This window comes from Psychroflexus sediminis, assembly GCF_900099815.1.
GTDB lineage: Bacteria > Bacteroidota > Bacteroidia > Flavobacteriales > Flavobacteriaceae > Psychroflexus > Psychroflexus sediminis.
The window spans coordinates 1-57,671 of record NZ_FNCW01000003.1 but is presented as its reverse complement, the minus strand read 5'-3'; the positions used below and the strand labels follow the sequence as shown (position 1 = coordinate 57,671).

Below are 57,671 nucleotides of genomic sequence, written 5' to 3'. Positions count from 1 at the left end.
TTCCTTTGCTGTCATCGAGTATGTGTCTGTAAACCTCCACCCTTTCATTAACAGAGTATTTGCTGTGGTATACCAAAACTTCATCCCCAAAATAATCCTGAAGACGCTGAATAAGCTGAGTGGTAAGCGCAATTTCTGGTAATAAATAAAGCACTTGCTTTCCCTGTTGAATCGTTTTTTCTATCAACTTGATGTAAACTTCAGTTTTTCCTGAGGAAGTCACTCCTTGTAATAAACAAACCGGCAGTTTCTCAAAGCCTTTTTCAATGTCTTCCAAAGCTTTTTCCTGATACTCATTCAGATATATTTCCGGAGAGGAGGCCTCTCCTTGATATTCAATTCGGTCTTTCTTGACGTAGTATTCTTCAAAAATCGATTTATCTACCAAGGCTTTAACCACCGCTTCAGAAACTCCGGCTTCTTCTTTTAATTTTTTAGCAGAAATCGGTTGTTGGGTCTGAGCTCTAAGACTAAACAGTTTCAGCAGTGCCTGCTTTTGTTTCTTGGCCCGTTCAAGGCTTTCCAGGAGGCCGGGCAATTCGGTTTCAGAAGCAAAGTGGTCGTTAAGTTTGATATATTTCTGGAGTTTGGGCTTATATTGTCTGTTGAGTTCCTGATTGATGAGAATCATGCCTTTTTCTGCCATAGCATTGATGACTGGAAAAATAGTTTTTTTATCAAGAATCAGGATAATCTCACTTATTTTCAATAAGCTTTGTTTCTGAAGTGCCTGAAGAATTAAGTATTCACTGTCATTCAAGTGTTCAGCTTCATCGATTGCTTTAAGATCAAAATCCGGATGAGGTTCAATGACCGTTTCACTTTCAATCAAAAGCGCACTGGGCAAAGCAGACCTCAAAATTTCTCCTTCTGTACAGAGGTAATAATCGGCCATCCACTTCCATAGCTTGAGCTGATAAGCGGTAACCGTTGGCGTTTTATCCAGCAGCTCTTCTACGGGTTTTGCCTCATATCGCAGTGGTGGTTTTTCGTGTATTTTGGCAACAATGCTGGTATACACCTTTCGTTTACCAAAAGGGACCGCCACACGCATTCCAAGATCTAAAAGTAGCCGTTCATCATCAGTAATGGAATAGGTGAACCTTTGATCTAAAGCTAAGGGAACAATGACATCGATATAGAAAGGCATGAAAATATTGTATTAGAATTTATTCCTTAACTCTCTCCCATTCCTGCGTTCTGTAAAAAAAAGCAACATAGCCTCTAACCATTAAGGTATTGGGCATTCCCTCTTCAATCCAGATCCTGGCATCATAGGTTTTACCATTTTCAGGATCGAGTATTGTACCTCCGGTATATTCTTCGCCAGCTTTAGAGAGGCCTCTTATAATAACCATATTTTCGATTTTCTGGTTTTTAAGATCGCCCTTGCATTCAGTACAACGCATGTCTCTTTTATCTTCTCTAAGAATTTTCTTTATCTTTCCGAAAACCTCTCCGTCTTTTTTATAAATTTCAACAATAGATTTGGCGACACCGGTATCTTCATCTATGGTTTTCCATTCTCCAAAAACTTCCTGAGAAAAAATAAGGTTTCCATAAAGGAAACCTATGCAAATCATTACTAATTTCATAGGTTACTGGTTTAACATCCCTTTCATCAAATCCTTGTCGGCAGGTTTTTCACCGAACCAGATACCGAATAATACTTTTTTAAAGTCTAAACCTTCAATCGTTCCCAGTTCTTTGTAATTTTTAAAAACGACAACCCCGGTTGCAGGGGTGTAAGTGATATCAAAGACATCATTTTTGGTGATTTCTTCTGAAAAGAAGGATTTAAATTTATCGATTTTGGCTCTGAAAGGTTCTGTATTACCTCCGGTAGAATTCTCAAAACCATCTTCAACAGAAGAACTCATTTTATCACTTGAGATTAATCCCGATACAATGTGAAGTTTGATTAGCATTGGAACATCTGCATTCCTTACATTTTGCGCCACATTCATTTTCTCGGCTGTATAAAGCCCTCCGGCATACATGTCCATCCAGTATTTTTCTCGGACACCTGCACCGTTGAGACTCAACTGGGTTTCGCCAATTTCAAACGTATTTGGAAGTACAATACCAGCAATTTCTGTTTGAGCAAAAGAAGATGTCGCTACAAGGAATGCCACAATCATAAAAAAGCCTGTTTTCATAAATTTATTTTTTTAAGGTTTGGGATTTTTGTTTTAAGTTGTACAGTGATCCATTTAATTCAAAACCCAATAAAAGAATATTAGAGTTTAACCAAATATATAACATGAGTATTAATAATGCACCAATCGAACCATATAGTTTGTTATACGCACTGAAATTTTCAACATAAATGGAAAACAAATAGGTGGTTAAAATAATTAAAATCGTTGTAAAAAAGGAGCCTAAAGAGAAAAAACGGGTTTTCTTTCCTTCTTTGGTTCCAAAATAATAAAGCGTTGAGATCCCAAGTACCAGTACCAAAATCAAAATCGCAAAACGACCGTACTTGGCCAGCAAAAGCGAATCGCCTACCACGCCAATACTTTTAAACTGGTCAATAAGAAAACTGAAATAAACCGTTGCAATGACGGCAATCAAAAGCAAAACAGCCACGATGATAGCAACCCCTACAGCCACGAAGTATTGTCTTATAATCGGTCTGTTGATTTGTGTGTGATAAGAAAATTCAAAGCTGGTGAAAATTGCATTGACGCCGTTAGACATCAAAAAGATGGAGAGTAAGAAAACAAAGGAAAGCAATCCGGCTCGTGGGTTATTGGCAATATCATAAAAAATGTCCTGAAACATCCCGGAAGTTTGGGGAGGGAGTAAATCTTCAAGATAATTGAGTAATTCCTGTTGAAAATCATCGATAAACCAGACAAAGGGAATCAAATTCAGAATAAAAAGTAAAAAGGGGAAAATAGCCATAAAAAAGCTAAAGGCGATGGCGCTTGCTCTCGTAGAAAATGTTCCTTTTAAAATCCCTAACGTATATAAACTGAACAAATCGTAAAGTGTAAACCCTTCGCGACCTGGTAAATTTTTCTGGTTAGCCCAATACGCAAGTCTGGAAATTATCGGTATTTTTTTAAGGGTATCGCTTATTTCGGCAGCCATCTTATACAGCTTTTAGACTTAGATCCAAATTATGAACCGAGTGGATGAGCGCTCCGCTTGAGATAAAATCGACTCCGCATTCGGCATAATTCTTAGCATTTTCCAAAGTAATTCCTCCGCTAGATTCTGTTAAGCATTTTGAACCGATTATTTTCACGGCTTCCCGAGTGTCTTCATAACTGAAATTATCTAGCAGGATTCTATATACTCCCTCAGACTCCAAAATTTCTCTGACTTCTGAAATTGATCTTGCTTCTACTACAATTTTCAGATCCAGCTTTTCCTGCTCAAGGTAACTCAATGTTTTTTGAATAGCCTTTGAAATACCTCCGGCGAAATCTATGTGATTATCCTTCAGCATGATCATGTCGTACAAGGCGAATCTGTGGTTGGTCCCACCCCCTATTTTTACAGCTTGCTTTTCCAAAGCTCTAAAACCAGGGGTGGTTTTGCGTGTGTCCAGAATTTGAGTTTTATATGCTTTTAATAAAATAGAAAACTTTTGTGTTTTAGTTGCAATGGCACTCATGCGTTGCATGGCATTTAGCACCACTCGTTCAGCTTTTAGTATAGATTGACTTGAACCAGAAACATAAAAAGCAATATCCCCGTAAGTCATGGGGTCACCGTCTTTCATCAAGAGTTCAACGTCCAAGGAAGAATCAACATAGTTGAAAACCCGCTTCGCCAACACAACTCCAGCCAGAATGCCCTCATCCTTTACAAGGAGTTTGGCTTTTCCATTAGCGTCTTTGGGAATACAAGCCAGACTGGAGTGATCTCCTGCTCCTACATCTTCTCGTATCGCATTTTCAATAAGGATCTGGATTTCTTCTTCCAATTGCTTTTCGCTAATCATTTGGTTCTCTATTTTTGTCTCGAACAAAGTTAAACTTTTTTATACGGATGACCATCACCTTAATCCTCGTAGGCAAAACAGATAATCGCCATCTGGAAGCCTTAATCAGTGATTACAAAAAGCGGCTGTCGCATTTTGTAAATTTCGAAATAAGCATTATTCCCGATCTCAAAAAAAGAAAGAATATGGAGATCGAGCTTCAAAAGGAAAAAGAAGGTGAACTTATCTTGAAAAAAATTTCGAATTCTGATTTTGTGGTTTTGCTGGATGAAAAGGGTTCTGAATATTCCTCTACCAAACTGGCAGGATGGCTACAAAAACGCATGAACACCGGTCTTAAAAACTTGGTTTTTGTAATTGGTGGTCCTTATGGCTTTTCTCCAGATGTTTATTCCAGAGGAGATCAAAAAGTATCACTTTCCAAAATGACATTTTCTCATCAAATGATTCGGTTGTTTTTTACCGAACAGTTGTATAGAGCCTTCACCATTTTAGGCAATCTTCCTTACCACCACGAATAAAAAAAGCTGACTTGCAAAATACAAGTCAGCTCCTTCATTACTTTTAAGCTATCTACTACAAAATCAACATAGCATCGCCGTACGAGTAGAATTTGTATTTTTCTTTAATGGCTTCTTTATAAGCTTTTTCCATCAAGTCATGTCCTGCAAAGGCAGAAATCATCATCAATAAAGTAGATTTTGGCATGTGGAAATTGGTAATCATGCAATTTGCAATACTAAAATCGTGAGGAGGAAAAATGAATTTATTGGTCCAGCCATTGTATTCATTCAACCTGTGGTTCGAGCTTACCGCACTTTCCAAAGTTCTCATCACTGTAGTTCCTACAGCACAAATTCTCCTTTTTTCAGATTTAGCATTGTTGATAATACTGGTCGCATTACTATCGATCATGATCTCTTCACTGTCCATTTTATGTTTGGACAAATCCTCGACTTCTACGGGATTGAAGGTTCCTAAACCGATATGTAAAGTCACTTCTGCAAAGTCAATGCCTTTGATTTCCAAACGCTTCAACAGGTGTTTAGAAAAGTGAAGTCCCGCAGTTGGCGCTGCAACAGCACCTTCATTTTTAGCATAAATCGTTTGGTAACGTTCAGCATCTTCTGGAACGACATCACGCTTGATGTATTTAGGAAGTGGCGTCTGACCAAGTTCAGTTAATTTATCTCTAAAGTCCTGGTAAGACCCGTCGTAAAGAAAACGAAGGGTTCTCCCTCTGTTGGTGGTGTTATCAATCACTTCGGCCACCAGGCTTTCATCTTCACCAAAATAAAGTTTGTTACCTATTCTTATTTTTCGTGCAGGATCTACAAGAACATCCCAAAGACGTGTTTCTGGATTGAGTTCTCTTAATAGGAAAACTTCAATTTTAGCTCCTGTTTTTTCTTTATTTCCGTATAATCTAGCTGGGAAAACTTTAGTATTATTGAACACCATGACGTCCTTTTCGTCAAAATAATTGATAACGTCTTTAAACATTTTGTGTTCAATAGAACCATCTTTACGATTTACTACCATTAGTTTGGCTTCATCTCTGTGCTCAGACGGAAATTCTGCCAAAAGGTCTTCAGGTAAAGTAAATTCGAATTGTGAAAGTTTCATTCCCATAATAATCTTATTTTTTTAAAAGAGTGCAAATATACGACCGCGAGATAGGCGTTGTCAAGTAATTTATAGTTTATTTACCTTAATCACAGGATAATCGCTGTTTTTACCGGATACCTAGTACTCGCATTTTATCCCAAAAGTCTGGAAAAGATTTGGACACCACTTCAGGATTCAAAATTTCCAAATCGGTTTTTACAGTCAGAGGTGCAAAAGCCATAGCCATCCTGTGGTCCTGATAGGTTTCTATTTTGACTTCTGAATTAAATTCGTCAACAGGTTTTAAGTGTAAAGATTCATCGGTAATAATCACCTCAGCACCAAATTTTTCAATCTCATTTTTAAGAGCGACCAATCTGTCGGTTTCTTTAACTTTTAGAGTATGAAGTCCGGTTAAAAAACACTCAACACCTAGTCCTAAACAGCTTACTGCAATCGTCTGTGCCAGATCTGGGGTGTCATTGAGATCTAATTCAATTTTCTGAGGCAACTTAAAATTATCCATTTTTGAAAGTTGAATGAAGTTTGTCTTAAAATGAGTCTCGATACCAAAAAGTTGATAAAACTCGGCTACCCTAGAATCTCCCTGAAGGCTGTCTTTATAAAAAGTGGATATATTCATATTTCCGGCATTCATTAATGCCAGGCAGCTGTAAAAATAAGAAACCGAACTCCAGTCGGACTCCACTGAAATTGTAGTAGGTTCTATTTTAGTTTTAGAATGAACTCTAATCGAGTTGCCATCATATTCAACGTGAACCCCAACCGACTCAAGAGCCTGAGCGGTCATTTTAAGATAGGGTTTGGATGTGACTTTAGATTCTAAATGAATAGTTAACCCGTTTTTTAAGGAAGGAGCAATGAGCATTAACGCCGTAATGTACTGGCTACTCACATCTGCAGAGATGGAAATGTTTTCTTTCTGAAGCGGTTTCCCTGAAATTTTTAAAGGTGGAAAACCTTCATTTTTGATATATTGAATATCAGCACCAAGGCTTCTAAGCGCTTCCACCAGAATACCAATGGGGCGCTCCTGCATGCGCTGACTTCCCGTCAGTATGACTTCACAGCCAGGGAGTGCAGAAAAAAAGGCAGTTGAAAAACGCATGGCCGTTCCCGCATGATGAATATCGATTTCTGTAGTTTCCTGTAATGATGCAGATAAAGCTTTTTGAAGCACCTGAGTATCATCGCTATTGGATAATCCCTTCAAATTTAGATTCGGAAAGAGAGCTTGAAGAATAAGATATCTATTGGAAATACTTTTGGAACCCGTGATTTCAAACTGAAATTGTTCAGTTTTTGGTGTGGTAAAGCTCAATTTCATTTAGCTTCATTTTTTTTGATGTTCCCTCTGAATTTTAAATAGGTGACTATAAAACCATACACAAAACCGCTCATAATATTAGCGACAAAGAACCTCAAAAGGTTTTCTTTGGCTAATCTGTTTTCAGCATAGAGCGACCAGTTAAAATCATAGGCAAGCCAAACATCTACGATGTTATAAATAAATATGAAGCCTATGGCTAGAACAATAACAGATCTCCAAAACCCTTTAACTGAAATTACTTTTTGAAACATTTACTTTAGTTTTGAATTGTTTTGATGACGATCGTGATCGCGTTTTGTTTTGACATCCAATTTTTTATCGAAAGCCTGCTGTAAATCGATTCCTGTTTGGTTTGCCAAACATAAAACAACAAAGACTACATCTGCAAGTTCTTCTCCAAGATCTTTAGACTTATCGCTTTCTTTTTCGCTTTGCTCCCCATAGCGTCTTGCGATAATTCTCGCCACCTCTCCTACTTCTTCCGTGAGCTGTGCCATATTGGTAAGCTCATCAAAATAACGTACGCCGTGTTCTTTTATCCATTCATCCACAGCTGATTGAGCGTCTTTTATATTCATAGGTTAAGATTTTACAAGTACAATTTTCTCGTTTTCTTTATTGATTAATTCTGCATAGAATTGTCTTAGATCTTCATATTCACCTGGCAAAAACAATGTTCTGTTGACAGTTTGTCTAACCTTTACTGATACAAAACCGTTATTTTCTTCAATTAGATAGGTTAAGTTGATAAAATCATCACCAAATTTAAAAATTGTCTTTTCAGGTAAGTAATCAACTTTATAACCTTCCGGCAGTTTCATTGAGATGAGATAGTCAACATTTTTTGGAAAAGTGAAATCTATAGGATAAGTTCGCTTTTCTTCAAGAAAAGGATTTTTTTCTGATTTTAGAAAAAGCATGGGAGAAATATAAAACTTTTTCCCGATTTGTTCTACGAATTTTTGATCATCAGAAGAAAATGTAAAACCTTCCAGCAAGGGTTTTGAAGTTTTAAGGAGGTTAGAAATCTTGATATCCTTAACCTCTTTAATTTCAAAATTATTTTCATATCTCAATTTGATTTCCTCTAAATCCTTTTTGTCTAGACTTTTGCGTGTAGCAAGTCCAAAATGATTATAAGAAATTATTCTACACTTCCCATGAATGATACCATCGGGATCTAAACTGGCCTGTACCTGATATTTTTTTAAAGAATGCTCTTTTGGAACAAGTTCCAAGATTTCAAATGCATTTGGTTTCATCACAATGCCATTCCAGTTTAAGGCGCGCCTGGGTAAAAGATTTGGTGTTGTAAACTTCTCAGTTGCATCCAGAACGTAAGTTTCGCCATTGATATTCACATGGGAGAAGACATAATTCAAGCCTGAAATTGTTGGAAATAAAGGAATGCCATGGGAAATTGTGCTGGATAAAACTGGATTAGCCTCCAGTTTGGCCTCCCTAAGCATTGCCGTAAGCAGAATATTAATGTCTGCAGAATTTCCTACACCAAGTTCATAGACTTTATCCAGTCTATCACTCGTATATATTCTCTGCTCATCGTTCCAGGTCATTCTATCTTTTACGAAATCGAAAACAGCCCTCATTTTATCCTCAGGAAGTGTCTTATCTTGCAATATTGTTTTGAGATTCTCTTTAAAGTATTTTGTTCTCGACATTTCTTTTTCATATGTATTGGTTTCTCTCAAGGTTTTCACCACATCTTCCCAGGATCTGGAAACAGATTCTAAAGGACCATATTGCTCTGTTTTATATGATGAAAGCTCATAGCTTATGCCTGGTAAATAGTTAGTGACATTATTTACATGGGATTCATTTCTGATTTTAGGCAGATTTTTAACTATATGTTTTGACTCTCTTATGGAGGTTGATATTTGAGAAGCAGAAGATCTTACATATATCCTCCCTTCTTTAATTTCGTCTAAGCTTTCTATCGGATAATAGCCTTTGGTTCTCATACTATAGGCCAAATATTCTGATGGTATATGGGTCGAGTATTCGGAATAACGAGTTGGAATTTTATTTTGAAAAATCCATTTTGGTAAATTATTGATATGCGGAGAATCTATGTCATAAGAATATTCTATAATGACTCCATCCTGAATTTTGGGTAAAGTGAATTTTTTGGCTTCCCATAAATCACTTAAATCTACTTCGAATATATCGCTATTTCTTATTTTTTCACGTTCAACCTCACCATCTTTCTCATAATAGACATAGCCCTCGATATTAGACACGGATTCTCTATCTGAATTTCTATTTCCTACAAAATATGGGATTTGTACATTAGCTTGATCATAGCCTTCCGGAGTATAGATTTTTATCCTTCTGATAACTTTATACTCATACTCCCATGAATTTTTAATTGAAAATCTGATTTCTGCTTTTTCATAAAGAACTTCAGCTACTGCAGAAGAGTCTGTCGGGCTTTGAGTTTCCCTAAGCATTTCTAAAGTTACATCTTCAAGTTCTTTAGCTTGTGAGAAAGAAATAGTAGTGATGAATAAAAATAGGATGGACATAATAATTGTTTTCATCTGTAAAATTGATTATGTTTTTTATACTTTTTTGAAACTAACTTTAGTATTATCGAATTTGGAAATGGTCGAAAAGAACTCGACAAAGTCTTCGTAACTAGACTTGTCGTAGTTGTTTTTTTTCAGGTTTAAATATCTTTTTACAACTAATTTATCTTCATTCAAACTAAAACTTAATCGATAGGATCCAAAATCAGAATCAAATTCTATATCCTTAAGTTCCGTATCAAGGGCTAATCCTTCTGTATTGAAAACAAACTCATCTTCATCGACAAAGCCCCTTTCGATAACAAAAGGCGTTTTTCTGGTTGCATATTGAGGTAAATTGACTTGAAATTTATTAAAGGGATTGACATCCAGGATAAGGTCATTCCCGTAAATTTTGACATAATTTTCACCTACCACTTTTAAACTTTCAGTAAAAACAATTTTTTCTTTATTATTTTGAAATCTGTAATCTGTCAGGTTAAGTTGCTTTATATTATCAAAGTAGTTCAAGTAGTAAGACCTGATATCCTTTTCAGTTCTGTCAGCAATGCTGTATCTGCTATCATACTGAGTCCCTTTAGTCTTTATTTCTACATCTGCTATGATATCTCTATTCTGAATATTTATCTTTGCTTCTGTTTTCTGAAAATTAACTTCATCATCATAAGCCGGTGTTTTTATAATTTTTCCACCATCCGGGGTTAAAGCAAGAACCCGGCGATTATCTGTAAATGTGCCTAAGAAATCGAAAGGAATATCCTGACTCGTACATTCCAGCCAAATATTTTCTTCGTTCTCTTGCGGAATCGTAAGGATAACATGATTGCCCTGCATCGATGAAAACTCTTCTTCAATATTTATGATTTCGTCACCAGCAGTTACTACACAATAAATGGATTCTACACCAACAGCAGAAAGCAATGCCTTGGTATAATTAGTTAAACCCTTACAATCTCCATATTTTTTTTCATCGACCTCCTCAGCAGGAATAGGTTTCCAGCCTCCGAGACCAATTTGTACACTTATATATCGTGTATTGTTTTGAACATAATCGTAAACAACTTCTGCTTTTTCTGCATCGGACTGCAGATGTGATGTCAAAGATTTTATTTCGCTTACCGTAGATTCAGAAAGTTCATCTTGACCTTTTAACAGGTTTTCATATTGCCATTTTCCAAAATCTTTCCAACTGGAAGCCTGACCTTTTTGGCCTTCAAGTTCAAAAGTATTCAATGCAAACATAATCTGCGGAGTGTATGTTTCCAGAGACGGGCTATAGACTTCTCTAGGGATAGATTCCAAGTTTTCTATAGAATAAAGAACTGTATTTTCATCTAGCTGTTCCATTTTTATAGCTTCAGAATACTCATTCGGATGAGATCTGAGTATTTCTCCGGAGTTATTTTCTATTTTGAAAGTCGATTCTTTAATCGTCTGATCATAATTTTGAATAGGCCTAAAGCTTTTTATAAAAGCCGTATTAGATGTTTTTACTTGTTTTTCAAAATGAACAGTAATGGGGTAACTCGAAGGTATATAATCAAGATATTTCACTCTGTTATCTGTATACAAACTTACAGAGCCAGCAACACTTACATCTGTAAAGTCTCTTTCTTTGAACTTTTGTAATTCTGCTCCAAATGTATTGTAAACCGTCAAAGTCAAGTTCTTAATCTTTGTTGATTTATCGTAATGAGCAAAAGCATCTAAAGCAGATAAGCCCTTTTTATTCAAAATCGTAATGAGCTTGTCTTCAGTAATCGTCATTGAACTGTAACTGTCAATTTCGAGATGAATATCTTGACTTATGATGACAGAATTCGATTTTTTTAATAAATCTAAATTTAAATTTGCTATTGAGTAATCCTTTTGAGCATAAAAAAATGAAAAAAAGAAGAGCGAGAGGGTTAGAAATATGTTTTTCATGGTTCCAAATGTAAAAAATTCCTTAAAAAAATGTGAATGTTTTTTTAAATCTTTTGCCTGGAATCTAAGATAAATGTGAGCGGACCGTCATTTATGGAATAGACCTGCATATGGGCACCAAATCTTCCTGACTGAATGTTGCTGTGATACACATCCTTGATGGATACTATAAAATCTTCGTACAATTTTTTAGCATATTCTGGCTTTGCCGCTCCTGTAAAACTAGGTCTGTTCCCTTTTTTCACAGAGGCGTAAAGCGTAAACTGACTAACGATTAAAAACTCTCCTTCAACCTCCCTTATATTCAGATTCATTTTCCCTTCTTCATCCGAAAAAATTCGCATCTGAGTCACCTTTTTGACTAACCAGTCAATATCTTCCTGTTTGTCTTCATCTTCAATACCCAAATAAATCAAAAGTCCATTTTGTATGCTGCCTGCTATTTGATGATCGATCTCAACGGAAGCTTCCTTAACTCTTTGCAGTACAATTTTCATATTATCTCAAATCTTGATAGGGGTCCTTTCTAAAACTTTCATCCTCTTCACCTTCTAAAATCTGCAAATAGCTCTTATATCTGGAATACGCTATTTTATCTTCTGCCAGGGCCTCTTTAACTGCACATTGCGGCTCGTCCACATGAATACAATTATTGAATTTGCAATGGGTTTTCAGTTCAAAAAACTCTGGAAAGTAGTTGTCTAAAGTATATTTATCGATATCCACAACGCCAAAACCCCGTATACCCGGAGTATCGATAATCTGACCGCCAAAATAAAGCTCATGCATCTCCGCAAAGGTGGTGGTATGCTGTCCCTGTCTGTGTTGTTCTGAAATTTCTGAAGTCTTGATGTTCAACCCAGGCTCTATAGCATTGACCAAAGTAGACTTCCCGACTCCACTATGCCCCGCAAAAACACTTACTTTATCCTTCATCAGTTCTTTAACCTGATCGATGTTTTCGCCAGTTTCAGCTGAAATCCCAATGCAGGTATAACCTATATCTCTGTACAGTTCTGCCAGAAATTTCATCTCAGCAAATTCTTCCATGCTATAAGCATCTACTTTATTGATAAGAAGCACGGTTCTAATGTGATAAGCCTCAGCGGTGACGAGAAATCTATCGATAAAGGTGGTGCTTGTCGGCGGATTATTATGTGTAATGAGTAAAAAGGCTACATCTATATTAGCCGCAATGATGTGAGTTTGCTTGGATAAATTCACCGACTTCCTGATGATGTAGTTCTTCCTATCGTAAATCTCCTTGATGATGCCGATAGTCTCATCACCTTTCTTTTCAGTGTCAATTTCGACATGATCCCCCACTGCCACTGGGTTTGTACTTTTAATACCCTTTAGCCTAAACTTACCTTTTATCCTCGAGTTATAAATCTCTCCATCCTCTGCTTTTACATAATACCAACTTCCCGTAGATTTATAAACAACAGCTTTCATTAGTTAAGTTTTGAAGGGGTTACAGTTATCAATATTGACTTATAATTTTATGCTGATGCGCAATAGATTCTTCATGTATGGCTTTGGTAAGACGCTCTACAAAATCTTTAGACAGCTGATTTTTTTCTCCTTTCAGGGTCAGCTTATTCAAAACATTATTCCAGCGTTCAGGCTGAAGAATAGCCACATTGTTTTCTTTTTTCAATTCACCAATCTCATCGGCAACGCCCATACGCTTCCCTAAAAAGTCGATAATTTGATTGTCGATAACATCAATTTTGGACCTTAAGACGTTCAGCTTTTCGTTGAACTCTCCGGCGCCATGTTTTTTTCTGATTCGCAGATCAATAGTCATCTGCTTCAAAAACTCTGGGGTGATTTGCTGTGCGGCATCGCTCCAGGCTTTATCCGGAGTATGATGCGTTTCCACAATCATACCATCATAATTGAGGTCTAAAGCGGTCTGGCAAATGTCAAAAATCAGGTTTCTGGCCCCGGCAATATGAGACGGGTCTACTAAGATAGGCAAATCTGGAAATCGATTTTGCAAATCGATGGCTATTTGCCATTCTGGATTATTTCTGTATTTAATTTTCTCGTATGTAGAAAAGCCTCTGTGGATTACCCCAAGATTTTTGATATTGGCTGCATAAAGACGCTCCACCCCACCAAGCCATAAGGCCAGGTCTGGATTCACCGGATTCTTCACCAAAACTATTTTATCGGTTCCCTGAAGGGCATCTGCTATTTCCTGAACTATAAATGGACTTACAGTACTTCTGGCCCCAATCCACAAGACATCTACATCGGCCTTGAGTGCAAGGTCAACATGAGTTTTATTGGCAACTTCAGTAGCGATCATCAGCCCGGTTTCTTTTTTAGCTTTTTTAAGCCACTCCAGTCCAATAGCTCCGACGCCTTCAAAATTCCCAGGTCGGGTTCTCGGTTTCCAGATTCCTGCGCGCATCACCGTAGCATCAGAATCTTTGAGCTGATGAGCAATATGGAGCACTTGTTCTTCAGTTTCAGCACTGCAAGGACCTGCAATGACCAACGGGTGATCCAGATTCATCTCCGTTAACCAGTTTCTTAATGTTTTATCGTTTTCCATGCTTACAAAATTAACTTTTAAAATCAGAAAAAAAAGGCATTTGACTTGCTTTTAAAACTAAGGCCATGTTATAAAAAAATTTAATACAAATACATTCTGAATTTGTGAAGAGATATAATTTGTATTTTTGAGCAAAAAGTTTCAAAATGTCGATTGAAGTTAACTCCATTTCAAAGTCATATAAGAATCAGCCTGTCCTGAAGGATATCAAGTTCAAAATGTCCAAAGGTGAAGTGGTGGGCTTGCTTGGACCCAATGGCGCAGGTAAATCTACACTTATGAAAATCCTGACCGGATTTATAAGTCCCAGTTCCGGTGAAGCCAGCATCAATGGATTACAACTCACCAAAGCAAAAACAGACATCCAGAAACAAATCGGTTATTTACCAGAACACAATCCTATTTATCTGGAGATGTATATCAAGGAGTATCTTAATTTTCACGCGAAAATTTTCAAAACGCCTAAAGAACGTATAGATAAGGTAATTGAGCAAACCAAACTCAGCCAGGAAACCGGCAAGCGGATTTATCAGTTGTCCAAAGGCTACAGACAACGGGTGGGTCTGGCCGCTGCCTTGCTTCACGATCCCGAAATTTTAATTCTGGACGAACCTACCACTGGCTTGGATCCGAACCAGCTTATTGAAATTCGGGAATTGATTAAATCTATAAGTAAAAACAAAACCATCCTCTTATCAACACACATCATGCAGGAAGTAGAAGCGATTTGTGACCGAGTCATCATCATCAATAAAGGTGAAATTGTCTCAGATAAAAAAATGGAAGACCTCAATGAAGCAAGTCAGCAGGTCATCGAAGTTGAATTTAATTACAGAATAGAAGAAGTCGCTTTAAAGGAAATCGGTAAAGTAGTTCAGGTGAAAAACACGACCCGATTCAAATATGAAATCACTTTTGACACAGGTGTTGATAAACGTCCAGATGTCTTTGATTTCGCCCACGATAAAGGTTTAAAAATAATTGAACTTCACAAGAAAAATAAAAACCTTGAAAGTTTGTTTATTGAGTTAACCAAGGATTCTCAATAAAAACCAACACTCTATAAGCAGTCTTGAATATATCAATCCATTTATGAAAAGAAATTTAAAATCCTACATCACCGTCAGCTTAAAAGGTCTGGGTATGGGTGCTGCTGATGTTGTTCCGGGGGTTTCCGGAGGAACCATCGCTTTCATTACAGGTATTTATGAAGAATTGGTGACCACTATTGCCAATGTGGATTTCAGTTTATTAAAAACCTGGAAAAAAGAAGGCTTCAATACCATGTGGAAACAGTTGAACGGAAACTTTATCCTGGCCTTGTTAATCGGTATTTTTATAAGTGTCTTTACCCTGATGAGGCTTACCAATTACTTACTCGAATCCTATCCAGTTGTAGTGTGGTCTTTTTTCTTTGGATTGGTAGTGGCGAGTGTGTGGTATGTCGGTAAGCAAATTGACAGATGGACCATCAAACTGGTAGTTTTTGCACTTATTGGCTTTGTTATTGCCTTCGGCATCACCTTAATGGCTCCTGCTCAGGGTCTGGATCATCCGCTTTATTATATGTTATGTGGAGCTGTAGCCATTTGCGCTATGATTCTACCTGGAATTTCAGGCGCTTTTATTCTTGTTTTAATGGGTAGCTACAAGTCGATAACCGAAGCGGTTTCAGAATTTAATTTTCAAGTGATTGGACTTGTAGGTCTTGGTGCTATTATAGGTATATTGAGTTTTTCTAGGATATTGAAATGGCTTTTTACTCATTTTAGATTAATCACTTTAGCTCTCCTCACAGGTTTTATCGCTGGCTCACTGAACAAAATATGGCCGTGGAAAAATGTGATGGATTCTGAACTCATAAAAGATAAACTGGTCATTTTGGATGATGTTTCTGTTTTACCTCAAAATTTCGAGGGAGATCCACACTTGTTTTTAGCTATCATAGCCGCTGCTTTAGGATTTTTACTCATATTGCTTTTAGAAAAAATAGCAGAAAAACAACCTCTTTCCCATGCAAAGCACTAGGACTTTTAGTGACAAGGTCTTCCTGTTTTTAAAGGGACTTGCCATGGGAGCCGCCAATAAGGTGCCTGGGGTATCTGGTGGTGTGGTTGCTTTTGTTGCCGGATTTTATGAAGAATTTATTTACTCGCTTCAAAAAATCAACCTGAAATCACTTAAACTCCTTATCAATGCAAGATTTAGAAGTTTTTTTCAGTACATCAATGCAAAATTTTTAGGCATTCTCATTTTAGGCATGGTGTTTAGTTATTTCAGCATATCCAAATTATTGGATTTTCTCATTCAGCACAACGAATTATACGTTTGGTCCACTTTTTTTGGCATGATAATCGGTTCCATCTACTACATCGGCAAAGATTTCAAGGTCAGGTCTTTGAGCACTATCCTCTTTATTGGCATCGGGGTTTTAGCTGGAATTAGCATTAGTTTTTTAAAACCCGCTACAGAAAACGACAATCTGATTTTTGTATTTTTCTGCGGTATCATCAGTGTTTCCGGAATGACTCTCCCCGGTTTATCTGGCTCGTTTATCCTAATTTTGCTTGGTAATTATGTTTTATTACTGGTAGATTCTGTAAACGCTCTTTATGATACTTTGGCAGAAATAATAAAGCTCAATTTTTCATTTATCGATAATCCGGAACGAATACGACTCTTAGAAGTTTTAGGATCTTTTACGGCTGGCTCTTTATTTGGGTTGGTCACGCTTTCTCACCTTTTGAATTATGTTTTAAAATATTACAGAAAAATCACTTTTTCCATCATCATTGGTTTCATAACCGGAAGTTTAGGCGTAGTTTGGCCCTGGAAAGAAAAACTATTTAAACTAAACGAGGCTGGAAAAATAGTAAGAGATACAAGCGGAGATCCGGTTTTAGATAATTATATAAGGTATTGGCCAGACCTGTCTTCATTAAATACTTGGCTAGCTTTCTCTTTTATTATACTGGGAATTTTAATAGTTTTAAGCCTTGCTTACTACGGCAATTTAAGAAAAACAAAAAACCTATGACAACCTACGGACTTATTGGAAAAAATATAGATTATTCTTTTTCAAAATCATACTTCAATACCAAATTTAATAATGAAGCTATTAAAGCCAAATACATCAATTATGATATTGAAGACATCAAAGAAATAAAACAAATCGTTAACAATTCAATAGAGTTGGCCGGACTTAATGTCACCATTCCCTACAAAGAAGCCGTGATTCCCTATTTGGATGAAATCGATTCACAGGCAGAGCGTATTGGTGCGGTGAACACAATCAAAATTGAAAACAAAAAAATGATTGGTTATAACACCGATGTATTTGGATTTACCAAGTCCGTCTTTTCTCTTATTGCTCCTAATCATGACTCTGCGTTGATTCTGGGCACCGGTGGCGCTGCTAAAGCCATAAGACATGCTTTGGTTTCTATGGGCTATCAAATCAATTTTGTATCCAGGGATAAGGAAAAGGGAGATTTTACCTATGACGAATTAAATGCCGAAATCATAAAAAATCACCAGCTCATAGTAAATTGTACGCCGCTGGGAACACATCCGGATGTTAACCAGTTCCCTCCCATTCCTTATGAATTTGTTGACAAAACACATTTGCTTTACGATTTGATTTATAATCCTTCGATCACCAGCTTTTTGGCTCAGGGTAGAGAAAACGGCGCCCAAATCATCAACGGCGAACAAATGCTTATCGCTCAAGCTGAAAAGGCCTGGGAAATATGGAATGGGCAATAAATACCCTAAAGCAAAGCCCCTATCCCCAAAGGGGAGAAACAATAACGATTACTAAATAAGTGAAAATCGAATGATGAAGTTTTAGTCTTAGTTGATTAGTTTATAGTTGAACTGAACTGTTTTGTCTCGTGGTTTTTGTTTAGCTTTTCTATCCTCACTCTTCTGGTATCTGAAATCTAACGTCTAAAACCTATTTTGACCATTACACCAAATCACCACACCACTAATAATACTTCTTATACTTATACTTAGCAGCAACGCCCAGGACGATCCATACCACAAGGGCTATAATGATAAATTGATAACTGATGATTTGATCACCACTAGCGTAGGAGTGCAAACCTGTCAGGTAGAAATTCACTCCAAAATAAGTCATCAAAATAGAACCAAAAGCCAGTACTGCAGCCCAATTAAAAGCAAACAAGCCTCTCAGGCCAGGCACTAAGCGCATGTGAATGACAAAGGCATAAACAAAAATACTGATCAGCGCCCAGGTTTCTTTAGGATCCCAGCCCCAGTATCTTCCCCAGCTTTCATTGGCCCACTGGCCACCGAGGAAATTACCGATCGTCAGCATCACTAAACCAACAGTTAGAGCCAGTTCATTAATAATGGTCAGTTCCTGGATATTCAGTTTCATCTTTTTGAAATTGGATTTATTGGTGGCTATAATCAGAATAAGCGATACCAGTCCAATTATGGCTCCTAAAGCGAAAGGTCCGTAACTTCCCACGATCACAGCCACGTGAATCATTAACCAGTACGAATCCAATACGGGCTGCAGGTTTCCTATGGTAGGGTCTAACCAGTTCCAGTGGGCTACCATCAAAATGATGGACGTTACAAAAGCGGTGGAGCCCATGGTTAAATCACTTTTACGACCGAAGGCTAAGCCGAAAAACATGGTTGCCCAGGCGACATAAATCATACTTTCATAAGCATTACTCCAGGGCGCGTGGCCGGATATATACCAGCGGGCTGCAAGTCCTGCCGTATGGGCCGTAAATAAGATGACCAGCAGAACTTTACTTAAATTAATCGCATACTTGTTGAGTTTGTTTTCTTTGAAAATCCTCAGGATCACGAAAATAATCATAATCAAACTCACATAAAGATAGTACTGGAACAAGAGGTTGAAAATATCGATCTTGTTATATAAAATTTCAGCTTTCACTTTGTCTTCTGCAGGAATGACCTCTTCGCCGTATTTCTTTTGAAACGATTTTAAACTGAGCAGCAATTCATCTGCCTGGTCATAATCTCCAGTTTGACGGGCACTTCTCAAGGACTGCATGTATAACGGAAGAATTTGTTTGGTATACAGCGTATCAATACCTGTAAAATACCTCTCCTCGTCCAGTTCCGGGTAAGCCACCCATTTGTTATTGGGATGATCGGGTATAGGGAAAATCTTGAACTGCTTTCCCTGTAGCGTATTATAAATCAGATTTACTTTCTCATCAGCTTTAATAAAGTCCTTTTGAAATTGATTGGGCACTGCAGCTTTATAGGCTTCATCCAGATAGTCACCGAGTTTATATTCGCCATTCATTTCAAAAAAATCGGTTAAAGCCACGTATTTTTTGTTTTCCTCAACACCCAGTACATGATGTATGCTGTCATTTTTGGTCTTAATGGAAATAAGTGGAGCTGAGTACCAGATCTGCGGATTTTCAATCATAGAAAGCAGGACCTGGTCACTATTCAAATCATTATAGGCATCTTTTTTACCGAGTTTTCTCAACAATTCTGAAGAATAGGTATTGATGGGCTTCATTCGACCACCATAATCCTGAATGATCAACTCACCAAATTTGGCAGCATGCGCTGCACTCACTTTATTGGCCTGAATCAACTTGATGATCTTATCAGATTCAACCTGATGTATCACCTCATCCTCAGGGCTGTCTGCAATTAAGGTATCCTGAACCTGCCTCGACTCCTCAACAACGTTTCCGTTTTCGGTTTGAGCAAAACCTGACATTCCAAAAAGAAGGATCAGGATGCCGGTCAGTTTTGCTTTTTTCTGTTTTATTTTTTCCAATTTCTTTCTTAATTCTCCAAATCTGGATCCTCTGTCTACCAAAATCGCCATTAATCCTAAGTAAAGTAAAAAGTAACCTATGTAAGTAATCCAGGTGCCCCACCAGTCATTATTGACAGACAAGACTGTACCGCCTTCATCAGGATCAAACGAGGACTGGAAAAAACGATAGCCTTTATGATCCAAAACATGATTCATGTAGATATCGTAAGGATAGGAATTGCTTCCATCTACCACTTCCACTTTACTCATAAAGGATTCGTAACTCGGCTGAGGCCTGTCTTCGGTCCCCGGATGTTTTTCGGCAATAAAGTCATTTAATTTAAGAGCAAAAGGCAGTTTCACTTCCATGCTGCCATAATTCATGTAGATGTCGTAACCTCCTACATATATTTTTTTCATATCCATTTGAAAGCCTTTACCCCCCAGCAATCCGACAATTTCGGACTCTCCGCCGGCTGTGACTTTCACAAAAACACCATCGGGATCACTTCGGTTAACCATTTCTTTTTGGACCAAATCGTAACGCCCCTTGATGGCTGGATCGGGAACAACAAATTGCATTCCCCCCACATTATACAGCGAACGCATCTGTAGTTCCTGAATGGAATCCTGCGCCAGCTGACCTTTAAACTGGTCTGCCATACGCATCCAGTCCCCTTCAAAAGGAGAGGTAATCGTAAATCCTACCTCATTGCTTCCGGAAATGTTTATAGCACCATCCGTTTGTTTGTTGAAAGCAAACAGTATGTTGTGAATATTAGCAACTTCGCCGGCTTTCAAAAAATGATCGTGTCTCTCACCATCCCCTGCTTCAACAATCTTTAAGAAATAATCTCCATTTTCAGCTTCAATCACCCCTTCTTCTGCACCTTCGATGAATTCTAAAAATTCAAATTTTACGGGATTCCCGTTATAATCGGTTTCAATGGTTTTGCCAGCCGTGATGGCAGGCCCTAAATTAACTTCAAAATCTTGTTTTTTTCGCAAAGGCTCACCTTCGATTTCACCATCTATAAAGGTGGTTAAATAGGTGCCTTCAGAAAGCATTGTGTTTTCGACTTCACCTTCGCGTATGGGCATGATTCCTTCCTCGCCGATATAGCGCGTCACCCAGGCTCCTACCAAAATCAAAATAAAGGATAGGTGAAGTAAAAGCGTTGTCCATTTTTTCTTTCGTAAAAGCTTATATCTGAAAATGTTTCCTATAAAATTGATCACAAAAAAGACCATAATCACCTCAAACCACCAGGCATCGTAAATCCATTCTCTTGCCGTAACCGTTGCATAAGAATTCTCAATAAAAGTCCCCACAGCCATGGACACGGCATAAATGACAAATAACACGGCCATCAGCCGTGTAGAAAACAATATATCTTTGATTTTTTTCTCTAACATAATTTCTTTTGTATCGGCGACAAAGATACTCATTACAGGAGGATTAGTAAAGCTTAGGCCCGGTTACGAACGTTGAAGTTGTGTTAATTAAACGCTTTTAAAAATTCTGATTTTAGCTGTTAATAATTTAGCTGAAAATCAGTATTTCCAACTATTTTTTAAACTATATACTTATTTTTTAAGACCGACATCATTTCTTTATCCAGGATTATAAAACTTACTATTTGATTATTGGAAATGAGCCTTACCTTTGTTGCATAAAACTAAAGTTTTTATAATGTTTTCAATAGTCATCTTAGGTACTGGCAATGTAGCAACTCATATGTTTCAAGCCCTGCGAGAAACACAAAAATGCGCTGTTATTCAGGTGTATAATCATCAGCCTGAATCTTTAAAAGCTTTTGAAGAATTTACGGCAACCACCACCGATTTATCTGAATTGATGGAAGCTGATCTATACCTCCTGTGTTTGAAAGATGATGTCATTAAAGCTACAGCAGAACAAATCCAAACTAAAACCGGAGTCATTGCCCACACCTCCGGGAGTCAGCCCATTTTGGAAGCCTCCAATTCCGGAGTGTTTTATCCGCTCCAGACCTTTTCCAAAGGCACGAAACTCGATTATTCCAAAATACCCTTCTGCCTGGAAGCAAATTCTAAAGACCATGAAGAGCTTTTAAAATCTATTGCCAGCTCTATTTCTACTGAAGTTTTTAAAATCAGTTCCGCTCAGCGACAAACTTTACACCTGGCGGCTGTTTTTGTGTGTAATTTCACCAACCACCTCTATGCTATTGGGGAAACCATTTGCAAGGAAGACAACATGCCTTTTGATATTTTAAAAGCTTTGATTCAGGAAACTTCTGCAAAAGTTCAGAAAAATTCTCCCTCTGAGGTTCAAACGGGGCCAGCCATCAGAAAAGATGAAAGCAGCATTAAAAAACATATGAGCCAGCTCAGGCATCAAAGCCACTTGGAAATTTATCGATTACTTACACAATCAATTTTAAAAAAACATGACAAATTATAAAGAACTGCTCAACCAAATCACAACCTTTGCCTTTGATGTAGACGGCGTGTTTACCAACGGTTCCCTTCAGGTTTCTACTTCTGGAGAGCTGATAAGAACCATGAACGTGAAAGATGGATTTGTGGTAAAAGAAGCCTTAAAAGCAGGTTACGAGATCATCGTTATATCGGGTGGAACCAATGAGATGGTAAGAACCCGACTTAAGGATCTGGGTATAACCAACATTCACCTGGGCATTGCCGATAAGGTTGAATGCATCCAAGAATTTTTAGAGGTATATGATATCAAAGCTGAGCACGTCGCTTATATGGGTGATGATATTCCAGACATATACCCCATGAAAATGCTTGGATTAGCCACATGCCCTCAGGACGCAGTGCCGGAAGTAAAGGCCATTTCAGCTTATGTTTCTCACAAAAAAGGTGGCGAGGGTTGCGTAAGAGACCTCATCGAGCAGGTGATGAAAACCCAGGGCAAATGGAAATATTAGGATCTAACCTCTAAGTTTTATGCACATCCTTGCCCTTATAAGATGGAAAAATCTGCTGATGCTTGTTTTTTCCGCTGCGCTTATAAGATTTGCCCTGGTTCCAGGTTTTGGTGTAAATACACAGATAGATTTGACGGCTTATGCTTTGCTAGTCATTTCCATTCTTTGCATTGCGGCAGGAGGAAATATCATCAACGATTTTTTTGACATCACCACCGATAGCATCAACAAACCGGATCGGCTTTTGATTGATAAGGTTATTTCCAGACAGACTGCTTTAAAGCTTTATTTTGTAGTCAACGCAATAGGCGTTGGCCTGGCGTTTTATCTTTTTTTGACCCAGGCCTTTGAGCAGTTTGGACTGGTGTTTTATACACTCGTTTTTTCGCCGCTGCTACTTGCAGCTTACTCCATCTGGTTAAAGCCCATGGCTATTATCGGAAATCTTCTCGTGAGCTTACTGGTGGGACTTAGCCTGTTTTGTCTGGGAACAGCGCTAGTGAATCAAGATCGATACCCAGTCGTTTTTTTCACTATCGGGATTTACTCTTTTCTTGCTTTTCTTCTGAATTTGTGCAGAGAATTGATTAAAGATATAGAAGACATCAGAGGGGATAACTTTTGTAACATGTCAACTTTGCCCATATTAATCGGTAAAAAACGCTCCAATTATGTTGTCTTCGGTTTACTCACATTTATAATTCTGGTGTTGCTATCCGTAGTCCTGTCCTATTTCCTTACCCTGAATCTGCTGATATTTTATGTCTTTGTGTTCATCCTCCTTCCCTTAATACTGATTTCAAAACAAGTTCTGGACGCAAAAGCTGAAAAAGATTATAAAAAGATCAGTTTACACTTGAAACTCGTATTTTTAACGGGTATTTGTTCCATGCTTACATTTTTGATCTTATGATATTGAATAATTTAAAAGACAAACGCATCATTTTAGCTTCGGGTTCGCCAAGACGACAGGAAATTCTAAAGTCTATTGGTGTTCAATTTGAAGTTGAACTGCGCTCCGTCAAGGAAGTGTTTAATCCAAAATTAAAGCATCATGAGATCAGTGATTATCTGGCTCAGCTTAAAGCCGATCAGTTTGATAATCTAAAAGCAAACGAAATCCTAATCACCGGAGATACTATCGTTTGGCATCAGGGTAAAGCGCTTAATAAACCAAGCACTAAAGAGGAGGCCTTTGAAATGTTGCAATCACTGTCGAATGCCACTCATGAGGTCATATCTTCGGTTTGCATCAAAACTCAAGAACAGACCGAAATCTTGTATGATGCTACTGAAGTCAAATTTAAAAGCCTGTCTGAAGAAGAAATCTGGCATTACATCGAGGCCTATCTGCCTTTCGATAAAGCCGGAGCCTATGGCATACAGGAATGGATTGGACAAATAGGGATTCTGGAAATTAAAGGTTCGTTTTATACCGTTATGGGATTTCCCATTCACAAGGTTTACAACACACTTTCACTTATAAATTAGGTCTTATGAAATATGTATTTATTTTATGTATTGCTATACTCACAAGCTGTGAAACCATAGTAGAATCCGAACTAGAATCAATAAAAGAAACTCAGGATAAAAGAGATTTAACTTCAGAATTTAAATCCTACTGGTTTGATGGTAAAGCTGAGTTAACGAGTTATGACTTGCAGTTTTACCGCTACGGCGAAAAACGGGAGGGCAAAGCCATGATGATTTTTGTAACTGAAGATTTTCTGCAGGACACACAGGTGAAAGCAAATTCTCAATCCGAGAACACCATCACTGTTATGAAATTGAATTCTTTAAAGAAATTCAACACAGGAATTTATCCTTACAGCATCATGCAAAGTACATTTGTGCCTGTTGTTTATGAAGCACCTCTTTTAAAACTGAGTTCCAGCATTCAGGAATGGTGCGGACAATCTTATGCGCAACTCAATCACCGAAGACAATTTGAAATAGAAAAACACTCTTATTTTGAGGGCGAAGCAGATTCAACTCTTGTGCTTGAGCCCACACTGTCAGAAAACGAAATATGGATTCAACTAAGGATAAATCCTAAAAAACTGGAACTGGGAGCACAACAAGTTCTGCCCGATTTTTCCTTCCTTCAGCTCAATCATAAAGCTTTTAAACCTTATGAAGCAGAGCTGAAACAAACTGAAGGCAACTATCTGCATACCAGGATTACTTATTCGGATCTGGGGAGAATTGTGAACATCTATCAGGAAAAAACCTTCCCCTATTCTATCGAAAAGTGGGAAGAAATTAAATATAATTCCAAAGATACCCTCGTGTCTTCAGCAACAAAAATCAAAACTCTTATAACTAAATATTGGCAACAAAACTCGAGCAAATATTTACATTTGCGAGACAGTTTAGGTTTATAAGATATGATTGAAGATATTTTCTTTAAGTACGAGTACCAAATCATTTGGACAGGCATTGTAGTCTTGGGACTTTTGTTTCTTAGGCTTGGACTCAAACAATCCGCAAAGCGAACCGCCAAGAGAGACGAACTCAACTTTGCCAGAACAAGGCTTATCTATAAATACATCAATGTCCTGGTGTCATTTATCGCCATCTTTTCTCTGCTCCTCATCTGGGGTGTGGAAGTTAGAGAGTTAACCGTCATTTTTTCTTCAATTTTCGCTGTTATTGGGATTGGTCTTTTCGCTATTTGGTCCATACTCAGCAACATCACTTCAGGAATAATCATGTTTTTCTATTTTCCCTATAAGATTGGGGATAAAATACAAATTCACGACAAAGATTTTCCTTTAGCGGCTATTATTGAAGACATCAAAGCCTTTCAGCTACACCTAAGAACAGATGAAGGGGAATTGGTTACCTATCCCAACAATCTTTTTTTACAAAAATCGGTTAGTTTGCTCAAAAAAGACGCTATAGTGGAGCGAACCGAAAATGCCGACCGTTAAAAGCATTAAAATAAACCTCCTTAAAACCCTGGGGCTTGTATATTTGATTAAAAATTTTGAATATGATTAGAAGTATTTTTTGTAGTCTTTTCTTATTGATAAGCACTATCAGTTCATCTCAGGAACCTAAAAAACCATCTTCTTCTGAAATCTATCAACAACTCAAAGACCTCAATTTTCTTGGCAATGTACTTTATATCGCTGCTCATCCCGATGATGAAAACACAAGCCTGATCACCTATTTTTCCAAAAATACACATGCCAAAACCACTTATCTTTCGCTTACCCGTGGAGATGGCGGGCAAAATTTGATAGGACCTGAGCTTGGCAAAAAACTGGGAATTATCAGGACCCAGGAGTTGCTTAACGCCAGAAAAATTGATGACGGACAACAATGGTTTACCAGAGCTATCGATTTTGGATATTCTAAAACGCCCGAAGAAACATTAGAGGTATGGGATAAGGAAAAAATTCTTGCCGATGTAGTTTGGGCCATTCGAAAGCACAGACCTGATATTATCATCAATAGGTTTGACCATAGAACTTCAGGCAGCACGCATGGACATCATACCTCTTCGGCCATCCTGAGTACAGAGGCTTTTGAGATAGCTGGCCAAGACGATAAATTTACCTCCCAATTGGAATTCGTAGAAGCCTGGGCTCCAAAACGCGCTTTCTTCAATACGTCCTGGTGGTTTTATGGAAGTGAGGAGGCGTTTGAAAAGGCAGACAAAACCAATTTGATCGAATTGGACATCAACACCTACTATCCTCTGGAAGGCTTATCCAATAACGAAATTTCTGCGCTGAGCAGAAGTCAGCACAAATCTCAGGGCTTTGGCAACACGGGTTCTCGCGGAGATAAAGTAGAATATATCGAGCTTATCCAAGGCGATAAACTCGAGGGGAATAATCCTTTTGCAGGAATAGATACCTCCTGGAATCGAATTCCTGAAGGAAAGGCCATTGGTGAAATTCTGAATCAGGTAGAACATGAGTTTGATTTTAAGCAGCCGTGGAAATCCGTTCCAAAATTGCTGAAGGCTAAAAAATTAATCGACGGCATAGAAGATGAATTTTGGAAAACTCAAAAGAGTGCCCAAATCAAATCTGTCATCTCTGCTTCCCTGGGTCTTTTTATAGAAGCGAGGAGTGAACTTCCTTACGTAAACCCGGGAGATACGATTAATATTGAATTTGAAATCATTAACAGAAGTCCCGAACAAATTCAGCTAAAGTCAATTGCTCATTCCGGACAAGCCTTTGCTATTAATTCGACTGTACTGGAAAACAATATAGATTATAAATTTTCAAGTGCCTTTGTATTAGACCCACAAGAAAAGTTCACGACGCCTTACTGGCTAAAAGAAGAACCGGAATTGGGAACGTATAAGGTAAATGACCAAAAATTAATTGGACGCCCGGAAAGCCCTAAACCCTTGCTGTTTACTTTTGAATTTAATATAGAAGGGACTACATTCCACATCACAAAACCTCTTATTTTTAAGTATAACGACCCTGTTAAAGGAGAGGTTTATCAGGACTTTGAACTATTGCCCGAGGCTTCTCTAAGTCTGGAGGAGTCGGTTTATATGTTTAAAAACTCCAATCAAAAATCGATTGAAGTCAATGTCAGAGCCCTGACAAATGACTTGTCCGGAAAACTAAAATTAACTATACCTGAAGCCTGGGAGGTCTCGCCAGAATTTCATGAAGTCAATCTGGATAATACAGGAGAAAACCAAACCTACGTTTTTGAAGTCACCCCCACTTCTTTTGAAGCGGTAAAAGTGACTCCAGAATTGGAATTAGCGGATAAAACACTGGACCAAAAAGTGTCAACCATCGATTATGATCATATTGGCGTACATAATCTGGTAGAGAAATCTTCTGCAAAACTGGTGAACCTCAATATCCAGATTAGCGATAAAAAGGTCGCTTATATTAGTGGTGCGGGTTCAAGTGTCCCCAGCAATTTAAGAGATCTTGGGTTTTATGTCGAGGAATTTTCTGCGGAGGCGATTACGAAAGAACGTTTAGAAGGATTTGACGTGGTCATCATGGGAATTCGGGCTTACAACATTCATGAGGTTTTAGCTTACAAGCAGGATATACTGTTTCAGTTTGTAGAACATGGAGGGACTATGATCGTCCAGTACAATACCAATCGCGGTCTGAAAACCAAAAACATTGCGCCTTTTGACATGCGTATTTCTCGTGACCGGGTCACAGAAGAAAAAGCAGAAGTGGCTTTCATCGCTCCTGAACATCAGGTACTTAATTATCCGAATACCATTGTGAAAGAAGATTTTGAAGGCTGGGTTCAGGAGCGTGGGCTTTATTTTCCTGACCTGTGGTCTCAGGAACTGACTCCTGTTTTATCCATGCATGATAAAAATGAAACTCCGAAACTGGGCAGCATTTTGGTGGGTAAATATGGAAAAGGACATTATATTTATACTGGCTTAAGCTTTTTCAGAGAATTACCAGCGGGAGTTCCCGGAGCCTATAAACTGATTTCCAACTTAATTTCCATAGAATAATATGTCCGAAAAGCCTGAAAAATACGTCTGGAAATCTGCTTACACCTGGATACTCATTTGTAATGCGATTTATATTTTAGGCTTTTATATATTCATGAATTGGTTCCAAAACTAAAGCGAATTCATGGAGACGATAGACTTTATCATTCTTTTTGCCACACTTGCCTTTATCGTTATCTACGGCACCTTAAAGTCAAGAAAAAATGCCAATGTCAACGACTATATAAAAGGAGGAAACCAATCGCGCTGGTGGACCGTTGGTCTGTCCGTCATGGCTACCCAGGCAAGCGCCATAACCTTTTTATCTACACCTGGTCAGGCCTTTCACGATGGGATGGGATTCGTTCAGTTTTATTTTGGATTACCAATCGCCATCATCATTATCTGCCTGGTTTTTTTACCTATATATCACAGACTAAAGGTTTATACTGCTTACGAGTATCTGGAATCCCGCTTTGATTTAAAGACCAGAAGCCTGACTGCCGGTTTGTTTTTAATTCAGAGAAGTTTGGCAGCAGGTATTACCATTTATGCCCCATCCATTATCCTTTCTGCAGTTCTTGGCTGGAATTTATTTTATCTCAATATCCTTATCGGGATTTTAGTTATTATCTATACCGTCACGGGAGGTACAAAAGCGGTGAACGTAACTCAGAAACAGCAAATGGCTGTAATATTTTTGGGCTTAATCACCACTTTTGTTTTGATTTTTTCCTTCCTGCCTGACGATATCACTTTCAATAAAGCCATGAAAATAGCGGGAGCCAATGACAAACTGAATGTTTTAGATTTCTCATTCAGCTTTGATAACCGCTACACCTTTTGGAGTGGAATTATAGGCGGTAGTTTTTTGGCATTGTCTTATTTCGGAACAGATCAAAGTCAGGTACAACGCTATCTGTCAGGTAAAAGCTTAAAAGAGAGTCAGATGGGCTTGATTTTCAATGCCATTCTAAAGGTGCCTTTACAGTTTTTTATTTTGCTCATAGGTGTTATGGTGTTTGTGTTTTATCAATTCAACTACTCTCCTATCAATTTTAATCCTGCAGCTAAAGAGGCGGTATTAGAATCTCCTTACAGTTCTGAGTTTAAAGTTTTGGAAGATCGGCTCAAAACTATCCAGGATAAGAAACAGGTGTTGGCCAATCAATTTGCGGAGGAAGTTTCAGATTCAAATGAGCCTGAGGTCTTAAAACAAAAACTGGCTCAGCTCAATTCCACAGAATTCGAGTTAAGAGAAGAGGCTAAAGGTATTATTGCCATGGTGGATGAAAAGATCGAAACCAATGATAAAGACTATGTTTTTATTCATTTCATCCTCAACAATTTACCCAAAGGTTTAGTGGGATTATTACTAGCCGTCATTCTATCCGCAGCCATGTCGTCTACGGCTTCAGAACTCAATGCCCTGGCTTCCACCACCACCATAGATCTTTATAAAAGGAACAAAAAAGGATCTGTAAGTGAAAAACATTATGTCAATTCTACAAAGTTATTCACTTTAGGCTGGGGAATATTTGCAATTATATTTGCCTGTACAGCCAACTTATTTGATAACCTGATTCAGCTGGTCAACATCATTGGCTCTATATTTTATGGTAATGTATTAGGCATTTTCCTACTTGCCTTTTTTATAACTTTTGTAAAAAGTCGGGCGGTGTTTATAGCAGCTATTCTCACGCAAATTATAGTTATTATCGGCTATTCTGAAGACTGGATGCCTTACTTGTGGCTCAATTTATTTGGTTGTGCTCTCGTGATCGGCATAGCGATTCTGATACAATTTTTCACAAAAAAAACCGACTCCGCAGAGGGAGCCGGTTTAGAAAAGTAAATGTTCTTCAAGCTACATAGACTTCCATTCCTTTAGGGAATCTTCATTCATTTTGACGTAATCTGCATTTCCTGCTTTTTTTGCTGCTGCTAAAGAGGCTTCGGCAGTCTCAATAGCTTTGTCTTTTTTACCATTGGCAGCATAAATCAAAGATTGCTGTCTTAACATCCAATAAGGCTTATTTTCAGACATTGCCATTGCTTTTTCCATCCACTCTTCAGCTTTATCAAGGTCTTTACCCGCACTCAGGTAGTAGACTGCAGAACTGTAATAATCTGTGGCCGTAGGTCCAGTCATCACAGTATTAATATTTTCCATGACCAAAACATCGGTTGGAAATTCAATAGGTACTTCTACCATTGCGTTTGCCCACGCCATTTTTAGATGAGCTTTATCTAAGTTGATATTATCAAAGCCAATCGTGAAAGTTTCCACATAGTGATTTAATTCCTTTACGGGAACATTCGCCATGGCAGCGACATCCTCTTCATTCCAAAGTTTTGGTAAACCCCAGTTCTGTGTTTCTTCATAGAAAAAAACATCCCAGCTTTCTTTATTGGGAATAGTGTAAATCGCATAACTACCAGCTGAAAGCAGTTGTCCGCCTACTTCCACATCATCAGAAAAGGTGATGATAGTGTTTTCATTGGCTCCTGTTCTCCAGAGTTTATCATAAGGAACTAAATCTCCAAAAATAGTTCTTCCGTTTGCAGAGGGTCTTGAGTAAGCCACACTTGTTTCAGAAAGTCCTACGACTTGTGTTAGTGTGGAATTAGGGCTAGGCTGCGGAGTTTGTACCTGTGCATAAGTAAAAACTGTGGTTGCTAAAGCCAGTGCAGTTAAAATTGTTTTCATATTGATATCGATTTTAATTTTTTTTTGTTTAAAACTTAAAGGTAAGGAAATTAGCATTTGAAAATTCTCTTATCTTAAAAAATACGTCTAGAATAAGCTCTTTGAAATCCTTATCTTTGAAAAAAATTTCGAAATGGATTTAAAACGTATTCCAAAACTTAAACATACAGATTCTACCAATTTCTTTCTCCTGGCTGGTCCCTGTGCCATTGAAGGTGAAGAGATGGCTTTAAAGATTGCAGAGCGCATTGTAAAAATCACAGATAAGCTCGAAATTCCTTTCGTGTTTAAAGGCTCCTTCAAAAAAGCTAACCGAAGTAGAATTGATAGTTTTACAGGAATAGGTGATGAAAAAGCATTGAAAATACTTAAGAAAGTGAGTGATACTTTCGACCTGCCAACGGTTACAGATATTCATCAGGAAAGCGATGCTGCTTTGGCTGCTGCGTATGTGGATGTGCTTCAAATCCCGGCGTTCCTTGTAAGACAAACCGATTTACTCGTGGCTGCGGCTGAAACAGGAAAGGTGGTCAATCTTAAAAAAGGACAGTTTATGAGTCCGGAGAGCATGCAGCATGCCGCTCAAAAGATAAAAGATTCCGGCAATGACAAGGTGATGATCACAGACCGTGGAACCATGTTTGGATACCAGGATTTGGTTGTGGATTTCAGAGGTATTCCTACGATGAGACGTTTTGCGTCTACTGTGCTCGATGTAACGCATTCTTTACAACAACCCAACCAGTCTTCTGGTGTAACAGGTGGTCGACCAGAAATGATAGAAACTATTGCCAGAGCCGGCATTGTAAATAATGTAGATGGATTGTTTATAGAAACTCACTTCAATCCGAGAGAGGCTAAAAGCGATGCCGCTAATATGCTGGATCTGGAATTGCTGGAGGGGCTTTTAACCCGCTTAGTGAGCATCAGAAAAACCATCAACCAGTTTTAAGATTCCTTGTCTTCGGTTAGGTCTACCATATCATCTAAAGCGGAGTTGACCTCAACTTCGGTTTTGGTGAGTATGGTTTTACAATATTTGATGAGTTCTGAAGCACGCTTCACCTTTTTGGTGAGTTCATCTACAGAAACCGAATCGTTTTCTATGTCAGACACGATGGTTTTGAGCTCTTGCAGGGCACTTTCGTAGCTTTCAGTTTTTTTCATGGGGTTCAATTTTGATAACGTCACTTTCAGCATATCCGTCGCTAAACATCGTCTTGAGGCGATCTCCAGGCTTAAGTTCTGTCGAAGATTTTATAATTTTATCGTTGACCAAATTCAATGTATAGCCGCGACTGAGTAAACGCTCTGGCGATAACAGACTGAGAGTGGATGATAAATACGTGAGCTGTTGTTGTTGATTTTCAATTTTGCTTTTGCTTTCTTTTTGCAAGGTTTTGGATAACTGAAACAAATCTTTCTTCTGGTTTTGAAATTGCTGTTGCGTTAACCATCCCAGACGGTAACCGGAGTTTTTTAAATTGTCAAATCTAGTTCTTATTAAAGAGGGCATGGTGGACTTTATACGTTGCCGCTGTTCTTTCAGCTGATAATTGTGATTTTGAAGCAGAACATTGACCTGGGTTTTGAAATCATGATGACTAAGTTTCAGGTTTTGCTGCTCTTCTTTTAATTTAAATTTTACGGAACCTGTGAATTTTGAATGCAAATTTTGAAGTTCTTCCCACCGTTCCTGAAAAATACTGATAAAGAAGTAAGCCACATCGGTTGGCGTGATTTTATTGGCAAAAGTGACCATTTCTACTAAAGTTTCGTTGGTAGAATGTCCAATTCCTGAAATAACAGGCAAGGGAAACCGTGCCACCTTGGAAGCGAGTGCAAAGCTATCGTAACAACTCAGACCAACGTCTCCTCCTCCCCCTCTTATGATGCTAACAAGGTCGAATTCCTGTTTCCTGTTTTTAATATTTTCCAAAGCTTCTGCTATGGACGTTATGGCTTTATCGCCCTGCAGCAAAGCAGGAAATAACTCTATCTTGAAATTGAATCGAGAATGACTTTTGGAAATGATATTCATAAAATCCTGGTAGCCTTTGCTGGTGTTGACGGAAATAACGGCAATGCGCTGAGGAATCTTAGGAAAATTAAGAGCTCTATTCAAATTGAAAATGCCCTCTGCCTTCAGGCGTTTCAGGCTTTCCAATTTTTCTTTGGCCATCTCACCAAGCGTAAAGCCGGCATCGATGTCTAGGATATTTAAAGAAAATCCGTAGCTGGGATGGTAATTGACTTTGGCCAGTAACAGGACTGTCATGCCTTCAGAAATAGGTTTTTTGGTGGTCTCTTCAAATTGTCTTGAAATCGTTTTAAAGGTGTCCGACCAAATGGTAGCTCGCATTTGGGCTAAGACCTGACCGTTTTGCTTTTCAACAAGGTCGGGATAACAATGACCGCTTTTGGTATACGCATTGAGTTTTGCTATTTCAGTTTTGATCCAGTACGGCTTGTTGTAATGCGTGGAAATCATCCTTTGTAAACTCCTGCCGATATCCAAAAGTGTAAATACAGAAGTGGTCTTGTTGGATGGCATTTTTAATTTTTAAAGATAACGCTCTTTGATGATATGGATGTGGTGTTTTTGATGTCCACAAACAATAAAGGGAATCACTCTTACAGAAAACGGACCACCACTCGCTACGCCTACATTGAGTAAAACTCGCTCATCAAAACTTTTGTAAAGATGAATACTGGATTGTCTTACCACTTTGTATTCTTCCAGCATATCCTCAACAGAGCGCTTGTTGGAAAAGCAGTGTTCCGCATAATAATTCTCATCGTAACCAGGCAATTCTGTAAAATCTTCCCTTGCAAACCTCAGTGCCCGATTCATAAAAATACGCTCGGTGTCTATGAGGTGCTGCAGAATCTGCCTGGGTGTCCATTTCCCGGGAGCGTAGCGAAAATTAAGCTTTTCTTCAGGAATAGATTTAAAAAATTCAATCAGTTCTTCTTGTTGATTGAGAGCTTCAGAAAGTTCGGTATCGGGGGAAACCCTGTCAAGATATAACTCATAATAAGACTTGAATTCTCTTGCTAAAATATCTGCTTTTTTTGGATCCATATTACTCAACACGTTTTACAAACTGTCCATCTCTTCTTTGCTTTTCTTCCCTCAATAAGGATAATTCCCGTCCTGTCTGGCCTTGCACCGAAGAGTTTTCCTGAGCTCTTCTGATCAAATAAGGAATAACATCTTTGATAGGACCAAAAGGTAAAAGTTTGATGGCATTGGCGTTTATTCTACCTAAGTTAAAACTGATATGATCACTCATGCCGTAGAGTTGACCGAACCATATTCTATCGTCGGACAAATAGATTTCTTTTTGACTCATAAGTTGTAAAGCCATATAGGTGCTAACCTCATTGTGAGTTCCAATGAATTGTGAAATGTCATCAATATTGTCAATGATATAACACATAACGGCGTTGAAATTCACATCTGTAGCTTCTTTATCTTCACAAATAGGGGTGGGATAGCCATGTTTTTTTGCTCTTTTATTCTCCTTTTCCATGTAGGCTCCGCGAACAGTTTTGAACCCGAGTTTAAATCCCTCCTTTTTGGCTCTTTCATGAATCGCTTTTACATAGGATAATCTATCCCAGCGATAGCACTGCAAGGTATTGAATATGATAGCCTTTTTCTTATTGAATTTTCTCATCATCTCTTCAACAAAATTGTCAGCAGCATCCTGCATCCAGGTCTCCTCAGCATCTATAAGAAGTTTGGTATCGTAATCATAAGCGGCCTGACAAACCCTTTCGAATCTGGCCTTGATATTATTCCATTCAGCCTGCTCCTCATCGTTCAAAATATCATTTGCAGTCACCTTTTCCCAAATTTCGAAGCGTCCAAGACCTGTAGGCTTAGCTACAGCAAAAGGGATTTCTTCGGTCTTCGAAGCGTATTTTATGATCTCAATTTTAGTTTCTGCAGCCTTATCAAAATCTTCTTCATTTTCTTTGCCTTCCACAGAATAATCTAAAACGCTGTAAACGTTTTCTTTTCGCATTTCTTTTACGAGAGGCATGCAATCATCCTGGCTTACTCCACCGCAAAATTGTTCGAAAATGGTAGCCTTTACAATGGGTTCTATAGGTAGTTTCAATTTCAGAGCTACATTTGTAGCCGTAGTTGAAACTGGAACAAAATAAGGGATATTCATCATCGAAAAAAGAAATAAAGATCGTTTGAGATCTTCATCGGATTTCAAAACAAAAGCATGTTTTGTATTATTAAATATTTTAGTATCGATCATAGTTTAAAATTGTATTCAAATATAACTATTGATGTCTTACTTTAGCTTTTGATTACTTGCAATTACATTAATCTTAACACAAGCATTTTAGAGATGAACAGCATAGAATTGAAGACCTATAAAATCGTATTTCAAGAAGAAGCTTACAAAGAACTCAATCTGTTGATTAAAGAGTATTCTTATTCTTCTGTTTATATTTTAGTAGACTCCAATACACAGGAATTTTGTTCTGGATTTCTTTCAGAAAAAATTGAAGCCGATGTCAAAATAGAATGGATAGAAATTGAGCCAGGAGAAGAACATAAAAGCATTTCAACCTGTAATGAAATCTGGAAAACCTTATCCGAAACCGGGGCCGACAGAAAATCACTGCTTATAAGTCTTGGCGGTGGAATTGTAACCGATATTGGAGGTTACTCAGCTTCATGCTTTAAGCGGGGAATTGACTTCGTCCACGTTCCCACTACTCTTTTAGGAATGGTCGATGCAGCGATTGGCGGTAAAAATGGCGTGAATTTAGATAGTCTGAAAAATCAAATCGGTGTGATAAAACCCCCTAAACTAGTTTTAATAGATGTGGGTTACCTGTCCACCTTACCTCCTGAAGAAATGAGAAGCGGACTGGCGGAGATGCTGAAGCACGGACTCATCGCCAACGCTGAGGACTTCTTTGCTTTTGAAGATTTATCTCAATTTCAAGTCGATAAGTTACCGGAATTGATTCGGGATTCTATTCAGATCAAGACGAAAATTGCGGAAGAGGATCCATTTGAAGACGGGCTAAGAATGGCACTAAACTTTGGCCATACCCTGGGACACGCTATAGAATCTTATCATATGGGATCTTCCTCCAAAACCAAATTACTGCACGGCGAAGCTGTAGCTATCGGAATGATCCTGGCTCTGAAGCTTTCTGTGGAAGTCCTTAAGTTTGATCAGAAAACCTGCGATGAGGCAAGCCGGATAATCAGCACTTATTTCAAACCTGTTGAATTTTCAAAAAAGGATATTTCGAATCTAAAAACCTATCTGAAACACGACAAAAAGAATTCTGCAGGAAATATTAATTTTGTGCTTTTAGAAGACATCGGACGGCCTAAAATCAATTGCAAAGTGAGCGATGAGCAAATAAAAAAGGCTTTTGCGTATTACAAAAGCCTTAGTAAATAATTTTGATGCTTTAAATCAGTTTAACACAGCCTGAGGTTCAGAGCGTTCGGTTGACTCAAAACTTGCCAAGTAGCGCTCAGCGTCCAAAGCTGACATACATCCCGTTCCTGCGGCGGTAATCGCCTGACGATAGACTTTATCCTGAGAGTCTCCACACGCAAAAACACCTGGACAATTGGTATTGGTCGTTTTGGGTTTGGTGATGATATACCCTACCTCATCCATATCCAGATAAGGCTTGAATACATCTGTATTAGGCTTGTGTCCAATAGCTATAAATAAACCGGTAATCTTGATTTCATCTTTTTTTCCGGTTTTATTGTTCACTATTCTTAAACCTTCTACCACCTGATCTCCTAAAACTTCATCCACTTCAGAATGGTAACGCAAATCTATATTTCGAGTGTTTTCCACTCGATGCTGCATGGCTTTGGAGGCCTTCATCTCTCCTTTTCTCACCAGCATAGTCACTTTGGTACAAATATTAGCCAGGTAGGTAGCTTCCTCACAGGCGGTATCTCCACCACCAACTATAGCCACATCCTGTCCTTTATAGAAAAACCCATCGCATACCGCACAGGCAGAAACGCCTCCGCCTCTTAATTTTTGCTCACTGGGTAAGCCCAGGTATTTCGCAGAAGCCCCTGTAGAAATGATGACTGTTCTTGCTTCTACCCAGGTTTTATTATCGATTTGTGCTTTGTGAATGCCGCCGACCTGATCTGAAAATTCAACTTTAGTGACCATGCCAATTCTAACATCCGTGCCAAAACGCTCTGCCTGCTGCTGAAGCTCAACCATCATTTTGGGTCCGTCAATTCCTTCTGGATAACCAGGAAAATTATCTACCTCTGTAGTGGTGGTTAGTTGTCCGCCAGGTTCCATTCCTGTATAGACTACAGGTTTCATATCTGCTCTCGCAGCATAAATAGCCGCTGTATATCCAGCAGGACCTGAACCTATAATAAGGCATTTTATACGTTCGATATTTTCTGACATAATTTTCAAATTTTACACAAAGGTAGTAAGTTTTTAGGTTTTCAGTCAGTGATTAAATTCCTTATTAACATATCGCTATAACTTCTCCTTATAAAGGAATTGAATTTAATTCTGAAGGGAATAAAAGTTGGAAGTCCAGCTTTCATTAAAGCTTGATATGTATAGCTAATTTAACTTATTTTGATAAATTTGAATCAAATTACACCTCATGGATAAGGAGCTTTTACATCAACTTGAAAAGAAATATGAAGCTCTGGGAGAAAATCCTGAAAGCTACCTCAAAGGACTCCTTTACGCCAAACCTCTTAGCTACTGGGACTATATTGAAGTGGATACGCTCCTGACTTTACAAAAGCCAAAAACCCATTTTAAAGATGAAACTGTCTTTATCATATATCATCAAATCACAGAGCTAACTTTAAAGCTCATGATTCATGAAGTAGAGCAGCTTGTAGCGCTGAGCGATTTCAACTCAGAAAAGGTTTTTACAGAAAAACTAAGGCGACTGATACGCTATACCGATATGCTCATTACTTCTTTTGAAGTGATGACAGAAGGTTTGGATTATGGGGATTACAATAAGTTTAGAATGTCCTTAACCCCTGCCAGCGGTTTCCAAAGCGCCCAATTTCGATACCTGGAATTGATGAGTACTCCTGTCCTTAATCTGGTAAACAAAGAAGGTCAAAAAAGACTTTCTGAAGAGCCAAGTCTTGATGAAATTTTTGACAACATCTACTGGAGAGATGCAGGCTATAACAGAAAAACAGGCAAGACCTCTTATACCTTAAATGCTTTTGAAAAAAAATACCTGCAAAGCTTCAAAGATCTCACGACCACAACTCAAGGACATACGCTTTGGGAACAATTTCAAAAATTTGAAAAGCCTTCCGATAATTTGATTTTCAGAATGAAAGACTTTGACCATCAATACAATGTAAAGTGGCCTCAAACCCATCTTAAAACCGCCGAAAAATACCTGGAAGACAAAGGAAAAGCTAAAGAAGCAACGGGAGGATCTCCATGGAAAAAATACTTACATCCCAAATACCAGCAACGCAGTTTCTTTCCGAATTTATGGAAAAATCAGGAAATTCTAGAATGGGTATAATATTTGCTACTTTTGAATTATGAAATTATCTCGCTACCTTATCATTTTAATTCTTACACTCAGTAGTCATCTAGTGAAAGCACAAACCGATTTTAACTGGTTTGAGGCCAGACCTATGCCGTCTTTAAGTTTCAATGCAGATCCTTTTAGCACCACGTCGCTGGGCAGAGAATTCAACCTTCCGGAAGTTGATATTTTTAAAGATAGATTCGCGGAGCGACCAGAAATCAACATGGTAGAAGCGGCCAACCGAAAGGCTTATAGAGCAGAACAGCTGCAAGAACAAAAATTTTCTTTTGTAGAACGACAGTCCGCCTTGTTCAGTAAGTTCAAACCTAAGTTTGACAATTCATCATCCTCACCCTACGCCCCATCCTATCATCAACAGCCTATCTATTCTGACCTTAACAGAATAAAGAATTCAGCCTATGAAGATTTGGGTGATAAGTTCAACAGAATATCTCCGTTTTATCAGCTCTCCCCTTACAGAAGAAGCTCAAGACCCGTATTCTATATCAGCAGATAATTTTTTTTAAAGTCATCATCAAACCTCAAATTGACTTAAAATACAGGATAATGGATCTGATGAAGTTTTATTAAACCTAAAAATTCTATTCTTTATTTAAAAAAATACCTACACCATTTTCAATGGTGATTTGACGTTCTTTATAGAGGGTTCCTATTGCTTTTTTGAAAGCTTTTTTACTTAAGTGAACGGTATTGTAAATCAATTCTGGTTTCGATTTATCGTGAAGCGGTAAAAAGCCTTCTTCAGTAGCTTCCAGAATTTCCATGACTTTATTGGCATTGGGTTCTATCCCTCTGTAGCCAGGACGCTGTAAAGAAACATCGATCTTGTTGTCTGTCCGTATTTTTTTTACGATTCCTTTTAAGCGATCCCCGGTTTTTAAATCCTGAAAAACTTCGTCTTTATAGAGCAGTCCAATATGGATTTCATTGATAATCACATTGTAGCCCATTTCGGTGGCATTGGTTACAATCAGATCGACCTCATCAAAATGCTCTACGGTTAAAATAGTGTTGTCTACAAATTTATTGACCCGGCTCGAAGCCACCAGTCGGTTGGTTTGTTCATCCAGATAGCAAAAAATAAGATACTGCTCGCCTTTAATCATTTTATAAGCCTGTTCCATATGCGGAACAAACAGATGTTTCTCCAGGCCCCAATCCAAAAATGCCCCAAAATCGTTGCTATCCACACAGGTCAGGTAAGCAAATTCATCCAGCATCACCTTCGGCTCCAAATTTGTAGCCACAGGACGCTCGTCGAAATCGAGATATACAAATACCTCAAGTTCGTCTCCAATGTCAAACTGACTGGGTTTGTATTTGTTGGGAAGAAGAACCTCTTCACCGGCTTCATTTGTTAAAAACAATCCGGGGGGGGTATCCCTGTCTATGGTTAAGGTATGCTTTACGCCTAAGTCTAACATTCAAAAATTTATTTAGACCACAAAAGTAATGAATTTTAAAATTGCATCTGCTTTAGTTTGGATTAGACTCTGCCGATCTTGGTTTGAGAACCGATTGAAAATCGATATGAGTTTTTAAATAGTCAAAATAAGTCAGAAGCACTTTATCATTTTCGAGCCTGGGTGTGAAGATTTCGATGAGCTGTGGGCATCCATTTCGCTCAAAAAATAAAGGCAATTCTTTATCCACTTGCTTTAAGCTACGGGCTTCGGTGTATTGGATTTGGTACATATCACACAAATGCTTAGCATGGAGCTCATGCGTCGTTTCGAAATAATTGGCGAAATACTCTTCTTCTTTATTCCCTGGAAGAATCCTAAAAATCCCACCACCTGCGTTATTGAGAAGTATGATTTTAAAGGACTTGGGAATATACTTATTCCAGAGTGCATTGGAGTCGTAAAAGAAACTCAGGTCTCCTGTCACCAGCGTAGTGGGTTCCTGGCTGGCCACCGCATAACCAATAGCAGTAGAGGTGCTTCCATCAATTCCGCTTGTACCTCGATTGGCAAAGGCTTTAATTTCTCTCCTGGAATCAAACAAATTCGCGTAACGAATGCTGGAACTATTAGCAAAATGAACCGTTTCATCTTGCGGTAGATTTTCAAATAAACTATAATAAAACGCAAAATCAGAAAATCCGATTTCACTCTTATATGAGGTTCTGTATTCTAAGGTTTTTAATCTGACCGCATTCCAGCTTTCGAAATAGGTAGAATCAGGTTTTCTCAATGAACTGTTCACCCTTTCAAAAAAAGAGCTGACCGTCGTTTCAAAATGTTTAGATAAACAAAAAAAAGTGTCGTTGGCTTCTCTGGGATCGATATGAAAATGCTTCTGAGGCTGAAATTCCCTCAGGAATTTTTTCACCTTCTTGGATACAATGAGACCACCAAAGGTGATCAAAACCTCTGGCTGCAATGCTTCACATAATTCCGCGGTATTTTCTTCCAACTCTATAGGAGCCAAAATGGAATCGATGTTGGTGAAAAAATTCGGGTGAGAAATATTGGAAGTGATCTCTGTCATCACGATGACCGAGGGATCTTCAGAAAGTAATTTTAAAACCTCTTCATCGATTTCTTCATCAAGGTTCACCCCTACCAAAACCAGCTTTTTTGCTGATGAATTCCAGGAGTGGATAAAATCTGAAGCATCAAGTTCACTGGGCTCAGGCTTTAAAGAATCGAGTGTAGGAACGTCGATGCTTAAGCTGTCGGTTTTGTGATAAAGCGGCTCGTCAAATGGGGCGTTGATGTGAACAGGCCCCTGATTCCATATCGCAGTTTGTAAAGCTTTATGGACTTCCTGAGTGTTAAACTCTAAAATCGACGCATCCTCAGACTGATGAGAATCTCCTTTAAGATTTGCGGAGTACAAAATATGATTGGTAAACACATGGGGCTGTCTTATCGTTTGACCGTCGCCAATATCAATCAAATGTGGTGGTCTATCGGCTGAAATCACAACCAAAGGCAGATTGCTGTAAAAAGCCTCAGAAACTGCCGGATAATAATTCAAAAGGGCGGAGCCAGACGTACATACCACAGCTACAGGCGCATTGAAACGCTGTGTCATCCCCAAAGCAAAAAAAGCTGCGCATCGCTCATCTACAATACTATAAGCCTTGATTTTAGGATGATTGGCGAGAGTAATTGTTAAGGGAGCATTCCTGGAACCAGGAGAAATTACTACATGTTCAATACCATTTTGCACACAGAGTTCGGCAATCATTTGAGCGGTTGGTATCGAAGAGTAAATCTGATTCATATCACAAAAATAAGCGGATGACTTTCTTTAGGTCCAAAGTTAATTGAATTCTTATAGCACTTTTAACATCGTCCTAGATTTATTCACGGTTTCGAGCCACTCGTCTTCAGGAACACTATCTTTTGTGATACCGCCACCCACATAAATATTTATGGTTCCATCCGCATAGCTTAGGCATCTCAAATTGACATACAAATTGGAGACCCTAACTACAGATTTGTAAGCCTGATTTTCCTGATTTTGGGTCCGACTGGATCTTTGGTTATGTTGTGGCATATTCAGTTCGCCAAAAAACCCTGTATAAAAATCCCTGTCGTAAGCTTCATTTACTTTTAAAAACTGATAGGCTTTTTCCTTTGGTAAACCACAAACTGCCGGAGTAGGATGCATTGCCTTGAGCACATCACCTAATTTTGAGCTAGCTAAAGTCGCCCTGATATCGGTCCTTAAATGTAATAGATCACCTGCTTTATCTGTCTGGCGTTCAGAAATCTGAAGATTTTCAGTGTGATTTTTTAAGGCATCCGTAATTTCATCGGTAACCATTTGCTGCTCGTCCAGCTCTTTTTCAGTCCAATCTCGATCTTCATCCGCGGGTTTAGTTCCTGCAAGAGCCATAGTTTTGAACTGTGTTCTGTATGTCTTAGCCAAAACTTCTGGTGATGCGCCTGCCCATAAACCAACTTTAGGATGGTACCATACGTAAGTAAAAGCTTCTGGATAGAACTGGGTCAATTTCAAAAATAATTCAGATGGATGCTGTAAATTATAGGCGGTAGAAATCTTTCTAGACACCACTATTTTTTTAAATCTTTCAGCATGGATTTGGTCAATCGCTTCCCAAAGTAACTTTAAGTAATTTTCCTTTTCTTCTGGATTTTCTTTTATACTGAATTTGCTTTTCGATTCCTTACCAAAATCGATAAGCTTAAATTTCAAAACCTCTGAAGAAGCTTCAGGAAATACGATGGTTTGGGATTCAATTTTAAAAGGTGAAAATATAAAACCAGCTTCGTCATAGTGCTGAAGGTAGCGCAATTGTGAATCTTTAGGAAAAAAACAATTGACTTCCCCGGCCTCAGGAAGATGGTAAGCTACAAATGGCATTTCTGAAGCCCAGGCGCCTTCGATATGTTGAATCAACTCCTGCATTAGCTAGCTTTAGGCAAAGCAATGGTCGTTAACTTTACGGCAGAAATTAGTCTGCCTTCACTATCTGTCAATTTTATATCCCACACTTGAGTCGTCCGCCCTTTATGAATGAATTTTGCAGTCGCAAACACATCGCCTTCACTCAAACTTCTCACGTGATTGGCAGAGATTTCCAATCCCCGGATCATATAATTCTGAGTATCTAAAAACACATAACAGGCTGCACTTCCCACACTTTCTGCCAGAGCTACCATTGCGCCACCATGCAATACGCCATCGGGCTGATGAACTTTAGGCGTGACAGGCATTTTAGCCACCAAGAAATCCACGCCGACATCTACATAAGAAATATTCAGAGTTTCCATCAGGGTGTTTTTAGTGTAAGCATTGCACTGCTCTAAGACTTTTTGTTTATTCATTGTTGCAGATTGAATTAACAAAATTACGAAAGCAAAGCTATTCGTACTATTTATCAGATGTATTTTAAAAGAGTTTTATGGAATTTATCGAAAACGAAGAAAAAGGAATCCAAAATAAAAAGAAAAAAGAGTCAAGATGAAATAAGAGAAAAAAGAACAAAACTTCTGTTTGCTGGTAAACCCGTAAAGTGAGAACCTCCTAAAATCGAAGCCTGGGAATATGCGTTCCCGGATAATGTATCGCATCAAACGCCTTATGGGTTTGAGTTTTCTTTACGACAGGGAAGTCTTTTTGCTTTGACGAGGAATCGTTTTACCTAAGGATAGTCTGAGATTTTTCAGTTGACCTATGCCTCTTTCGAGGTCTGGGCAGGCAGAGTAACACCAGCGTGATTAGCGATTTATGAGGAGTGGGTAGGTCGTAAAATAATATTATTCGGCGTTTCGTATTCGGTGTTCGAATAAAAAGAAAGATATTCACCGTTAGCTACTCAACAGGTCTACCGAAAAAAGACTTCAAATAAAGTTCAGAGGCTTTGCTTTGAACTGTAAACCGGTTTTGATGTCGCTTTGAATTCTTGTCGTAATTAGGGAACCATTTCCATAAAAATCCGCCTGCGAACCAGTCTTTATCCCATAAACTTTGATGCAGGCCTTTGAGTAAGTGAAGCTGTGCTCTTTCATTGCTTGGATTTGCATACCTGGAAGAATCCCATGGTTGCTTTCCAGCAAAATCAATACTTCTATACCCATATTCGGTAAAAAGAATTTTAGTATTGTAAGAGTTTGAAAAAGATTTTAATTTTTTTGTCAGGCCTTTCCAAGCTAAATTAACCTGGTCTAAACTTGGAGTTTTGGCTTCAGAAATCGGGAAGTAAGCGTCGATTCCAATAAAATCTAAACTATCCCAAAACCTTACACCTGTATATGTATCCCAGTTTTCTGCATAGGTCAGTTTCCCGGAATAAATGCTGCGTATTTCGTCGATGAGCTCACACCAGAACTCCGGTCTTCTACTAACAAACTCCTGCAGTTCTGTTCCTATACAAAAAAGGGAAACTTTATTTTGCTCAGCCAGTTTTGCAAAAGCCAAAATATAAGTCTTGTAATTTTGTTCAAATTGACTCCAATCCCCTTCAGAAATCATAAAAACATCTCCTGTAAAGGCTGCATTCCCGACCCAGACATGAGGTTTTATCATGAGTTTCAAGCCCTGAGATTTCAAGGTTTTTACATCTTCTGAGATGCCTTGAAGTGTCTCGCCAAACCATTGGTTATCGGTGTCAAAAATCAATTCAGGTTCGTTTGCGTCAGGCATAAAGGCATACGGCATGACGGCTACGTAGTTTGAACCTAAAGTCTTCAGATGCCTAGCGTGAACATCATCAATAGAATGTCTTGCAGCCACCATACTGATCCCGTTTATCTTTTCAGAAACCCTAGCCTGGGCAAATGCAAACATCAGATTGAGCAAAAGAAAAACTAAACACAGATAAAATCTCAATTTCTTCATGTGCAACGAAATTAAACATTTACTTTGAGTAAAAATTTTAAAATTTACGAATAAAGTGAGTCACACAAAACACGTCAGTTATCAATCTACAAACACCTACTCTACTCTTAATTCAATGACCGATGACACCCAAAACATTTGGATTGCCTGTCATGGTATTGGTTATTTGAGTAAATTTTTTATCACCTATTTTGAAGATTTGGATCCAAAACGCAACTATATCATTGCTCCGCAGGCACCTTCCAAATATTACCAAAGCAAAGCTTACAAATATGTAGGAGCGTCCTGGCTAACCAAAGAAAACAGAGAACTGGAAACGGAAAACGTCCTGAATTATTTAGATGCCCTTTTAGAAAGGGAAAGATTACCAAGGGATAAGAAGATTATTCTCCTGGGGTTTTCGCAAGGTGTTTCGGTAGTCACCCGCTGGTTGGCGCAGCGCAGGATTTATTGTGACCATTTGGTGATACATTCTGGAGGTATTCCTACAGAATTTGATTCTGAGAGCTTTAACTATCTGCCGAATTTAAAAACATCCATCATCTACGGGATAAAAGACGAATATCTTACGGAGAAAAAAATTCAATCTCAGCTAGAATTAGCTAAATCGATTTTTCCTAATCTACCAGAAGTTTTAAAATTTGAGGGGAAACATGAGATGCATAAAGCCAGTTTAGAAAAGATTTCAAAGGAAGTTAATCTGGAAAATTAACAATTCGTTTAAGAAGTTATAAATAAAAGCCGGGAAAATCATCTCAATAGCTGATTTTCAGAATCTCAACAGGCCGGGTTTCTTCTCCGAGTTTGAAGTCAAATTTATCAGCCTCTTTTTTGGAGGTCATTGCTTTGGCAAGTGGAGAAATAAAAGCGATTTTCTTTTCTTTCACATCGGCTTCATCTACACCAACAATTTGAAATTCTTGAATCGTTTTATTCATTTTAAATCTGACCTTAGCTCCAAACCGCACTTCATTTGGATTCTGGTTTTCAGGTAGAATAACCTGAGCTGTTTTTAACCTTTCATTGAGTAATTTCAACTTGCCGTCAATCATAGAAAGTTCCCGTCTGCGTTCAGTTTCGTCCTCAACAGTCAAATTTGTTCGCTGTTTTTCTAAAAAGTTTTTTTCTTTCTCCAATAAGTCTTTCCCAAAGGGAGTCACGTAATTGATTTCTTTCTCTGGCAATGACGCTCTTGGTGGAACTACTATAGGTGCTTCTTGATCACTTTCTTTAACAAATCCTCTACTCATAAACTTATATTTAATTAAAAAAATAAAGCTGTACAACATGTAATATAACATTTTTGTACAGCTTTACCTAACAAACTAAATAAACACAACCATGAACTTAATCTTGGTTTCTTTCTGGAGGGTATTTCTCCAATATTTCTCTTACAATTTCATTTATTTTTTCAATTTTCTTATCCATATCAAGACTTAGGATACCAGTCCCAAGACCTTGCCAAACCAGCTCATTTTTCTCAGCATCGATCAAATCAATATACAAGGTTCCTTCCACATTTGTCGACACGTTATTGAATCCGCCTGGACCCCAGAAATACGGATTCCAACCCCAGCCATAACCAAAATTATTCTGGTAGATATTCACGTTTTCTGTAGTTTCAGTAAAAATACTCACCAGTAAATCTGGATTGGTTTTTTTAACCATTCCTTTGGCAACTAACTCTCTCTCAATAGCTCTTAAAATTCTTTTCTTATCTAAATCAGAAATTTCTGCAGCATCAATTCCAGGTTTATAAAAAGCAAAAGAATCGTATTTTGTAAAATCTATTTTCCTATCATAATCTGTAGCTACCTTAATAGACGAACATGAAGTTAAGAAAAAAATTCCGACAAGGAATAAAGTGAGTTTAAATGTTTTCATTTTTTTAAATCTTAGAAGATTATGAGCAATTAAATATAAATAATCAAGTAATATGCCAAAGTAGTGAAGTATTGAGTGTTTTATAAGATTAAATCAAATAAAATCAGTTAGCATCTCTATTTTTATCAAATCCATAGGGACAGTGCCTGCAACCACTTTTACAACAGTATCCTCGTTTGAGATGATACTGCTTGGTAAAGCATCTATAGCCTTCTTTTGTTACATAAAAATCTCCTTCTTCTAAGGGAATATGTTTTTTAAATGTATTCATTAGCGAAATTTAATAAACTTCTCTTCATATTGAAAATAAGGCTTTAATTTTGAGTTTAATTTTAGAATTATATGACTTCTATTTCTTTTTTTGAACAAAAGTATAATTCTGTAGCTGAATTTATAGGAAAATTTAGCGATGTAGAACTTTTCGTCAAACGCGAAGATTTAATACATCCCGTAATTTCGGGCAATAAATTTAGAAAGTTAAAGTATAATTTATTAGAAGCCCAAAAAAACGGCACGACTGATATCTTGACTTTCGGTGGAGCATTTTCCAATCATATTGCGGCTACAGCAGCAGCTTGCCATCTTTTAGAACTCCATTCTACAGGTATTATTCGTGGTGATGAACTCGGTCATGATCTAGAGAATACCCTTGCAACCAACCCCACATTAAAATTTGCTCATCAGAAAGGAATGCAACTTCACTTTGTATCCAGATCAGACTTTAGGCTCAAGAAAGACATGCCTATTGTAAAGACTTTACTCAACAACAAACCATCCACTACTATAATTCCTGAGGGCGGGACCAATGCGCTTGCCATAAAAGGCTGTCAAGAGATTTTGCAACATGAAGATGATTTCGATTTTATTTGCTCATCAGTAGGGACTGGCGGTACCTTAGCTGGGCTCATCGAAGCTTCAAAAGCTCACCAGCATTGCATCGGGTTTAGTGCTCTAAAAGGAGATTTTTTAAAAAAAGAGATTAGCAAATGGACCTCTAAAACCAACTGGTCACTTCAAACGGATTATCATTTTGGAGGCTACGCCAAGGTGAATTCAGAATTGATAGAATTCATGAATAATTTTCAAAAAACACATCAGTTACCACTTGACCCTATTTACACAGGAAAAATGTTTTATGGCCTTTTTGAAATGATTGAAGCTGGGTATTTTCCCAAAAATACTCGTATTTTAGCAATTCATACCGGGGGTCTTCAAGGAATTGAAGCCATGAACCAAAGGTTAGAACAAAAAGGCTTACAAACCATTAAAAGCTTATGAAATATACTTTCGCATTCAGTCTTATATTCCTGCTGATGATGATGTCCTGTGGTACATCGAAGAAAACGAAATCAGCTTCAGCTGAACAACCTAGAACTCAGCAACCCAAACCAAAAGCAGAACAACCTAACACCATAGGAAATACTGACTCGGAAGATAGCTTAAACCAAGAAACTGAAGAGGTTGAAGAAGTTGATTTGAGCAGCTTAAACGCTGTTGAACGTTATGTCTATAATTATGCAGGTATTGCCCAAGAAGAAATGAGACTTTATGGCATTCCTGCCAGTATCACTATTGCCCAAGGAATCCTGGAATCCGGTTCTGGAAGCGGAAAACTCACTAGACGTTCCAATAATCATTTTGGAATCAAGTGTAATGGATGGCAAGGCGATAAAGTATATCATGACGATGATGAAGCCCAGGAATGCTTTAGAAAATATGGAGATGCCAAATATTCTTTTAGAGATCATTCTTTATTTTTATTTGAAAGAAGCCGATATGGTTTTTTATTTGACTATGACAGCGATGATTATAAATCTTGGGCTAGAGGTTTGAGAAGAGCAGGATACGCAACAGATCCAAGATATCCAGAAAAGTTAATCAGTTTAATAGAGCGTTATCAACTAAATGAATTTGATAAGGAAGTTCTGGGTAAAACAGGAGATACAGCCTTACCAAAACCTCAGAGACTGACACTGACTAATTCTGAATATTACAGGGTCAAGCGGGGAGATACGCTTTACAATATTTCTGAAAAATTCAATCTTACTGTAGAAGAATTAAAATTAATTAATAAGTTAAAAAGCGACCACATCCAAGTTGGTCAGGAATTAAAAGTAAAAAATTAAAGTTATGATATATAAACGAAGTAGTGCCTTATTTGATGAAGCTAAAAAATACATTCCTGGGGGTGTAAATTCCCCGGTAAGAGCTTTTAATGCTGTTGGAGGAGATCCTATTTTCGTAAAAAAAGCAGAAGGTGCTTATTTGTATGATGAAGATGATAACAAGTTGATAGACTATATTTCATCCTGGGGACCAATGATTTTGGGCCATGCTTTCCCTTCTGTTGTGGATGCTGTTGTAAAACGCACCAAACTCGGCACCTCTTACGGAATTCCAACAGAGCTTGAAACTAAAATTGCCAAGCTTGCTGTTGAAATGGTGCCCAACATCGATAAAATTCGTTTTGTTAACAGCGGGACCGAAGCCTGTATGAGTGCCGTTAGATTAGCGAGAGGGTATACCGGAAAAGATAAAATCATCAAATTTGCTGGCTGCTATCATGGTCATAGCGATTCTTTCCTTATCCAGGCGGGAAGTGGCGCAGTGACTTTTGGCGAGCCAAACTCACCGGGCGTTACAAAAGGTACCGCAATGGATACACTTTTGGCTCATTACAACGATTTGGAAAGCGTAAAAACACTTATCCAAGAAAATCATGGAGATATCGCCTGTATTATTATTGAGCCAGTAGCTGGAAATATGGGCTGTATTGTTCCTGAAGAAGGCTTTTTGGAAGGCTTGAGACAGCTATGCGATGAAAATAATATTCTTTTGATTTTTGATGAAGTGATGACAGGTTTTCGACTGGCTCCTGGTGGAGTGCAGGAACTCTTAGGAGTAAGAGCCGATATTGTCACTTTTGGAAAAGTGATTGGTGGCGGACTTCCCGTCGGAGCATTCGCTGGAAAATCTGAAATCATGAACCACCTGGCTCCTGATGGACCTGTCTATCAGGCTGGAACTTTAAGCGGAAATCCTTTGGCTATGGCTGCAGGTTATGCTATGCTCACAGAATTGAATACCAACAGAGGAATTTTTGAACGTCTGGATAAAAAAACAAAGACTCTGCACCAGGGCATGAAGAAAGTCCTTGAAGATGCTGGAGTTGTACATCGAATCAACAGAATCGGGTCTATGCTATCAATTCACTTTTGCGAAAACCCTGTCACTGATTTTAAATCTGCTGCCCATGGTAATAATGATAAATTCAAGACTTATTTTCATGGAATGCTAGACCGAGGGGTGTATATGCCACCCAGTGCTTTTGAAAGTTATTTCCTAAATGATGCCTTATCTTATGAAGATATAGACCATACCATCAAGGCACTTTCTGAATTTGTTGATGAATTGAAGTAATTTTCTTTACAAATATTTAATTAGTTTGGTTTGAAGTGTTAATTTTATCAAAACTAAAATTTATAAAATGGAAACTAACCAAAGTCAACCACCAATGCCTCCAAATCATTTGGCATTATCGATCATTACAACCATTCTGTGCTGTTTACCAGCTGGTATAGTAAGTATTATCTATGCTTCGCAGGTGAATTCAAAGTATAACGCAGGTGATTATGAAGGTGCCTTAAGGGCCTCTAAAAACGCTAAAACCTGGTGGATTGTAGCAATGGTTTCTGGCCTTGTTATAATCATAGGTTACATAGTATTTATTGTACTTGTTGGCGGTGAAGCATTCTGGGAGGCTTACAATGCAGAAATGCAAAAAAATGTCTATTGATAAGTGCTTAGAACTAATTCTTTACTGATAAAAATAGGTATACCCATAGCCATATTGACTCTGGGTATATTTTATTATTATTTTAATCCAACAAGCTTTGCCTTCACACCACAATGTCCTTTTCATTTTTTAACAGGATTCCACTGTCCCGGATGTGGCTCTCAGCGCGCTTTTCACGAGATTTTGCATGGCAATATCTGGACTGGCCTAAAGCATAACTTCTTGATTTTACTTGCTTTTTTAGTTATAGGTTATAAACTTTATGTGTCTTTCATCAATAAATCAACTTCCAAAAAAAATAATAATTTGCTGCATCATAACTCTACACCTTGGATAATTTTAGCAATAGTCTTGGGGTTTTGGATTCTTAGAAACATACCTTTGGAACCATTTCTAATCCTGGCACCCTAAACTGATATGATTGTTTTACAAATCCTGGTTCTCTTCATAAGTATTTCATTTTTCTTTTACGGACTTGGTTGTTTTTATAGCCCAAAGATGTATGAGGAATTCAGGAGATTTGGCTTGAGCCCTATTCAAAGACAGCTCACAGGCTTCTTTCAGGTTTTGGGAGCAGTGGGTTTGGTCGCTGGCTATTATTTCATCCCTGTTATAGGCTTCTTTGCAGCCATCGGACTCACGCTTTTGATGAGTCTTGGATTTGGAGTTCGAATAAAGATTAAAGACAACTTTGTTCAATCCTTCCCCTCCCTGTTTTTTGCCCTGTTAAATTTATATGTAGCCTTTAGATTTTTCGAGGTATTTGATTTGTTTTAAATCAGATCGAAATACCAGGGAATTGTAAAGCTGGAGATGATCCAGAATACCATATTCAGAAGAAAACCCACTTTAAAGAAATCTCTGAACTTGTAATTGCCGGCGCTATATACCATGGTATTGGTTTGATAGCCAATAGGCGTCATAAATGTGGCAGAAGCCGCAATCATCACAGTGACCAGAAAGGGTAAGACTTCAACCCCGGAATTGTGAGCGATAGCAATAGCAATGGGCGTCATTAAGGCCGCTGAAGCATTATTGGACATCACTTCTGTCAGCAGGGAAGTCACTAAATATAGTCCGGAAATCACAGCGATGATACCGATTGGTTGAAGCTGTCCAAGCATAGTCTGGGCGATAAGGGTATCCAGTCCCGTTTTGCTGATGGCCAAGCCTAAACTTAAAGCCCCAACCAGAAGGAAAATAATCTTCCAGTTGATGGCTTCGTAGATTTCTTTCATCGTGAGTATCCTGGCAAATACCAAAACTACCACCGCACAAATGGCCCCTACCATAATGTCTAAAAATCCAGTACTCGCTAAAAGCACCATGATTCCAATTAATGAAATGACAATGCTAAATTTCTTCTTGTCAAAATCTGTGATATGATTTTCAGATAGCAAAACAAAGGGGGTATTTTGACCAGATTCCAACTTGCTCAACTCATCGACATAATGGGACTTGACTTCGGCAAGTATCACATCTCCAGCCTTTAGCTTGATATCATATAAGTCATCATGCTTTATGTCTTCTCTGTGTTTTACAGCCAGAGGAATTGCCCTAAACCGTCTTCTAAAATCTAATTCCTTAAGCGTTTTTCCATGAATTTCTGATGAAGAAGTGATCACCATTTCCACCAAAGCAGAATTTTTTCCAGAAAGGTCATTATCACCAATTTTCACCGGAGAAACCGATAAAGTCTTGGTCTTGCCTTTAAGTGATTTCAGCTTTTCCACATCACACCTCACCTTGAGAATATCTCCCTCATTCAACTCAAAATCACCAGGAGGCAAAGTAAACTGACTTCCATTTCGCCTCACTTCAATAATATCCATCTTGAATTCTGTCACCAGCTCAGATTCCATAATTTTTTTTCCTATTGAAGTTGAATTTGATAGCAATTCTACCAAAGTGATGTAATTATTAACTTCAAATTTTTCTCTTAAATTCTTAGAGCGTCTGGATTTAGGAAGGAGTTTAATGCCTAAAATTGACATATAAATAACACCCACTACTAAAAGTATCCCTGCCACAGGTGTCATTTGAAACATTTCAACAGCCTGCTCCCCTTCCTTTTCAGCTATACCACTAACCAAAATATTGGTAGATGTGCCAATCAATGTACACATCCCACCAAAAATAGAGGCAAAAGACAGGGGAATCAACATTTTGGATGGACTTTGCCCAGAGGTATGCGCAATCTGAATGACCACAGGTATAAAAACAGCAACCACAGGAGTGTTATTTACAAATGCAGAAATAATAGCAATCATAAACATCATCATCAAAATACCACTATTGAAGTTATATCGGAAAATATTTGACAAGCGGTGGGCTAAAACCTGAAGAGCTCCCGTTTTCAGCAAAGCAGCACTCAGCACAAACATAAAGGCAACCGTGATGGTAGCTTTATTACTAAAACCCTCAACCCCTTCTTGTGGAGTGATCACACCAGTCAGTACTAAAATAAGCATTATCGAAATAGCCACTAAATCTATAGGCAGAGCTTCAGTGGCAAATAAAATAACAGCAAGAATAATAACACAAATGGTAATAATGGCTGCGGTAGTCATCAAAAATATTTTTCCAAATATAGAATAGTCTACCTGATCTATAGACTTTATATAAAAAAATATTTATTTATGACTCTGAAAGAGCTAGAGAAGAGTAATCAGGCGATTTTCCCGTTTTATAATTTCACTTAAGCTTGCTTGTTTTAAAAGTTCTACAGTTTTCTTTTTTACTTCAAAAAAAACATCACGAATACCGCAGGTTTCTTCATCCTTGCATTCTTCACAACGCTCGTAGTATTTATAGGTCACACAGGGTAGAAAAGCAATAGGCCCATCGAAAAGGCGCATCACGTCGGCTAAATTGATTTCGTTTGGATCTTTCAAAAGATAATAACCACCTCCCTTTCCCTTTTTACTGGCCAGAATACCTGCTTTTTTAAGATTGAGCAAAATAGATTCTAGAAATTTTCTTGGAATATGCTCTTTATCAGCGATTTCACTAATAATAATAGGGCCTTCTCCATTTCTTTTGGCAAGAAAGACCAGGGCATTGATAGCGTATTTAGTTTTTTTGGATATCATTATGACAAATATATCATTATTCAACTTTAAAAAACTGAAACTGAAATTGTAATTTGCAACTTCAATTCCGAAACCTTTTTCATGTCCGCTCAACTTATTCAGAATAGCCTTTCACATCTTAAAACCTATTTTGGTTATGATAGTTTTAGAACACACCAATCTGAAATAATTGAGCACGTGCTCAATAAAAATGACGCTTTAGTGGTCATGCCTACCGGTGGCGGAAAGTCCATGTGTTTTCAGTTACCAGCTTTGTCATTTGAAGGTGTTACCCTGGTTATTTCTCCGCTCATTGCCCTGATGAAAGATCAGGTAGATGGACTAAAAAGCAACGGTATTGAAGCCGAGTTTTTCAATTCAACCCAGACAGCCGAGACCCAGCAGGACATCAAATCCAAAGTCGCCAGAAGAGAATTAAAATTACTTTATACCGCACCAGAGAGCCTTTCGGGTCTACAGGAGATTTTAAACGAAAACTATATCAGCTGTGTTGCTGTAGATGAAGCCCATTGTATCTCGTCCTGGGGTCATGATTTCAGACCTTCCTACCAACAGCTCGGGTTTTTGAAAAAATCCTTACCTAATACGCCGGTGCTGGCCTTAACGGCAACAGCAGATAAAACCACCAGAAAAGACATTCTAAAACAACTAAGCATTCCAAAAGCTAAAGTCTTTCTGTCTTCATTTGACAGAGAAAATATTTTTTTAGAGGTTAGAACTGCCAACCAGCGCTTAAAGCAGATTGAAAATTTCTTGTTGAAAAGAAAAGATGAAGCTGGAATTGTCTATAGCTTAAGCCGGAAATCTACAGAAAAGCTAGCCAAAGATCTCACTCAAAAGGGATTTAAAGCCAAAGCATATCATGCTGGTTTGGATGCAGAGACAAGAACCAAAATTCAAGAAGAATTCGTCTATGATAAAACCCAGATTATTTGCGCTACTGTAGCCTTTGGGATGGGTATTGACAAGTCGAATGTACGCTGGGTAATTCATTATAATATGCCCAAAAATATAGAAGGTTACTATCAGGAAATAGGCCGGTCTGGAAGAGACGGCCTTAAAGCCAATGCACTGATGTTTCATTCTTACGCCGATGTCATTCAGTATAAACGCTTCAATGAAAATGGAAATAACCAGGACGTTCAAGATGCCAAATTAGAACGTATGAAGCAATTTTCCGAAGCCACGTCCTGCAGAAGACGGATTTTACTTGGCTACTTTGGCGAACACCTCTCTGAAAATTGTGGATTTTGTGATGTGTGCAAAAATCCACCACGATTTATAGATGCTAAAGTTATAGCGCAAAAAGCTCTCTCTGCAGTGGCAAGAGTTAAGCAAGAAGAACCTATAGGGGTCATCATCGATATTTTAAGGGGAGCCAAAAATGCGGGAATTTATGACAAAGGCTATCAAGAGCTTAAAACCTATGGTATTGGAAGCGATATCAGCTGGAAAGATTGGCAGCACTACATTTTACAGCTTATCAACCTCGGCTATATTGAAATTGCATTTCACAGAAAAAATGCTTTAGAATTTACACCTTTAGCAAAACAAGTCCTTTTTGAAGGTGAGCAAGTGTGGTTAACAAAACCGAAAGCAGAACAAACTGGAGGGACAGAAATTAAGAAGGCCTCAAAAACATCAACTCTGTTCAATCAGTTAAAACAATTGAGGATGCAAATTTCTGTTGAAGAAAACATTCCGCCTTACTTGGTCTTCAACGATGCAACATTAAAAGAAATTGAAAAAGACAGACCTCAGAGTGAAGAAGAATTCAGATCCATAAGTGGTGTGAATAGCTTAAAAGCTGAAAAATATGCCGATGAATTTATTGAGGTTATCAAATTATTCAACACCAGGAAAAGAAAAAAGAAAACCTCAACTTATGAAGAGACCTATAAGCTTTATGAGGATGGAAATAGCATTGAAGAGATGGCTAAAAAACGAAACCTTAAAACGACGACTATCATCTCTCATTTATCCAAACTATATTCCGAAGGAAAACCTGTAGAGTTAAGACAATACATTTCGGACTCAGAACTAAAAGAAGTCGAGAGCATGCTTAAAAAGATAGATTATAAAGGCGCCGTAAAACCAATTTTTGAGGCTATGGATGAAAAAATGAGTTATGGAAAAATTCGAATAGCCATTGCTATTTTGGAAAAGTAGTTACTCGTTTTTAACGATGACGGTACTGGCTTTGACGCCAGTTAACAAATTCCAGACGTTTCTGGACAGCAGTTTAGACCCATCAATGATTTTAAGTTCAGCTGTATTTGGACCGGCCTCTCCCTGGTTGAGCGCTATAAATTCAATTTTATTAAAACCTATCTCAAGCGGTATGGTTATTTCCTTATAAGCGTTTTCCAAAAGTAAATTTTCTACGATGATTTTATCGTTAACTCTGATCTGAACACGGTCACCGTCATACATCATATGATCTCGGCAAATAAAGGTCATTTTGTCTGAAGAGGTTACAAAATCACCAAGACTCATATCTTCCGCCCATTCCGCTCTCATGCCTTTATTCTCATCTTCCGGTTTTTTGTTGAGCTTATCCGTCCACAAATCACTAGGATTGGTAAATTGAGTTTTCGCCTTAAAGTCAACGCCTTTTTCATCTTTTGCGAAAAAATCCTTGACTTTACTACGGTTAGGGACGCCAAGACGATTCATTCCGGAACTTGAACTCGACGATTTAAATCTCGGATTAGAATTCACTTCAGATCCACGAGTAGGAAAATCACGACTTTGAGCATTTACAAACCCTACGGAACTTATTAAAAGAATTAAAAATATGTAGTTAAAACCTTTCATCATTACAAATATAATAAACCAATTGCATGAATTGTACCAGAGACGCATTCTTTATTAAATTCTTAATACTGAAAGGCTTGGAATTTGCCGTGATGGGTTTTTGAAACAGGCGAAATTTTATCTGCCAGACTTAAGACTGGCAGACCCAGTTCTGTTTTTGTGAATTTTGGAAGCGATGGAAGATTGAGCTGATTTTTGACCTTCAAAAGAAAATCGCAACTCCCGCCAAAAAAATTATGATTATGTTCATTATCCAAGACTTCAGAATAGACGAAATCTTCGGTCTGAAGGGTTTTAATAGCAAGCTGATGATCACGAAAATCCACTGTTCCAAATTCAGAATCTTCAAAAAGACAGGTAAAAGCAAATGGATTGAACACCGGTTTTAGATCAAACTGTCTCTGAAATGCTTTATAAGCACTTTCTTTCATCGTCCACATTCTCCAGAAGCACTTCACGGGATCGGTAGCAGATAAAATGCGTTCGATTTCTTCGGGGGAACTGACTTTTTGAAGATATCGAGGCCGAAAAATGTTTGACTCTTCCTTGGCCTTAGCTAAATCGACGATGTCATTCCCAATCACTTTGCTTTCAGTTTATTTTGAATGACCTCAACAGTAGTTTCTACATCGGTCATTTTTTCCATATCGTCATTTTCAATACGAATGTCGAATTCATCCTCAACATCAAGCACGATGTCCACCAGATTAGCAGAATTGATTTCAAGGTCATTGATGAAGTTAGATTCAGGGCTTAGATTTTCAAAATTTTCCTGATTGTTGACATAAGGTTTTACGATTTGCTTTAAACGCGCTTGTATAGCTTCAGAAGTCATAAATTTTTTGAAAGCAATTTACTAATTTGTTTTTATAATTTTGAATATAAGTAAAGACTCCACACTAAGAAATATCCTATGAATGTTCTACCGGGTTTTCAATTTAATTGCTTCTGTCTAAAAACCTCTCGACTGCGCTATTAGTTTTACATTTTATATTTATAAGAAGTTTAATCATATTAAATTTCTGAAAAACCAGAGGAGCAAGGTGAACTATCTCGACTCTTGAAATTTAAGCTTCATATCGAGCATTAGTCCTTGCACCCTCTTTAGGTTTTGGTACCATTTAGAATGTAAAGCTTTTAGGCTTATTAATAGCGTTAGTACTCAGACCTATTGGTTCTTCAGGTTTTTAATAGCTAATTCAAAGTTATGGAAAATATTGTTACAGGAATTGACATTTCAAAAGACACTTTAGATTATTGCTGTTTGAACAGCAATGATGTACAAGTTAAAAACAGAGGTGTTCTGGATAATCACCCACAATCTATT

59 protein-coding genes (1 of these 59 running past the window's edge) are annotated in these 57,671 nt (G+C 38.1%); 25 read left to right on the top strand and 34 right to left on the bottom strand.

What is annotated here, in order from left to right; genetic code table 11:
* The 5 genes in view from priA to nadC are tightly spaced (at most 19 nt apart) and all read right to left on the bottom strand, a layout consistent with a single transcriptional unit that may run on beyond the window.
* Positions 1-1,150, bottom strand: partial view of a replication restart helicase PriA gene (gene priA, locus BLP81_RS03190; protein ID WP_093365614.1) — the start only. The gene continues 1,313 nt to the left of window position 1, outside the view; 1,150 of the gene's 2,463 nt are visible here — the first part of the coding sequence; its start codon is at positions 1,148-1,150; the stop codon falls past the left edge of the window.
* 19 nt (positions 1,151-1,169) lie between these two features.
* On the bottom strand, positions 1,170-1,595 hold the full coding sequence (locus BLP81_RS03185) for a DUF2147 domain-containing protein (protein WP_093365612.1): 426 nt from the start codon (positions 1,593-1,595) through the stop codon (positions 1,170-1,172).
* 3 nt (positions 1,596-1,598) lie between these two features.
* On the bottom strand, positions 1,599-2,159 hold the full coding sequence (locus tag BLP81_RS03180; protein ID WP_093365610.1) for a chalcone isomerase family protein: 561 nt from the start codon (positions 2,157-2,159) through the stop codon (positions 1,599-1,601).
* Between the two features lie 4 nt (positions 2,160-2,163).
* Complete coding sequence (locus BLP81_RS03175; RefSeq protein WP_093365608.1) at positions 2,164-3,099, bottom strand: YihY/virulence factor BrkB family protein; 936 nt, start codon at positions 3,097-3,099, stop codon at positions 2,164-2,166.
* A 1-nt stretch (position 3,100) separates the two neighbouring features.
* Positions 3,101-3,958, bottom strand: a complete 858-nt coding sequence (nadC, locus tag BLP81_RS03170; RefSeq protein WP_093365606.1) for a carboxylating nicotinate-nucleotide diphosphorylase — start codon at positions 3,956-3,958, stop codon at positions 3,101-3,103.
* Positions 3,959-4,005: 47 nt separating this feature from the next.
* Between nadC and rlmH the strand changes: the two genes are divergently transcribed.
* Entirely contained in the window at positions 4,006-4,479 is a 474-nt protein-coding gene (rlmH, locus tag BLP81_RS03165; RefSeq protein WP_093365604.1) for a 23S rRNA (pseudouridine(1915)-N(3))-methyltransferase RlmH, read from the top strand.
* A gap of 55 nt (positions 4,480-4,534) precedes the next feature.
* On the opposite strand, the gene queA is transcribed toward rlmH, so the two are convergent.
* The 9 genes from queA to BLP81_RS03120 form a co-directional block, all read right to left on the bottom strand.
* The gene (queA, locus tag BLP81_RS03160) at positions 4,535-5,584 is read right to left on the bottom strand and encodes a tRNA preQ1(34) S-adenosylmethionine ribosyltransferase-isomerase QueA (RefSeq protein WP_093366142.1); all 1,050 of its coding nucleotides are present in this window, start codon (positions 5,582-5,584) and stop codon (positions 4,535-4,537) included.
* A 109-nt stretch (positions 5,585-5,693) separates the two neighbouring features.
* A complete protein-coding gene (locus BLP81_RS03155; RefSeq protein WP_093365601.1) occupies positions 5,694-6,914 on the bottom strand; it encodes a 3-phosphoshikimate 1-carboxyvinyltransferase in 1,221 nt (406 codons plus the stop codon).
* Positions 6,911-7,168: a hypothetical protein gene (locus BLP81_RS03150; protein WP_093365598.1), complete on the bottom strand. Its 258-nt coding sequence runs from the start codon at positions 7,166-7,168 to the stop codon at positions 6,911-6,913. Before BLP81_RS03150 ends, BLP81_RS03155 begins: the two co-directional genes overlap by 4 nt.
* Positions 7,169-7,495, bottom strand: a complete 327-nt coding sequence (locus tag BLP81_RS03145) for a nucleotide pyrophosphohydrolase (protein WP_093365596.1) — start codon at positions 7,493-7,495, stop codon at positions 7,169-7,171.
* Positions 7,496-7,498: 3 nt separating this feature from the next.
* Complete coding sequence (locus BLP81_RS03140) at positions 7,499-9,460, bottom strand: DUF3857 domain-containing protein (RefSeq protein ID WP_245686401.1); 1,962 nt, start codon at positions 9,458-9,460, stop codon at positions 7,499-7,501.
* A 36-nt stretch (positions 9,461-9,496) separates the two neighbouring features.
* On the bottom strand, positions 9,497-11,389 hold the full coding sequence (locus BLP81_RS03135) for a DUF3857 domain-containing protein (protein ID WP_093365591.1): 1,893 nt from the start codon (positions 11,387-11,389) through the stop codon (positions 9,497-9,499).
* Between the two features lie 44 nt (positions 11,390-11,433).
* Positions 11,434-11,886 (bottom strand): D-aminoacyl-tRNA deacylase, encoded by a 453-nt coding sequence (gene dtd / locus BLP81_RS03130; RefSeq protein ID WP_093365589.1) that lies wholly within the window; start codon positions 11,884-11,886, stop codon positions 11,434-11,436.
* A gap of 1 nt (position 11,887) precedes the next feature.
* Positions 11,888-12,844 carry a ribosome small subunit-dependent GTPase A gene (gene rsgA / locus BLP81_RS03125; protein ID WP_093365585.1) on the bottom strand — a complete coding sequence of 319 codons (957 nt, stop codon included), beginning with the start codon at positions 12,842-12,844 and terminating at the stop codon, positions 11,888-11,890.
* Between the two features lie 28 nt (positions 12,845-12,872).
* Complete coding sequence (locus BLP81_RS03120) at positions 12,873-13,955, bottom strand: bifunctional 3-deoxy-7-phosphoheptulonate synthase/chorismate mutase type II (RefSeq protein ID WP_093365582.1); 1,083 nt, start codon at positions 13,953-13,955, stop codon at positions 12,873-12,875.
* 146 nt (positions 13,956-14,101) lie between these two features.
* On the opposite strand from BLP81_RS03120, the gene gldA reads away from it, so the two are divergent.
* From gldA to BLP81_RS03100, 4 genes are read left to right on the top strand one after another with little or no spacing between them, the layout of a single operon-like run.
* On the top strand, positions 14,102-15,004 hold the full coding sequence (gene gldA / locus BLP81_RS03115) for a gliding motility-associated ABC transporter ATP-binding subunit GldA (RefSeq protein WP_093365577.1): 903 nt from the start codon (positions 14,102-14,104) through the stop codon (positions 15,002-15,004).
* A gap of 43 nt (positions 15,005-15,047) precedes the next feature.
* Positions 15,048-15,983, top strand: coding sequence for a DUF368 domain-containing protein (locus BLP81_RS03110; protein ID WP_093365574.1), 936 nt, complete (start codon positions 15,048-15,050; stop codon positions 15,981-15,983).
* Positions 15,970-16,992: a DUF368 domain-containing protein gene (locus BLP81_RS03105; RefSeq protein WP_093365571.1), complete on the top strand. Its 1,023-nt coding sequence runs from the start codon at positions 15,970-15,972 to the stop codon at positions 16,990-16,992. Before BLP81_RS03110 ends, BLP81_RS03105 begins: the two co-directional genes overlap by 14 nt.
* The gene (locus tag BLP81_RS03100; protein ID WP_093365568.1) at positions 16,989-17,720 is read left to right on the top strand and encodes a shikimate dehydrogenase family protein; all 732 of its coding nucleotides are present in this window, start codon (positions 16,989-16,991) and stop codon (positions 17,718-17,720) included. Before BLP81_RS03105 ends, BLP81_RS03100 begins: the two co-directional genes overlap by 4 nt.
* 223 nt (positions 17,721-17,943) lie before the next feature.
* Here BLP81_RS03100 and ccsA read toward each other — a convergent pair whose 3' ends face one another.
* Entirely contained in the window at positions 17,944-21,162 is a 3,219-nt protein-coding gene (gene ccsA, locus BLP81_RS03095; protein ID WP_093366140.1) for a cytochrome c biogenesis protein CcsA, read from the bottom strand.
* 277 nt (positions 21,163-21,439) lie between these two features.
* Here ccsA and BLP81_RS03090 point away from each other — a divergent pair, with 277 nt between their 5' ends.
* The 8 genes from BLP81_RS03090 (at position 21,440) to BLP81_RS03055 (ending at position 29,992) form a co-directional block, all read left to right on the top strand.
* Entirely contained in the window at positions 21,440-22,192 is a 753-nt protein-coding gene (locus tag BLP81_RS03090; protein WP_093365565.1) for a Rossmann-like and DUF2520 domain-containing protein, read from the top strand.
* Positions 22,179-22,682: a KdsC family phosphatase gene (locus tag BLP81_RS03085; protein WP_093365563.1), complete on the top strand. Its 504-nt coding sequence runs from the start codon at positions 22,179-22,181 to the stop codon at positions 22,680-22,682. The genes BLP81_RS03090 and BLP81_RS03085 overlap by 14 nt, the downstream gene beginning before the upstream one ends.
* Before the next feature lie 58 nt (positions 22,683-22,740).
* Positions 22,741-23,595, top strand: a complete 855-nt coding sequence (locus BLP81_RS03080; RefSeq protein WP_245686400.1) for a geranylgeranylglycerol-phosphate geranylgeranyltransferase — start codon at positions 22,741-22,743, stop codon at positions 23,593-23,595.
* Positions 23,592-24,173 carry a Maf family nucleotide pyrophosphatase gene (locus BLP81_RS03075; protein WP_093365557.1) on the top strand — a complete coding sequence of 194 codons (582 nt, stop codon included), beginning with the start codon at positions 23,592-23,594 and terminating at the stop codon, positions 24,171-24,173. Before BLP81_RS03080 ends, BLP81_RS03075 begins: the two co-directional genes overlap by 4 nt.
* Before the next feature lie 5 nt (positions 24,174-24,178).
* Positions 24,179-25,066, top strand: coding sequence for a septum formation inhibitor Maf (locus BLP81_RS03070; protein ID WP_093365554.1), 888 nt, complete (start codon positions 24,179-24,181; stop codon positions 25,064-25,066).
* A gap of 3 nt (positions 25,067-25,069) precedes the next feature.
* On the top strand, positions 25,070-25,615 hold the full coding sequence (locus tag BLP81_RS03065) for a mechanosensitive ion channel domain-containing protein (RefSeq protein WP_093365551.1): 546 nt from the start codon (positions 25,070-25,072) through the stop codon (positions 25,613-25,615).
* A 62-nt stretch (positions 25,616-25,677) separates the two neighbouring features.
* Positions 25,678-28,158, top strand: a complete 2,481-nt coding sequence (locus tag BLP81_RS03060; RefSeq protein WP_093365548.1) for a PIG-L family deacetylase — start codon at positions 25,678-25,680, stop codon at positions 28,156-28,158.
* A 124-nt stretch (positions 28,159-28,282) separates the two neighbouring features.
* The gene (locus tag BLP81_RS03055) at positions 28,283-29,992 is read left to right on the top strand and encodes a sodium:solute symporter family protein (protein ID WP_093365546.1); all 1,710 of its coding nucleotides are present in this window, start codon (positions 28,283-28,285) and stop codon (positions 29,990-29,992) included.
* A 12-nt stretch (positions 29,993-30,004) separates the two neighbouring features.
* On the opposite strand, the gene BLP81_RS03050 is transcribed toward BLP81_RS03055, so the two are convergent.
* Positions 30,005-30,847 carry a DUF2911 domain-containing protein gene (locus tag BLP81_RS03050; protein WP_093366138.1) on the bottom strand — a complete coding sequence of 281 codons (843 nt, stop codon included), beginning with the start codon at positions 30,845-30,847 and terminating at the stop codon, positions 30,005-30,007.
* Between the two features lie 133 nt (positions 30,848-30,980).
* Between BLP81_RS03050 and kdsA the strand changes: the two genes are divergently transcribed.
* Entirely contained in the window at positions 30,981-31,799 is an 819-nt protein-coding gene (gene kdsA / locus BLP81_RS03045; RefSeq protein WP_093365544.1) for a 3-deoxy-8-phosphooctulonate synthase, read from the top strand.
* Here kdsA and xseB read toward each other — a convergent pair.
* From xseB to BLP81_RS03025, 4 genes are read right to left on the bottom strand one after another with little or no spacing between them, the layout of a single operon-like run.
* On the bottom strand, positions 31,796-32,014 hold the full coding sequence (xseB, locus tag BLP81_RS03040) for an exodeoxyribonuclease VII small subunit (RefSeq protein WP_093365542.1): 219 nt from the start codon (positions 32,012-32,014) through the stop codon (positions 31,796-31,798). The two genes, kdsA and xseB, sit on opposite strands and share 4 nt — an antisense overlap.
* Positions 32,001-33,401 (bottom strand): exodeoxyribonuclease VII large subunit, encoded by a 1,401-nt coding sequence (gene xseA / locus BLP81_RS03035; RefSeq protein WP_093365540.1) that lies wholly within the window; start codon positions 33,399-33,401, stop codon positions 32,001-32,003. Before xseA ends, xseB begins: the two co-directional genes overlap by 14 nt.
* Positions 33,402-33,410: 9 nt before the next feature.
* Complete coding sequence (locus tag BLP81_RS03030; protein ID WP_093365538.1) at positions 33,411-33,932, bottom strand: DinB family protein; 522 nt, start codon at positions 33,930-33,932, stop codon at positions 33,411-33,413.
* Position 33,933: 1 nt separating this feature from the next.
* Entirely contained in the window at positions 33,934-35,127 is a 1,194-nt protein-coding gene (locus BLP81_RS03025; RefSeq protein WP_093365536.1) for a proline dehydrogenase family protein, read from the bottom strand.
* Positions 35,128-35,220: 93 nt separating this feature from the next.
* Here BLP81_RS03025 and aroB point away from each other — a divergent pair, with 93 nt between their 5' ends.
* Positions 35,221-36,297 carry a 3-dehydroquinate synthase gene (gene aroB / locus BLP81_RS03020; RefSeq protein ID WP_093365534.1) on the top strand — a complete coding sequence of 359 codons (1,077 nt, stop codon included), beginning with the start codon at positions 35,221-35,223 and terminating at the stop codon, positions 36,295-36,297.
* Between the two features lie 15 nt (positions 36,298-36,312).
* Here the strand turns inward: aroB and trxB are convergent, their stop codons facing one another.
* Entirely contained in the window at positions 36,313-37,296 is a 984-nt protein-coding gene (trxB, locus tag BLP81_RS03015; RefSeq protein ID WP_093365532.1) for a thioredoxin-disulfide reductase, read from the bottom strand.
* A gap of 208 nt (positions 37,297-37,504) precedes the next feature.
* Between trxB and BLP81_RS03010 the strand changes: the two genes are divergently transcribed.
* Positions 37,505-38,407 (top strand): tryptophan 2,3-dioxygenase family protein, encoded by a 903-nt coding sequence (locus BLP81_RS03010; RefSeq protein ID WP_093365531.1) that lies wholly within the window; start codon positions 37,505-37,507, stop codon positions 38,405-38,407.
* Between the two features lie 19 nt (positions 38,408-38,426).
* Positions 38,427-38,933: a hypothetical protein gene (locus tag BLP81_RS03005; protein WP_093365529.1), complete on the top strand. Its 507-nt coding sequence runs from the start codon at positions 38,427-38,429 to the stop codon at positions 38,931-38,933.
* Positions 38,934-39,018: 85 nt separating this feature from the next.
* On the opposite strand, the gene BLP81_RS03000 is transcribed toward BLP81_RS03005, so the two are convergent.
* The 5 genes from BLP81_RS03000 to BLP81_RS02980 form a co-directional block, all read right to left on the bottom strand.
* The gene (locus BLP81_RS03000) at positions 39,019-39,861 is read right to left on the bottom strand and encodes a CvfB family protein (protein ID WP_093365527.1); all 843 of its coding nucleotides are present in this window, start codon (positions 39,859-39,861) and stop codon (positions 39,019-39,021) included.
* Positions 39,862-39,913: 52 nt separating this feature from the next.
* Positions 39,914-41,671, bottom strand: a complete 1,758-nt coding sequence (gene menD / locus BLP81_RS02995; RefSeq protein WP_093365525.1) for a 2-succinyl-5-enolpyruvyl-6-hydroxy-3-cyclohexene-1-carboxylic-acid synthase — start codon at positions 41,669-41,671, stop codon at positions 39,914-39,916.
* A 51-nt stretch (positions 41,672-41,722) separates the two neighbouring features.
* Entirely contained in the window at positions 41,723-42,823 is a 1,101-nt protein-coding gene (locus BLP81_RS02990) for a chorismate-binding protein (RefSeq protein ID WP_093365523.1), read from the bottom strand.
* On the bottom strand, positions 42,823-43,242 hold the full coding sequence (locus BLP81_RS02985; protein ID WP_093365521.1) for a PaaI family thioesterase: 420 nt from the start codon (positions 43,240-43,242) through the stop codon (positions 42,823-42,825). Before BLP81_RS02985 ends, BLP81_RS02990 begins: the two co-directional genes overlap by 1 nt.
* A 487-nt stretch (positions 43,243-43,729) precedes the next feature.
* Complete coding sequence (locus tag BLP81_RS02980; RefSeq protein WP_245686399.1) at positions 43,730-44,755, bottom strand: glycoside hydrolase family 113; 1,026 nt, start codon at positions 44,753-44,755, stop codon at positions 43,730-43,732.
* A gap of 55 nt (positions 44,756-44,810) precedes the next feature.
* Here BLP81_RS02980 and BLP81_RS02975 point away from each other — a divergent pair, with 55 nt between their 5' ends.
* Positions 44,811-45,467, top strand: coding sequence for an alpha/beta hydrolase (locus BLP81_RS02975; RefSeq protein ID WP_093365519.1), 657 nt, complete (start codon positions 44,811-44,813; stop codon positions 45,465-45,467).
* 43 nt (positions 45,468-45,510) lie between these two features.
* Here BLP81_RS02975 and BLP81_RS02970 read toward each other — a convergent pair whose 3' ends face one another.
* The 3 genes from BLP81_RS02970 to BLP81_RS13585 all read right to left on the bottom strand — a co-directional run bounded on the left by BLP81_RS02970 (position 45,511) and on the right by BLP81_RS13585 (position 46,910).
* Entirely contained in the window at positions 45,511-46,005 is a 495-nt protein-coding gene (locus tag BLP81_RS02970) for a GreA/GreB family elongation factor (protein WP_093365517.1), read from the bottom strand.
* A 97-nt stretch (positions 46,006-46,102) separates the two neighbouring features.
* On the bottom strand, positions 46,103-46,639 hold the full coding sequence (locus BLP81_RS02965; protein WP_093365515.1) for a DUF4136 domain-containing protein: 537 nt from the start codon (positions 46,637-46,639) through the stop codon (positions 46,103-46,105).
* Between the two features lie 103 nt (positions 46,640-46,742).
* Positions 46,743-46,910, bottom strand: coding sequence for a C1orf53 family protein (locus tag BLP81_RS13585; protein WP_176752676.1), 168 nt, complete (start codon positions 46,908-46,910; stop codon positions 46,743-46,745).
* Between the two features lie 71 nt (positions 46,911-46,981).
* Here BLP81_RS13585 and BLP81_RS02960 point away from each other — a divergent pair, with 71 nt between their 5' ends.
* The 6 genes from BLP81_RS02960 to BLP81_RS02935 all read left to right on the top strand — a co-directional run bounded on the left by BLP81_RS02960 (position 46,982) and on the right by BLP81_RS02935 (position 51,212).
* Positions 46,982-47,917, top strand: coding sequence for a 1-aminocyclopropane-1-carboxylate deaminase/D-cysteine desulfhydrase (locus BLP81_RS02960; protein WP_093365513.1), 936 nt, complete (start codon positions 46,982-46,984; stop codon positions 47,915-47,917).
* Positions 47,914-48,765 (top strand): glucosaminidase domain-containing protein, encoded by an 852-nt coding sequence (locus tag BLP81_RS02955; RefSeq protein ID WP_093365511.1) that lies wholly within the window; start codon positions 47,914-47,916, stop codon positions 48,763-48,765. The genes BLP81_RS02960 and BLP81_RS02955 overlap by 4 nt, the downstream gene beginning before the upstream one ends.
* A gap of 4 nt (positions 48,766-48,769) precedes the next feature.
* Complete coding sequence (gene hemL / locus BLP81_RS02950) at positions 48,770-50,059, top strand: glutamate-1-semialdehyde 2,1-aminomutase (RefSeq protein ID WP_093365509.1); 1,290 nt, start codon at positions 48,770-48,772, stop codon at positions 50,057-50,059.
* A gap of 67 nt (positions 50,060-50,126) precedes the next feature.
* Positions 50,127-50,435: a CD225/dispanin family protein gene (locus tag BLP81_RS02945; RefSeq protein ID WP_093365507.1), complete on the top strand. Its 309-nt coding sequence runs from the start codon at positions 50,127-50,129 to the stop codon at positions 50,433-50,435.
* A gap of 3 nt (positions 50,436-50,438) precedes the next feature.
* Positions 50,439-50,846 carry a DUF2752 domain-containing protein gene (locus tag BLP81_RS02940; protein ID WP_093365506.1) on the top strand — a complete coding sequence of 136 codons (408 nt, stop codon included), beginning with the start codon at positions 50,439-50,441 and terminating at the stop codon, positions 50,844-50,846.
* A 6-nt stretch (positions 50,847-50,852) separates the two neighbouring features.
* Positions 50,853-51,212: a DoxX family protein gene (locus BLP81_RS02935; RefSeq protein WP_093365504.1), complete on the top strand. Its 360-nt coding sequence runs from the start codon at positions 50,853-50,855 to the stop codon at positions 51,210-51,212.
* On the opposite strand, the gene BLP81_RS02930 is transcribed toward BLP81_RS02935, so the two are convergent.
* On the bottom strand, positions 51,209-53,005 hold the full coding sequence (locus BLP81_RS02930) for an SLC13 family permease (RefSeq protein ID WP_093365502.1): 1,797 nt from the start codon (positions 53,003-53,005) through the stop codon (positions 51,209-51,211). The two genes, BLP81_RS02935 and BLP81_RS02930, sit on opposite strands and share 4 nt — an antisense overlap.
* 84 nt (positions 53,006-53,089) lie before the next feature.
* Complete coding sequence (locus tag BLP81_RS02925; RefSeq protein WP_093366134.1) at positions 53,090-53,527, bottom strand: RrF2 family transcriptional regulator; 438 nt, start codon at positions 53,525-53,527, stop codon at positions 53,090-53,092.
* Between the two features lie 81 nt (positions 53,528-53,608).
* Between BLP81_RS02925 and recQ the strand changes: the two genes are divergently transcribed.
* The gene (gene recQ, locus BLP81_RS02920) at positions 53,609-55,696 is read left to right on the top strand and encodes a DNA helicase RecQ (RefSeq protein WP_093365498.1); all 2,088 of its coding nucleotides are present in this window, start codon (positions 53,609-53,611) and stop codon (positions 55,694-55,696) included.
* Here recQ and BLP81_RS02915 read toward each other — a convergent pair whose 3' ends face one another.
* The 3 genes from BLP81_RS02915 to BLP81_RS02905 all read right to left on the bottom strand — a co-directional run bounded on the left by BLP81_RS02915 (position 55,697) and on the right by BLP81_RS02905 (position 57,179).
* Entirely contained in the window at positions 55,697-56,344 is a 648-nt protein-coding gene (locus tag BLP81_RS02915; RefSeq protein ID WP_093365493.1) for a hypothetical protein, read from the bottom strand.
* A 62-nt stretch (positions 56,345-56,406) separates the two neighbouring features.
* Positions 56,407-56,928 carry a 4'-phosphopantetheinyl transferase family protein gene (locus BLP81_RS02910; RefSeq protein ID WP_093365490.1) on the bottom strand — a complete coding sequence of 174 codons (522 nt, stop codon included), beginning with the start codon at positions 56,926-56,928 and terminating at the stop codon, positions 56,407-56,409.
* Positions 56,925-57,179 (bottom strand): acyl carrier protein, encoded by a 255-nt coding sequence (locus tag BLP81_RS02905; protein ID WP_093365487.1) that lies wholly within the window; start codon positions 57,177-57,179, stop codon positions 56,925-56,927. Before BLP81_RS02905 ends, BLP81_RS02910 begins: the two co-directional genes overlap by 4 nt.
* Positions 57,180-57,671: the final 492 nt, after the last annotated feature.

Coding starts and splice junctions, on each gene's coding strand:
- BLP81_RS02905 (WP_093365487.1), bottom strand. CDS start 57,179: ATGACTTCTGAAGCTATACAAGCGCGTTTAAAGCAAATCGTAAAACCT.
- BLP81_RS03175 (WP_093365608.1), bottom strand. CDS start 3,099: ATGGCTGCCGAAATAAGCGATACCCTTAAAAAAATACCGATAATTTCC.
- BLP81_RS03000 (WP_093365527.1), bottom strand. CDS start 39,861: ATGTTAGACTTAGGCGTAAAGCATACCTTAACCATAGACAGGGATACC.
- BLP81_RS02915 (WP_093365493.1), bottom strand. CDS start 56,344: ATGAAAGGTTTTAACTACATATTTTTAATTCTTTTAATAAGTTCCGTA.
- BLP81_RS02990 (WP_093365523.1), bottom strand. CDS start 42,823: ATGCAGGAGTTGATTCAACATATCGAAGGCGCCTGGGCTTCAGAAATG.
- recQ (WP_093365498.1), top strand. CDS start 53,609: ATGTCCGCTCAACTTATTCAGAATAGCCTTTCACATCTTAAAACCTAT.
- kdsA (WP_093365544.1), top strand. CDS start 30,981: ATGGATTTAAAACGTATTCCAAAACTTAAACATACAGATTCTACCAAT.
- rlmH (WP_093365604.1), top strand. CDS start 4,006: ATGACCATCACCTTAATCCTCGTAGGCAAAACAGATAATCGCCATCTG.
- queA (WP_093366142.1), bottom strand. CDS start 5,584: ATGAAACTTTCACAATTCGAATTTACTTTACCTGAAGACCTTTTGGCA.
- BLP81_RS03185 (WP_093365612.1), bottom strand. CDS start 1,595: ATGAAATTAGTAATGATTTGCATAGGTTTCCTTTATGGAAACCTTATT.
- menD (WP_093365525.1), bottom strand. CDS start 41,671: ATGAATCAGATTTACTCTTCGATACCAACCGCTCAAATGATTGCCGAA.
- BLP81_RS02955 (WP_093365511.1), top strand. CDS start 47,914: ATGAAATATACTTTCGCATTCAGTCTTATATTCCTGCTGATGATGATG.
- BLP81_RS03025 (WP_093365536.1), bottom strand. CDS start 35,127: ATGATCGATACTAAAATATTTAATAATACAAAACATGCTTTTGTTTTG.
- rsgA (WP_093365585.1), bottom strand. CDS start 12,844: ATGAAAGCTGTTGTTTATAAATCTACGGGAAGTTGGTATTATGTAAAA.
- BLP81_RS03145 (WP_093365596.1), bottom strand. CDS start 7,495: ATGAATATAAAAGACGCTCAATCAGCTGTGGATGAATGGATAAAAGAA.
- BLP81_RS03105 (WP_093365571.1), top strand. CDS start 15,970: ATGCAAAGCACTAGGACTTTTAGTGACAAGGTCTTCCTGTTTTTAAAG.
- BLP81_RS02980 (WP_245686399.1), bottom strand. CDS start 44,755: ATGAAGAAATTGAGATTTTATCTGTGTTTAGTTTTTCTTTTGCTCAAT.
- BLP81_RS02945 (WP_093365507.1), top strand. CDS start 50,127: ATGGAAACTAACCAAAGTCAACCACCAATGCCTCCAAATCATTTGGCA.
- hemL (WP_093365509.1), top strand. CDS start 48,770: ATGATATATAAACGAAGTAGTGCCTTATTTGATGAAGCTAAAAAATAC.
- BLP81_RS03085 (WP_093365563.1), top strand. CDS start 22,179: ATGACAAATTATAAAGAACTGCTCAACCAAATCACAACCTTTGCCTTT.
- BLP81_RS03055 (WP_093365546.1), top strand. CDS start 28,283: ATGGAGACGATAGACTTTATCATTCTTTTTGCCACACTTGCCTTTATC.
- BLP81_RS03060 (WP_093365548.1), top strand. CDS start 25,678: ATGATTAGAAGTATTTTTTGTAGTCTTTTCTTATTGATAAGCACTATC.
- BLP81_RS03070 (WP_093365554.1), top strand. CDS start 24,179: ATGAAATATGTATTTATTTTATGTATTGCTATACTCACAAGCTGTGAA.
- BLP81_RS03135 (WP_093365591.1), bottom strand. CDS start 11,389: ATGAAAAACATATTTCTAACCCTCTCGCTCTTCTTTTTTTCATTTTTT.
- BLP81_RS03150 (WP_093365598.1), bottom strand. CDS start 7,168: ATGTTTCAAAAAGTAATTTCAGTTAAAGGGTTTTGGAGATCTGTTATT.
- BLP81_RS03010 (WP_093365531.1), top strand. CDS start 37,505: ATGGATAAGGAGCTTTTACATCAACTTGAAAAGAAATATGAAGCTCTG.
- BLP81_RS02960 (WP_093365513.1), top strand. CDS start 46,982: ATGACTTCTATTTCTTTTTTTGAACAAAAGTATAATTCTGTAGCTGAA.
- BLP81_RS02925 (WP_093366134.1), bottom strand. CDS start 53,527: ATGATATCCAAAAAAACTAAATACGCTATCAATGCCCTGGTCTTTCTT.
- BLP81_RS03080 (WP_245686400.1), top strand. CDS start 22,741: ATGCTTGTTTTTTCCGCTGCGCTTATAAGATTTGCCCTGGTTCCAGGT.
- ccsA (WP_093366140.1), bottom strand. CDS start 21,162: ATGTTAGAGAAAAAAATCAAAGATATATTGTTTTCTACACGGCTGATG.
- BLP81_RS03100 (WP_093365568.1), top strand. CDS start 16,989: ATGACAACCTACGGACTTATTGGAAAAAATATAGATTATTCTTTTTCA.
- BLP81_RS02935 (WP_093365504.1), top strand. CDS start 50,853: ATGATTGTTTTACAAATCCTGGTTCTCTTCATAAGTATTTCATTTTTC.
- BLP81_RS03005 (WP_093365529.1), top strand. CDS start 38,427: ATGAAATTATCTCGCTACCTTATCATTTTAATTCTTACACTCAGTAGT.
- BLP81_RS03075 (WP_093365557.1), top strand. CDS start 23,592: ATGATATTGAATAATTTAAAAGACAAACGCATCATTTTAGCTTCGGGT.
- nadC (WP_093365606.1), bottom strand. CDS start 3,958: ATGATTAGCGAAAAGCAATTGGAAGAAGAAATCCAGATCCTTATTGAA.
- BLP81_RS03050 (WP_093366138.1), bottom strand. CDS start 30,847: ATGAAAACAATTTTAACTGCACTGGCTTTAGCAACCACAGTTTTTACT.
- BLP81_RS02930 (WP_093365502.1), bottom strand. CDS start 53,005: ATGACTACCGCAGCCATTATTACCATTTGTGTTATTATTCTTGCTGTT.
- xseA (WP_093365540.1), bottom strand. CDS start 33,401: ATGCCATCCAACAAGACCACTTCTGTATTTACACTTTTGGATATCGGC.
- BLP81_RS13585 (WP_176752676.1), bottom strand. CDS start 46,910: ATGAATACATTTAAAAAACATATTCCCTTAGAAGAAGGAGATTTTTAT.
- BLP81_RS03180 (WP_093365610.1), bottom strand. CDS start 2,159: ATGAAAACAGGCTTTTTTATGATTGTGGCATTCCTTGTAGCGACATCT.
- BLP81_RS02970 (WP_093365517.1), bottom strand. CDS start 46,005: ATGAGTAGAGGATTTGTTAAAGAAAGTGATCAAGAAGCACCTATAGTA.
- BLP81_RS03155 (WP_093365601.1), bottom strand. CDS start 6,914: ATGAAATTGAGCTTTACCACACCAAAAACTGAACAATTTCAGTTTGAA.
- dtd (WP_093365589.1), bottom strand. CDS start 11,886: ATGAAAATTGTACTGCAAAGAGTTAAGGAAGCTTCCGTTGAGATCGAT.
- gldA (WP_093365577.1), top strand. CDS start 14,102: ATGTCGATTGAAGTTAACTCCATTTCAAAGTCATATAAGAATCAGCCT.
- BLP81_RS03030 (WP_093365538.1), bottom strand. CDS start 33,932: ATGGATCCAAAAAAAGCAGATATTTTAGCAAGAGAATTCAAGTCTTAT.
- BLP81_RS03090 (WP_093365565.1), top strand. CDS start 21,440: ATGTTTTCAATAGTCATCTTAGGTACTGGCAATGTAGCAACTCATATG.
- BLP81_RS03140 (WP_245686401.1), bottom strand. CDS start 9,460: ATGTCCATCCTATTTTTATTCATCACTACTATTTCTTTCTCACAAGCT.
- aroB (WP_093365534.1), top strand. CDS start 35,221: ATGAACAGCATAGAATTGAAGACCTATAAAATCGTATTTCAAGAAGAA.
- BLP81_RS03110 (WP_093365574.1), top strand. CDS start 15,048: ATGAAAAGAAATTTAAAATCCTACATCACCGTCAGCTTAAAAGGTCTG.
- trxB (WP_093365532.1), bottom strand. CDS start 37,296: ATGTCAGAAAATATCGAACGTATAAAATGCCTTATTATAGGTTCAGGT.
- xseB (WP_093365542.1), bottom strand. CDS start 32,014: ATGAAAAAAACTGAAAGCTACGAAAGTGCCCTGCAAGAGCTCAAAACC.
- BLP81_RS03120 (WP_093365582.1), bottom strand. CDS start 13,955: ATGGAAAACGATAAAACATTAAGAAACTGGTTAACGGAGATGAATCTG.
- BLP81_RS03065 (WP_093365551.1), top strand. CDS start 25,070: ATGATTGAAGATATTTTCTTTAAGTACGAGTACCAAATCATTTGGACA.
- BLP81_RS02985 (WP_093365521.1), bottom strand. CDS start 43,242: ATGAATAAACAAAAAGTCTTAGAGCAGTGCAATGCTTACACTAAAAAC.
- BLP81_RS02965 (WP_093365515.1), bottom strand. CDS start 46,639: ATGAAAACATTTAAACTCACTTTATTCCTTGTCGGAATTTTTTTCTTA.